The organism is Variovorax sp. FG153 (assembly GCF_057809595.1).
The window spans coordinates 1-56,053 of the sequence record NZ_JBMDKG010000010.1; the positions used below are offsets into that span (position 1 = coordinate 1).

Sequence of the window (56,053 nt, forward strand, 5' to 3'; positions counted from 1 at the left end):
GTCCGAAGTTCGTCGAGACCTTCCTGGCCAAGCTGGTCAACTGGGGCTTCGCCGAGAAGAACTTCGGCTGAGACCGACGAGAGGCACCATCACGGTGCTTTCACGAATGAAAAAGCCCCGCATGCGGGGCTTTTTGCCGGGCCAACCGCTATCGGTTGGCGGCGCGGGCAGGCAAACAATCAGCGCTTGCCGGCGGCGAACAATTCGCCGGTGATCTTCGCGCCCTTCTTGATGTTCTTCTTCTTGAACCAGCCCTGGTTCATCTCGAGCACGTACTTCACCGGCTCCTCGGAGCAATGCGAGTCGTCGGTCTGTGGCTTCATGTCGGCCAGGTTGACGATGCGGCCGTCCTCGGCCACGAAGGCTGCGGTCAGCGGCAGCAGCGTGTTGCGCATCCAGAAGCACTGGGTGGCCGGCTGCTCGAACACGAAGATCATGCCTTCGGCCTGCGGCATCTCCTTGCGGAACATCAGGCCGACCTGGCGCTCGACCGGCGCCTGGGCGATCTGCGCATCGATGGTGTAGAGGCCGATCGACAGCTTGGTGCGCGGGAGATTGGTTTGGGGTTCCTGCTGGGCGTGGGCCGGAGCGAGCAGGGCGGCGGAGATGGCGACGGAGCAGGCCAGGAGGGCGGCAAAACGCTGGAGCATCGGGGTTCTTTCAGACTCTTCCATACAAAGAAGGCCGTGCCCGGCCCCATGAAAAAAGCCCGCTGACGCGGGCCTGGCGGGCATGGCCTGTGAAGGCGGCTAGCTTACGCCTTCTTGTTGGCGACGTGGGCCTTGGCAACCTTGTGGCTCTTGTGCTTCTTGGCAGCGGCGTGCTTCTTGGCGGGCGCCTTGGCCTTGGTGGCTGCAGCGGGAGCTGCCGCGGCGGGTTCGGGTTGTTGAGCGAAGGCACCGAATGCGACGAGACCGGCGACCAGGGCAGCGAACAGCTTCTTCATGACAAATCCTTTGAGATTGTTAGGTATGGACAGCCTCCCTGTGGAGGTGCGTGTTCAACGGAAAGCATTCGTTGCGGTTGACAGGATCGCACCCTGAAAAATGAGCGAGGAATGAGAGGGCGAAAAAAAAGCGCCCCGATGGAGCGCTTTCTTTCAAGAGGACGAATCCTTAGTTGGGCGTGCCGCCTTGGGTCGACTTGCGCTTCACGCTGCCGTCCTTGTTGCGACGACGCTGGTCGCGGGTTTCAGCGCGCTTCTCGCCGGAGGTGGCAGCCTTGTCGGTGCCGATGGCGCCGCCTTCGGGCGTCTTGGCGATGTCGCCAGCGGGAGCAGCCACCTTGCCAGCAGGACGTGCGTCCTTGCGGGCTTCAGCGCGTTGCTGCGCCTTGCTGTTGCTGGCGTTCCCTTGTTCGGGGGTGGTGCCAGCCGGGTTTTGGGCATAGGCGCCGGCTGCGAACAGGCCAGCGATCATGACTGCGAGAAGTTTGCTCATTGATGATTCCTCTATCGAGAATTGGTTGGAAACGCCTCCCGGCGAGCAGAAGGTCAGGCACTAACGAGGCCGGCGGCCCGCAGGTTGACAAACGCCCACTGATGGGTTGCGTCTAAAATGTACAGCGATTTGTTCGCGGGCTGTACAGCGAATCTCCCTCGCTGTCTGAATTCGCAGACAGTCGTCCTGAATTAGGTCCACCCTCGGAGTTTTCCCCCTTCATGTCCAGCTACCAGCACATCAAAGTCCCGGCCGAAGGCCAGAAGATCGCGGTCAACGCCGACAACTCCCTGAATGTGCCCGACCAGCCGATCATCCCCTTCATCGAAGGCGATGGCACCGGTCTGGACATCACGCCCGTGATGCTGAAGGTGGTGGATGCGGCGGTGGCCAAGGCCTACGGCGGCAAGAAGAAGATCCACTGGATGGAGGTCTATGCCGGCGAGAAGTCGACCAAGGTCTACGGTCCCGACGTATGGCTGCCCGAGGAAACGCTGCACGCCGTGCGCGACTACGTCGTTTCGATCAAGGGCCCGCTGACCACGCCCGTCGGCGGCGGCATTCGCTCGCTGAACGTCGCGCTGCGCCAGGAACTCGACCTCTACGTCTGCCTGCGTCCCATCCAGTACTTCGAAGGCGTGCCCAGCCCGGTGCGCGAGCCGCACAAGACCAACATGGTCATCTTCCGCGAGAACTCGGAAGACATCTACGCCGGCATCGAGTTCGAAGCCGAGAGCGACAAGGCCAAGAAACTCATCAAGTTCCTGCAAGAGGAAATGGGCGTCAAGAAGATCCGTTTCCCCGAGACCTCGGGCATCGGCGTCAAGCCGGTGTCGAGGGAGGGCACCGAGCGCCTGGTGCGCAAGGCGCTGCAGTACGCGATCGACAACGACAAGCCGAGCGTCACGCTGGTGCACAAGGGCAACATCATGAAGTTCACCGAAGGTGGCTTCCGCGACTGGGGCTACGCCCTGGCCCAGAAGGAATTCGGCGCCGAACTCATCGACGGCGGCCCGTGGATGAAGTTCAAGAGCCCGAAGACCGGCAAGGACATCACCGTCAAGGACAGCATCGCCGACGCGTTCCTGCAGCAGATCCTGCTGCGTCCCGCCGAGTACAGCGTCATCGCAACGCTCAACCTCAACGGCGACTACGTGTCCGACGCACTGGCCGCGCAGGTCGGTGGCATCGGCATCGCTCCGGGCGCGAACCTCAGCGACACGGTCGCCATGTTCGAAGCCACCCACGGCACCGCGCCCAAGTACGCCGGCAAGGACTACGTGAATCCCGGCTCCGAAATCCTCTCGGCCGAAATGATGCTGCGCCACATGGGCTGGAAGGAAGCCGCCGACCTGATCATCAGCGCGATGGAAAAGTCGATCGCCAGCAAGCGGGTCACCTATGACTTTGCCCGCCTGATGGACGGCGCGACGCAAGTGAGCTGCTCGGGCTTCGGCCAGGTGATGATCGACAACATGTGATCTCGCCGTCGGCGTTCTCGAACGCCGAAGCGACAGCCGCAAGCCCTCGAGGTTCTAGCGAACCTCGAGGGCTTTTTCTTGGGTGCACGCGTCGCTTTTGACGCTCTGGAAAGACTCGTTGGGGGCAAAGATCACGGTTGAAGTTATGCCCGTGCGCATTTAACTATTGCTAGAAACTGGGGACGAAAAAACACGCTACCCCCTCCACAGAATCGCGCTCATCGAGGATCACGGGAGCGCACGATGAGGGAGAGAAAAAAGCAGCGATCGATGCCACCATGCGCACATGCCGCGCGTCGTTTCGCGCAGGCGTGCACGAGGCTCACGTACGAGGGCGAACGGCCATGACGCGGTCTCGCCGGGCCCTGTTCGGAAAGCTCGACCTCACGCTGTTTCGTGCGATCGAATCGGCGACATCGTTCGCGAGATTGCGCGGCAATCCTCAGGTTGAACTCGTGCACTGGCTGCACCAGTTGCGCCAGGCCGGCGATGGCGATCTGCACCGCCTGCGCCTTCACCATCGCATCGATACGCAACGGCTCGATACGGACCTTGCCGCGGCCTTGTCCAGCCTGCCGGCCGGCGCCTCGTCCTTGAGCGACTTCTCGCCTCACGTCGAGACCGCGATCGAACGCGCATGGCTCCTGTCCAGCCTCGAGTTCGGCAATCCTTGCATCCGCGGCGTGCAATTGATGAGCGCGCTGCTGCGGAGCCCGGACCTTCGGCGCGTGCTGTTCGAGATTGCGCCCGCGTTTCGCGCCCTGGCGGCCGAACGGCGGCCCGACGAGCTGCTTGCGCTCGTGACAGGCTCTCCCGAGGATGCGGAGGGGCCTTACGATGGATCGAGCACGATGCCGGCGCCGCCGTGCGAAGCGGGTCGTGCGATGGAGCTGGCCACGCCGTCCGGCGCAGCGTTGGTCACCTACTGCACCGATCTCACCGAGAGTGCGCGCGCCGAGCGGATCGATCCCGTCATCGGCCGCGGCCAGGAGATCGGCGCCATGGTCGACATCCTGCTGCGCCGGCGCCAGAACAACCCCCTGCTCACCGGCGAGGCCGGCGTGGGCAAGACCGCGGTCGTCGAGGGGCTGGCACTCGCGATCGCCAGGGCCGAGGTCCCGCCGAAGCTGCGCAACGCACGATTGCTGAGCCTCGACGTCGGCGCGCTGCTGTCCGGCGCCGGCCTGCGTGGCGAATTCGAGTCCAGGCTCAAGTCGCTGCTGCAGGAAGCCGCGCAATCGACGCGGCCGGTGATCCTGTTCATCGACGAGGTGCACATGCTGGTCGGCGCTGGTGGCCAGGGCGCGGCGGCGGATGCGGCCAATCTTCTCAAGCCGGTGCTCGCGCGCGGCGCGCTGCGCGTGATCGGCGCGACCGCCTGGCGCGAATACAAGCGGCACATCGAGAAGGATCCCGCGCTCGCGCGCCGCTTCCAGGTGCAGCAGGTCATGGAGCCGCCGGCCTCCGCCGCCATCGACATGGTGCGAGGACTCGCATCGACATTTGCCGCGCACCACGGCGTGACCGTGCTCGACGAAGCGGTGCGTGCCGCCGTCGTGTTGTCGCAGCGCTACCTGCCCGCGCGGCAGTTGCCCGACAAGGCCGTCAGCCTGCTCGACACCGCCTGCGCACGCGTCGCCATGTCGCTGCACGTGCCGCCGCCGGCTGTCATCGGCCTGCGGCAACGGATCGCGTCGCTCGCGGCGGAGGTCGCTCTGCTGCGTGACGAGACCCGGATTGCCCACGGCTGCGAGACCCGGCTGGCGCGGATGCTCGCGGCGCGGGAATCGCTCGAAAAGATCCGCGACGAGCTCAGGGCACAGAAGACCAAGTGGAGGGGGGAGAGGGCGCTGGTCCGGCAGATCCAGGCGCTGAGGGCTGAAGAAGAAAAGGAGGGGGAGGATGAGCCGGACCATCTTCCGCACCTCGACGCGTCGGCGCTCGAGGAAGAGCTTCGAGGTCTCCAGCAAGGCACGCCGCAGGTCTTCCTCCAGGTGGACGAGGCGGTCGTCGCGAAGATCGTCGCCGAGTGGACCGGCATACCCGCGGGCCGGTTGCTCACCGACGAGGCAGCGGCCGTGCTGGAGCTTCAACGCACGCTCGAGCAGCGCGTGCTCGGCCAGACGGGGGCCCTCGAGCTCATCGCCCGGCGCATCCAGACGGCGCGCGCATGTCTCACGGATCCCTGCAAGCCCGCAGGCGTGTTCCTGCTGGCCGGGCCTTCGGGTGTCGGCAAGACCGAAACCGCGCTCGCATTGGCCGAGGCGATGCATGGCGGCGAGCAGAACCTCGTCACCTTGAACATGAGCGAGTTCCAGGAGCCGCACAGCGTGGCGACGCTGCGCGGCGCGCCGTCGGGCTACGTCGGCTATGGCGAGGGCGGCGTGCTCACCGAAGCCGTGCGCCGCCGGCCCTACTGCGTCGTGCTGCTGGACGAGATCGAGAAGGCCCATCCCGACGTGCACGAGGTCTTCTACCAGGTGTTCGACAAGGGATGGATGGAGGATGGCGAGGGGCAGCGCATCGACTTTCGCCACACCACGATCCTGCTCACCAGCAACGCCGGCTCGGCGTTCGTCGAGCATGCCTGCCGAGACGCGGCATCGATGCCTTCGGTCGAGGCCTTGTGTTCAGGCTTGGCAGCGCCGCTGCGCCGGGTCTTTTCCGCGGCCTTTCTCGGCCGCGTGACGGTGGTGCCGTACCTGCCGCTGTCGACGCCGGTCATGGCGGGGATTGCCGCGCTGCATCTGCGGCGCATCGCGGACCGGATGGGCGAGCAGCACGGGATCGACCTGAGCTACGCGGACGATCTCATCGCCCATGTCATCGGGCGGTGCCCGGTCCGCGACACCGGCGCCCGGCAGCTTGCCGCGTTCATGGACCAACAGCTGTTGCCCGTGTTGTCGGGGCATTGGCTCGACGCGCTGCGGAGCAGGCGCGAGATCACCCGCATGCATGTGGGCCTTCGCAGCCATGGCGTGGAAACGCTTGCGCAGGGTGCGGCGGAGGCCGCCGAGAAGCGCATCGCCTGTCACATCGAGTACGCCTGAGGTGGCCAACCCGCACAACCGGGCATCGTTTTCGTTCGGGGGCCTGTTCCGCGCAGGTTCGTCATTCACTGTCTTTTCAGGAGGGTTTTCATGATCGACAACAGCAGCCAGAAGTTCATCGCTCGAAACCGGGCGCCGCGTGTGCAGATCGAATACGACGTGGAGGTCTACGGGTCCGAGAAAAAGATCGAATTGCCGTTCGTCATGGGCGTGCTCGCCGATCTCTCGGGCAAGCCGGCCGAGCCGCTGCCACCGGTCGCGGAGCGGAAATTCCTCGATATCGATGTCGACAACTTCGACGAGCGCATGAAGGCGATCGCTCCGCGCGTCGCATTCGCCGTCCCCAACACGCTGACGGGCGAAGGGCAACTCATGGTCGACATCACGTTCGAAAGCATGGAGGACTTCTCGCCGGCGGCCATCGCCCAGAAAGTCGAACCGCTCGCGCGCCTGCTCGAGGCACGCAGCCAGCTCGCCAACCTGCAGACCTACATGGACGGCAAGGCGGGTGCCGAAGACCTGATGAACCGGCTTCTGCAGGATCCCGCGCTCCTGAGGTCCCTGGCGTCATCGGCCAGGCCGGCGTCCGAACTCGGATGCGATCCCGGCATCGTGGCCTGCGCCTGAGCGGCCGAACCGCTCCCAGGAGACGCCCATGTCATCCAGCGACGCCATCGTTCTTGCCGAGCCCGCACCCGGGCGCTACGCCGAAGTCCCGGACTTCGCCGAGCTGCTCGACCGGGAATTCCGGCCCAAGACGGAAGAAGCCCGCGGCGCGGTCGAAGCGGCCGTGCGCACCCTGGCCGAACAGGCCCTGTTCAACGCCGCGACCATGACCGACGATGCCTACACCAGCATCCAGGCCATCATTGCCGAGATCGACCGCAAGCTGTCGGCGCAGATCAATCTCGTGCTGCACAAGGAGGAATTCCAGCAGGTCGAGTCGGCCTGGCGGGGCATGAGCCACCTCGTCAGCAACACCGAGACCGACGAGAAGCTCAAGATCCGGTTCATGGACGTCTCGAAGGACGAGGTCCGCCGCACGCTGCGCCGCCACCGCGGCATGGCGTGGGACCAGAGCCCGGTCTTCAAGCGCATCTACGAAGAGGAATACGGGCAGCTCGGTGGCGAGCCCTACGGCTGCCTGGTGGCCGACTACTACTTCGACCACACGCCCGCCGACGTCGAACTGCTCGCGGCGATCGCCAAGGTGGCGGCCGCCTCGCATGCCCCGTTCATCGCCGGCTCGGCGCCTTCGCTGCTCGGCATGGAGTCCTGGCAGGAGCTCGCGAATCCCAGGGATCTCGCGCGGATCACATCGAACCTCGAGCACGCGCCGTGGAACTCGCTGCGCGGCACCGAGGATTCGCGCTACGTCGGCCTCGCCATGCCGCGGTTCCTGGCCCGGCTTCCCTACGGTGCCAAGACCAACCCCGTGGACGCCTTCGATTTCGAGGAGGAAACCGAGGGCGCCGACCATCGCAACTACGTCTGGAGCAACGCCTCGTATGCGATGGCGGTGAACATCAATCGCAGCTTCAAGCGCCATGGCTGGTGCACGATGATCCGCGGCGTGGAGTCGGGTGGCGTGGTGGAAAACCTGCCGTGCCACACCTTTCCGACCGATGATGGCGGCTTCGACATGAAGTGTCCGACCGAGATCGCGATCTCCGACCGGCGCGAGGCCGAACTCGCCAGGGCGGGCCTGATACCGCTCGTGCACAGGAAGAACTCCGACAGCGCTGCCTTCATCGGCGCGCAATCGATCCAGCGGCCGCAGGAGTACATGGACCCCGACGCCACCGCCAACGCCCACCTGGCGGCGCGCCTGCCGTATCTCTTCGCCAGCACTCGGTTCGCGCACTACCTCAAGTGCATCGTGCGCGACAAGATCGGCAGCTTCAAGGAGCGCGACGACATGCAGCGTTGGCTCAACGGCTGGATCATGAACTACGTCGATGCCGACCCCGCGAACTCCTCGCAGGAGACCAAGGCGCGACGGCCGCTCGCCGCCGCCGAGGTCGTGGTCGAGGAACTCGAGGGCAATCCAGGCTACTACGGCGCCAAGTTCTTCCTGCGTCCGCACTTCCAGCTCGAGGGGCTGACGGTCTCGCTGCGGCTCGTGGCCAGGCTGCCCTCGCTCAGGGAAGAGGCCTGAGCGGCACTTGTTCCCTTCAAGCCGCGACCCGCGGTCCATGCATGTTTCGGAAGCCGACAACGACAGAACAGGGAGTTCGCATGTCTCAAGACATTTTTTTGAAGATCGACGGCATCGAGGGCGAGTCCCTGGATGCCGAACACAAGAACGAGATCGAGGTGCTCGCCTTCAACTGGAAGGCGTTCCAGGAGTCGTTCATGCATGCCGGTTCGGGCGGCGGCGCCGGCAAGGCCACGGTGGAAGACCTGGAGTTCGACCACCACATCGACCGCGCCAGTCCCAACCTCATGAAGTACTGCCTGACCGGCAAGCACGTCCAGGAAGCCAGGCTGACCGTGCGCAAGGCCGGCGGCAGCCCGCTCGAGTACCTCAAGTACACCTTCACCGACGTGATCGTCACCGCGGTCCACACGTTCGGCGCGAACTCGGACGAACTGCGCATCAAGGAGCGCGTGCGGCTTTCGTTCTCGAAGATCAGGCAGGAGTACGCCGTGCAGAACGCGCAGGGCGGCAGCGCGGGTGCCGTGACCGCGGGGTACGACATCAAGGGCAACAAGGAGTCCTGAGCGGAGGTCCCGACATGCGCGTTCCCGCTGCCTCATTCCCGGCTTGTCCGATGCGCCTCAACCGACGCGATGCGCTGCTCGTCGTGCCGCTGATGGCGCGGCCGGCGATGGCCCAGTTCCCGTCGCCCAAGGAACAGATCCGCCTGGAGCTCGCCGTCATGGCCGAGGCGGAGGTCAATCCGGACGACAAGGGCCGACCGGCGCCGATCCTCGTTCGCCTCTACGAACTGAAGTCCAGCGCGGCCTTCGAGGCGGCCGACTACTTCACGCTGCATGGCAACGACAAGGCACTGATAGGCGCCGACATGCTCGTGCGCGAGGAGTTCATCCTGCGACCCGGCGAAACGCGTGCGATCCGTCGCAAATCCCATCCCGACCTGGGCGCCATCGGCGTGCTGGCCGGCTATCGGGACCTGGGGCTCTCCGATTGGCGCGCCGTGCAGCAGGTGGAGGCCGCGCCCGAGATCGCCTGGTACCGCGCCGTGCTGCCGGCCCACAAGCTCAAGCTCGAGGTCCGGCTGCAGGCGCGCGGCATCCGGCTCATTTCGGCCGACTGAGCAGCGGCCATGCAAACGGGCGCCGAACCATGAGCTGGTACAACAAGGTCGTCTGGAGCGAGGGACTCTTCCTGCGCCCACAGCTGTTTCAGCAGCAGGAGCGCTACCTCGAGCACCTGGCGCACAGGCGGTCGGTCGCGCTCGATCCGTTCTACTGGGGCTTTCACAGGTATGCGATCGATGCCGAGTCGCTGTCGCTCGGCAAGCTGGTGCTGGCGGGCGCCGCCGGCGTGTTCCAGGATGGCACGCCGTTCGACGTGCCCGGCCAGGCCCTTGCTCCCGCACCGCTCACGGTGCTTGCGGAGCATGTCGACCAGGTCATTCATCTGGCGGTGCCCATCCGCACGCCCGACGGCGAGGAGACCACCTTCGACGACCCTGCTGCATCGATGGGCTCGCTCGCGCGTTTCGGTGTATTCGACACCGAGTTGCGTGACGCCAACTCCATCGGTCAGGGACCGAAGACGGTGCAGCTCTCGCGCCTGCGTCTGCGCCTGCTGCCCGAGCGAGAACTGTCGGACGCCTGGATCGGCCTGCCGCTGGCCAGGGTCAGCGTGCTGCGATCCGACGGCAGCATCGCGCTCGACCACCGCCTGATTCCGCCGGTGTCGAGCTATGGCGCGAGTACGTTGCTGAGCGACTGGATCACGCACCTGCACGGGCTGTGCCGCCTGCGCGCCGATGCGCTCGCCGCGAGGTTGACCGGCGGCGACGGCAAGTCCGGCGCGACCGCCGAGGTCTCGGACTTCCTGCTGCTGCAGACCCTCAACCGCTACGAGCCCTTGCTGGAGCACTGGCTGCAGGTCAGGGACACCTCGCCGCAGCAGTTGTTCATGGCGCTGCGCGCATTCGGCGGCGAACTGGCCACCTTCGGGCGCGCCGGCCATCGCCGGCCTCCGGCCCATGGCGGATACCGGCATGTGGACCCCTACCTGTCGTTCAAGGGGCTGGTCGCCGAAGTGCAGTCGCTGCTCAACGATGTGCTGGTGCGCAGCGCCCAGTCCATCGCGCTGGCGGAGCGGGCCCACGGCGTGCACGTCGCGAGCGTCGAGCCCGCGGAGCTCCAGGGCTATCAGAGCCTGGTCTTCGCCGTGGCGGCGCACCTGCCGCCCGATCAACTGGCCAGCCAGTTCGTCGCCTGCTGCAAGGCCGGGCCCAGCGATCGGCTGCCCGAACTGATCCGCTCGCATCTGCCAGGCATTCCGCTCCAGGTCCTGCCGGTTCCACCGCGGCAGATCCCGTTCAACGCCGGCTTCGTCTATTTCCAGCTCGACCCGCACGGTGCCCTCTGGGAGCACATGGTTCGCCACGGGGGGCTGGCGCTGCACGTGGCGGCGGAATTTCCAGGGTTGCGCATGGAACTCTGGGGAGTGCGGGAGAAATGATGCAAGCCTTGCGTTGCGAAGCGTGCGCCTCGTTCGATCCGGAGGGCTGGGCATGAGTACGCCGATTGCCCAGCTCGCCAGGGAGCACGCCCGTCTGCTCGACGGTGGCCGCGCGGCCATGACCATCGCCGGCGCCGACCTGACCGCGGGTTTCTTCGCAGGCGTGGCCTGGCACAACCTGCGCTTCGTCGACTGCGATTTCGCGGGCGAGGGCAACGTGCGGCTCGACGCCATGTCCGGCTGCCGATTCATGGATTGCCGGTTCATCGCCCCGAGCCATGACTTCGGCGTGATGGACGACGTGCGCTTCGTTCGCTGCAGGACCTCCGGCACTGCGATTCTCGGTGGCAGAGACGCCAGTTTCGGCGTGGTCTTCGAGGAGTGTGTCTTCGCGGGCGGCGACACGGTCTCGCATGCGCGCGAAGGCATCGGCAGCACCGGTGAAACGACTTTTCGCCGCTGCACGGGCCGTGGGGCCGTTCTCGTGGCCGGCACGCGGCTGGCGATCGAGGGTTGCAGCTTCGAGCACATGAGTTTCACGATCGGCCGACAGCGAGACCGCGGCGTGCCATTGGCGGCCACCGTCGCGATCGAGAACACGCAGGGCACCGGCGTCTGGCGCATGACGGACGCACGCATGAAGACCTGCCATATCCGCAACAGCCGCTTCGAGCGGATCGTCGACGACGGTTCCGAATGTGAGCCCTGAGCATCGCTTTCGCACCTGCTTGCCTGCCCCGCACCATGCACTACCCCGAAGAAAAGAGCGATCCGGCATTCGGTGCCGATGACTTCCATGCCGGCGTCGCGAGTGCGTCGCTCGACGAGGGCGGTTCGGTGCGCGAGCGCCTGGCGGCCATCGCGGCGGCAAGGAATCCGTTGCTCGAAGCGGCCCAGCCGCTGCTGCGTGCGCTGGCGGATCTGCCGCGGTCCCTCGGCGAGGAGGAGGTCGAGGTGTGGCACGGATTGCTCGAGCGCGAAGTCGCGGCCTTCCAGTCCATCTGCGCCGCCGCGAGGATTCGCCATGAACATGCGCTGGCCGCGAGCTACGCGTTGTGCACCGCGATCGACGAGGCCGCGAACAGCACCGCGTGGGGAGGCGGGCAGGCGGGCGAGGCGGGTGTCTGGGCCGGCCTCCAGTTGGCGGCGCGTTTCCATGGCGACACCAAGGGCGGCGACAAGTTCTTCCTGCTGATCGGCCGGCTGGCCACCGATCCCGAGCAGCATGCCGATCTGCTCGAACTGATGTACCAGGTCCTCGGCCTCGGTTTCGAGGGCCGCTACAGCACCGCCGACCACGGAAACCGGCAACTCGAAGCCGTGCGTCACCGCTTGTTCGAACTGCTCGCGACAGTCCGTCCCCAGGTGCCGCATGAACTCTCGCCGCACTGGAAAGGGGGGCCGGCGGGACGGCTTCGGCTGGCGCGCAGCGTGCCGGTATGGATCACGAGCCTCGTGGCCGCGTTCGTCCTGTCAGGCCTGTTCGGCTGGTACAGATACCAGCTCTCGGCGATGAGCGGGGACCTGACGCAGCGGCTGGCCGCCATCGGGCGGATGCGTCCGCCGAACCCGCCGATGGCTTCGGCGGCCCGGCCGCCACGGCTGAAGGAACTGCTGTCGTCCGAGATCGCGCGCGGCAGCGTGAACGTCGACGAGAACGCGCTCCAAAGCACCGTCAGCTTTCGGGGCGACGAGATGTTCGTGCCCGGCCGCGCGAGTCTCGGTGCGCGAATCCTTCCGGTGCTGGACAAGGTCGCTGGCGAGATCAGGCAGGTATCCGGCAGCGTGCAGGTCGTCGGGCACACCGACAACCGGCCGATACGCACGCGCGAGTTTCCCGACAACCAGGTGCTGAGCGAAAAGCGCGCCGCGGCCGTGGCTGCCTTGCTGCGGGACAAGGGCGTCGAGGCCGCGCGCATCCGAAGCATCGGGCAAGGCGACGCCGCTCCGCTCGACGACAACGCCACGGCGCAGGGTCGCGCCCGCAACCGGCGTGTCGACATCGTTGTGTCCCAGGACACGGGCATCGATCCGCACGCCCGGGCGCCCGCGCCCGCGCGGAGCGAAAGCCCGCCGCCGCTTCATCGCTGAAGAGAAAGGTCGCCGGATCCATGCCATACCTCAAACAAGCGGGCGCATTCATGGTGTCGCGGCCATTCCTGGCGCTGCTGGCCGTCGTGTTGGCCGCCTGCATCATCTGGTTCACGGGCGACCTGCTGGCCCTGAGCGGCGTGCGCCCCATGGCTTCGCGCGAAGTGCGGCTCGCGCTGATCGTGCTGTTGCTGCTGCTCGGCATCCTCTGGCTGGCCTCGGGCCCTTACAGCCTCGTCGGCGTCGGGGCACTGTGCCTTCTCATATGGCATGCGGGACCGACCCTGGCGATCGGGGAGGCCAGGCCGCTCGCGCCGATTGGAACGCGCATCGCGCTCCTGGTCGCGGTCCTGTCGCTCTACGCCCTCTACGGCTGCTTCCGCCTCTGGCAGGCCTTGCGCAGCAACGACGACCTGCTCGCCAGGTTCCTGTTTCGCAAGGCGTTGCCCCAGGAACACGAGGCCGCGAAGGAAGAACTCAGGCGCGTGGCCGCCGGGATTCAGGCGGCCGTGGCGGCACTGCGGAAAATGCGCGGCTTCGGCCGCCTGCACCGGATGCTGGATGGCAAGCGTCACCTGTACGAACTGCCGTGGTACATGGTCCTCGGGAGCCCCGGCGTCGGCAAGACGACAGTTCTGCGCCATTCGGGGCTCCAGTTTCCGCTGGCGCGCCAATGGGGGCTTGAGAGCCGGACGATGCTGTCCGATGCTCCGGCCGAAACGTTGCACTGCGATTGGTGGATCGCGAACGAGGCGGTGTTCATCGACACCGCGGGCCGCTACACCACCCAGCGCGGCCATGCCGCCTGCGATCCCGCCGAGTGGCGCGGCTTTCTTGGCCTGCTTCGCTCGCATCGCGTGCGCGCGCCGATCAACGGCGTGATCGTCGTGCTGAGCGTGGCCGAGCTGCTCGCCCAGGGCGATGCCGAACGATCCGAGCATGCGGCACTGGTGCGCGATCGACTGGCCGAGCTTCGCCAAGTGCTGGGCATCCGCTTTCCGGTCTATGTGATCGTGACCCAGATCGACCGGTTGCGCGGCTTCCGCGAGTACTTCCATTCGCTCACGAGCGACAGCCGCGCCCAGCCCTGGGGTTTCACCTTGCCGCTCGCGCTGAAGGGGCGCCTCGATTCCCGCGGCAGCCCGGCACCGGAGGGGGAGGGCTTGCACCCACGGGTTCGTGCCGAGTTCGAGCTGCTCCAGCAGCGGATCGAGGCCGGCCTTCATGCCCGCTTGAACGAGGAGTTCGACGTCGAGCGCCGACGCCGCCTCTTCGCGCTGCCGCGCGAGCTGGCGGGACTGTCGTCGCGATTGCTGCCTTTGCTGGAGCAGGTCTTCCTCTCGTCCCGGTTCGACGACACGCAGAACCGCGAGGCGCTTCGCGGCGTCTATTTCACGAGCGGCGCGCAAGCGGGCGCCGAATTGCCGGCGGATGGCGCGACGCTGCTGCAACGGATGCGCCGGCGGCTCGCAGAAACCCGCGACGTGCCTTCGGCCTGCGCGTCGCAGGAACACGCCGACCCGGAGGCGGCGCGTGGCCAGCAAGGCTTCTTCATCCAGGGAGTGCTGGCCCGGGTGATCATTCCCGAAGCGCACCTGGTGCGCCCGAACCTGCGCTGGGAGTTCCGTTTCAGGCTCATGCGAATCCTGGGGCACGCGCTGGTGATCGTGCTGTTCGTCTGGCTGGCCGGTGCGTTGGCGCTGAGTTTCGGCAACAACCAGCGCTATCTCGAGGCGGCGAGCCAACGAACGAATGCACTGTCGCTGCAGGTGCGCTCGTTGTTCGACGGCCTCAGGACCACCGACGTTCCCGATGCATTGAACGCCGCGCGCGAACTGCCCAGTCAACCCGGGCTGGATCTCGACGACCCGGGCGGTGCCTATCTCTACGGGCTCTATGCCGCACCCGGCGTGCTGGCGGCGGCCGGCGAGACCTATGCCCGCCTGCAGAACCGCACCTTGCTGCCCGCCATCGTGCGGCGCATGGAGGCCGTGTTGTCGCAGCGCGTGAAGGAGGGCGATGCGAAGGCGGCCTATGACGCCTTGCGCGCCTACAAGCTGCTGTTCGACCGGTCGCGCTACATGAAGGGCGGCGCGGCCGAGGTGCGCGACTGGGTGCTCGGGGACTGGGAACTGTCCGGCGGCGCCACCGCATTCGGCGGCCGGGCCGCGGTGGTCGAGCATGCGGTAGCGCTCTTTTCGGGCGAACGCGCGCTCGAAGTGGATGCACTGGCCGATGCGGCGCTGGTGCGCGCGGCGCAGGATTTTCTCGGCACGCAGGCGTCGACCCAGCGGATCTACGAGCGCGCGAAGGCGGCGATGGAAGCGGAGGCGCCGCAAGCCTTCACGCTGATTCGAGCGGTCGGGCCGCAGGCCGGAGCCGTCTTCTCGCGCGACGGCGGGTTGCCGCTCGATCAAGGCGTGCCGGGCCTCTTCACCTACGACGGCTATCACGAGGTCTTCGACAAGCGCCTGCCGGAGTTCGCTGCGCGTGCGTTCGATGACGATGGCTGGGTCATGGGGCGAGGGGCCGCTTCCTCGATCGAAGGCTCGGCGCGCGATGCACAGGGCGACCCGCGGCTGGCCGACATCCGGCGCCGCTACCTCGAGGAGTACGCCAAGCACTGGGAGCACTTTCTTGCTTCGGTGCGCCCGGTCGGCGGCAGCGACGCAGCCGCCACGAACCTGGGCTTCGACCTCGGTGTGCTGCGGCAGCTTGCTGCCCTCGACTCGCCGCTGAGTCGGCTCGCGCGCGCCGCCGCACGCGAAACCACCTTGTCGCGCCCGTTGATGGTTCCGGCGCAAGAGACCAGGGGATTGCTCGACAAGGCTGCCGAACAGATGAGTCGGCAGACCGAAGCGATGGGGCGTCGCCTCGGCATTCGCGCCGAGGAGCGGATGGAACGGCAGATCGTGGACGACCGTTTTGCCGCGCTGCGCGAACTGGTCACCGGGCAGCCCGACGTGGGCGCGCTACCGGGTGGCACGGCGGGTATCGCGAAGCCGGGGCTCGAAGCCGTCACCGGCCTGATCAACGAGTTCTACACGCTGCTGGTGGTGGCCGACACGGCCTTGAGCGCCCAAAGCCTGCCGCCCGGTGGTGCCGAGGTCGGTGCGCGCCTGCTGCTCGAAGCCGGGAAGCTGCCGGCGCCTTTTCGCGAAGTGTTGACCGCGCTGGCCACGAGCGGCGGCAGCAAGGTGGTGCAGGGAGCGACCGCAATCCTGCGTGGCCAGGCGCAGCTCCAGTTCGATCGTCTCATGGGGTTGATGGCGCAGCAGGTCGGCGAGCCTTGCCGGCGTGGCGTGGAAGGCCGCTACCCGCTGGCGGCGACCGTGCAGGATGCCTCCATCGAGGACTTCACGCTGATGTTCGCCGTGGGAGGGGCGGCCGACGAGTTCTTCGTAAAGCACTTGGCGGCCCTTGTCGATACCAGCGTGCGTCCCTGGCGCTACAAGGATCCGGGGAGCTTTGCGAGTCTCGAGGTCCCTGCGGGCCAGGCGGCACCCGTGGTCGCAACGGGGACCACCGGGCCCACGCTGGCGGGAGAGCTGCTCAAGCTGATGGCGCTCGGCGGTCCGAACCTCGAGGCCTTTGACCGGGCACGGCAGATCCGCGATCTCTTCTTTCGCGAGGCAGATGGCAGGAAGCTCGGGTGGAAGCTGGAGCTGAAGGTACTCGAGCTCGAGCCCAGCATCACCGACCTCGGCATCGACATCGATGGGCAAGGCCAGCGCTATGTCCATGGGCCGGTGCAGGCGCTTTCCATCCACTGGCCCGGTCCGCGCGGTGGATCGATGGCGGAACTGAGCGCGAATCCGCGGGTGTCGGGGCCGACCTCGACCGTGGGCGCCAGCGGGCCCTGGGCGCTGTTGCGACTGCTGGACAAGGGCCGTCTCGTGAGCACGGCGACTCCGGGACGCACGAGCGTCGAATTCCAGTTCGACGGACGGCGCGCGCTGCTCGACATCGGTTCCGGCAGTCAGCCGCATCCGTTCAACAGCGATCTGCTCAAGGGGTTTCGCTGCCCCGGGCGCATGGGGTGATCCGATGTTCGGCGAACTGATCGCGTCGTGGCAGGTGACACCGCCCGCCATCTGGGGCAAGTTGTCCGGTCATGCGGACTTCGTCCGCTTCGGAACGGGACAGGGAGAGATCGAGGCCTGGCGGGCCTGGCTCGCGCAAGAAGCGCGCCGATGCACCTTGTCCGCGGGGGACAAGGGCGGGCAGTCCCTGTCGGGCGCGGAGCGGCGGCCGGGGTTGCCGGTGGCCTTCGTGTTGCCGCCCGGAACCTTGCCGTTCGCCCGGCGGCAATGCGTTCTCGGTGTCATCGCGACCTCGGGCGACAGCCTCGGACACCGCCATCCGCTGGTCGTCTATCAGGCGGCAAGGCCGAGCTGGATCCGGCGCCACTTCGAAAGCCATGCGGCGCAGCCGCGAGACTGGCAGTTCTGGCTGGCCCGGATGCTTGGGCGCCATCTGGCGGCGGCCTCGCCGGCGAACATCCGGACGCTGGCGATCGCGGTCCGGGCGCTGTGGGACGAGCAGTCGCGCGCTGGCGGCACGCCAGGCCTGCCGCCGGGCCCCGCCTTCGCGAATGCCAGTGGCCGCGACGACCCCTCAGGCCATCGGATGCAGGCAGTGATCGATCGATGGACGGCACCGAGGCCGGCGATCGATCCTGTCGCGCATGTGCGTGGCGTTCGCTTCCTGCCCTGGTCCGACTGGCCGGACCGGACCTGGAGCGCGCATGCCGGCAGCGCTTTCTGGCAACAGGACGCCGAGGGACGTTTCGTCGATGCGAGCCATCGGTTGCAGGCCACCTGGGGCGTGCTGCCATGAGGCGGTCTTTGGCCGTGGCAGATCGCGGTGCGTTCGACGCCGCGTCGGCCCCCGAGCCGTGGGATCCGCCGCCGCGCAAGCACTTGCCGCATCGCGAGGCAGAGGCAGACCCCTTCGGCCTGCTCGACATCGCGGGCGCGCGGCACCGTCGGCGCGCGGATGTCGTGACCTCGTTGCTGCACGAAGGCCCTCCGGTGCCGCGGCCTTCCCGGTCGCTGTCGGTGCGTGACGACCGGGATTCCTCCATCGACGGGGCGAGGGGGCGCTGCGCGCTGTTCGAGCAGTGGCACGAAGAGTTCGTGCGCGTGGTCCGCGATCCCGGCGCGCTGGCTGGCCGGGCCGGCTCGCAGTGCCTCGCGGAGCCGGGCGGGAGCGCCGCGCCGACATGGGCACAGTTGAATGCACAGGGCGCCCGCTTTTCCTCGCCACTGGACATTTTTCGTGCCCGCGACAGCATCGATCGGGTGATCGAAGGCTTCGACCGGCTGGATGGTCCCGATCTGCTGGCACCCGGGCAGCCCGCGGAAGTGCTCTCGGCATTCGCTCCCGAACTCGTTCGACATGCCGGCGGGGCGCTGCCCGGGCTGACGCGGCGCGAGCACCACGACATGGCGACCGACAGCCCGGTCCGCATCGGCGCACGCGTGGGCGGCCACGGGGATTCCACGGCATGAACGAGGAACTCCCCGGCGCCGGCGCCGGCACCGTGGCGCGGCAGATGGCCGAGATGCTCGACGCGGCCAGCCATGCGCCCTGGAGGTTCGGCTTCTTCGCGTTGTTGCGCCGGCTTGCCGCCGCCAGGCCCGACCAGCCGCCGATCGGGTTGGCGGCGCGCCCGCGGCAGGAAGCCTTTCGCCTGGGGCAGGCCGCGGCCCTGGCCTTCGCGCCGCGCGAAATCGCCGAGATCGCGATGCCGTCGCAATCCGCCGCGCACCGAGGTGGCAACGACCCGTCGCGGCCGCTGATCCGGCTGTACGGGCTGGGCATGCTCGGATCGAACGGACCGCTGCCATTGCATTTCACCGAGATCGTGCGCGACCGCATGGAGAACGCGGGCGACAGCACCCTCGCGGACTTTCTCGATCTGTTCCATCACCGCTACCTCACGCACATCTACCGGGCCTGGGCGCAGAGCCAGTCGACCGAGGGGCTGGATCGCCGCGGGGACGAGCGTTTCAGCCGCTATATCGCGCGCCTGACCGGTCACGATCCGGGCGAGATCCTCGATTCGGTGCTGCCGTCGCACGCACGGCTGGCCGCGGCCCCGCACCTGGGCCGGGAGACGCGCCATCCCGATGGCCTGGCGGGCACGCTGGCGCATTTCTTCGCCATCCCGGTTCGGCTGCGGGAGTTCATGCCGCATTGGATCTGCATCGCGCCCGAGGAGCGAAGCCGGCTGGGAAGCACCAGCGCCCCGAGCGTGATGGGGGCGGGCGCCGTGGCGGGCGAGGTGGTTGCCGACCGGCAGGGCCGGTTCCGGCTGGTGCTCGGCCCGCTGACGCTCGAGCGCTATCTGCGCCTGACCCCGCAGGGCTGCGACCTGCCGCTGCTAGTCGAGTGGGTCCGCGCCTTTGTCGGCCATGAATTCGCCTGGGATGTCGAACTGCGGATCCGTCGCGACAGCAGGCCGCCCGCGCGCCTCGAGGCGCTGCGCCGGCTGGGGTGGTCGACCTGGCTGGGCGGGGACGAGGCAGCCTGCGGGGATTACACGGTCGGCATGGTGTTCGAGCCCGAGCGGTACATGGGCACCGCGGAGTCGCCATGAATCCGGGGCCCGCGGTTTCCGGCGACCTCGTCGACGACTGGGGAGCCCAGTGGCTGTCGCCGGTCAGTCCCACGGCGCCCTGCGGCCCCAGCCTCGAGTACGACCCGGACCATGCGGTGCTGCGTTCGCGCATGCTGCCGCGGGCCGAAGCGCAATACGGCGATTTCATCGGGCTTGCGGAGGCACCGAACTGGGGTGACGTCGAGCGGGACTGCGTGCGCCTGCTGGCGCGCACGCGCGACATCCATCTGCTGGTCTGGCTGTGCCGGGCGCGCACGCGGCTGGCGGGCGCCACCGGTTTGGCGCAGGGGCTCGCGGTGCTGGCCGCGGTCCTCGCCCGTTGGCCGGACGCCGTGCATCCGCAGCGCGTGATCGAGGGCGAGGACGATCCGACGGTGCGCACGAACGCCCTGGCAGCCCTGGCCGATCCGGACGGCCTGGTCGGAGACGTCCGCGAGATCGTCGTGCATGCCGGTTCGGCCGCGCGCCTGACCGTGCGCGATGTCGATCGGGCGCTGCATGCGGCGGGCGGGGCATCGTTGCGGGATTCCGTGGGAAGGCAACTGTCCGAACTGCGGCGCGTGTCGGGCTCGGATCCGGGGGCGCCGCTGAATCGCCTGGCGAGCGCAGCGTGCTCGGTTCAGCGCATCGTGCGGTGGAGCAGGGCACAACTCGCTGGCGAGGCGCCCGAACCGCATCCGCTGCAACGGCTGCTGAGCCCCTTTCACCTCTCCAATGACGTCGCTGCCCATGAAGCTCCTGGCCGGCGTACCTCGTCGGTGACGGTCGCGCCTCTCGCTGACGCGGCCGCGCATCAGCGGCCCACCTCGCGGGATGACGCGCTGAACGCCATCCGGGCCGTGCGGGCCTGGTTCGAGGTCCATGAGCCGAGCACCCCGGTCGTGCTGCTGCTGCGCCAGGCTGAGAGCCTGGTCGGAAGGCCCTTCGCGGAGGTGGCCGGTGCGATTCCACAGGAACTGCTGCAGAAATGGGGCGCCGCGAAGTGAACCGGCTCCCGCCGGCATGGCTGCTCGCGGGCATCCTCGCCATTGGCTGGCTCGGCGGCGGACTGTCCGCATGGCTGATCCTGCGAGCGGGACGCAAGGCGCCACGGGTCTCGCGGCAACCCGCCCGGCCCGATGTAACCGTGGCCGAACGCCCGGCAGCCCGGGTTTCCCGGATTCCGCGGCTGGCCGAGGCCGCACCGCCCGTACCGCCGCCGGAACGACCGGAACGACCGGAACGCGGGCTGCTCGACCTCAGCGACGAGGAAATCGACGCGCTTCCGGCGGAACTGCCGGCCGCCGAACGTGCCCAAAGGCGCAAATTGCCGGGTCCCCGAAAGCCTGATCTGCGGAATATCTGAGCGCGACATCGTCAAAATCCGTTGAAAAGGATTTTTGGCGGCGGATGAGGCGCAAGCCTCTTGATTTGTCGAATTCTCGCCACCAGCTTTTCCCGAGCCGGCACGGCGCTTGCACGCTCTATAGAATCTTTTTCATGGCAACGAGAATTCCTTCGACCCCTCCCGCTCCACCGGTGCGCAAGCCGGCGCGAGACGACGGAGATTCGGTCGTCCTCGAGCGGCGTCCGCAGAAAACGGCGCCACCCCAGATGTACCAGGTGGTCATGCTCAACGACGACTACACGCCCATGGAGTTCGTGGTCGTCGTCTTGCAGGAGTACTTCAGCAAGGACCGCGAAAGCGCCACCCAGATCATGCTCAAGATCCACCTCGATGGCCGCGGCGTCTGTGGGGTCTATTCCCGCGACATGGCGGCCACCAAGGTCAACCAGGTGATGGAAGCCGCCAAGCAGGCGGGGCACCCTTTGCAATGTGTCAGCGAACCCGTGGAATGAACCTGTTGATTTAGGCAAGCTCCAACCCATCTGAGAACTTATTTACAGCAAGGCAAAAAGGAAATCACATGATTGCCCAGGAACTGGAAGTCAGCTTGCACATGGCCTTCGTCGAGGCCCGGCAACAGCGCCACGAGTTCATCACCGTGGAGCATTTGCTGCTCGCTTTGCTGGACAACCCGAGCGCCGCGGAAGTCCTGCGCGCATGCTCGGCCAACGTCGACGACCTGCGGGCGTCGCTCACCAACTTCATCAAGGACAACACGCCCCAGGTGGCGGGTACCGACGATGTGGACACCCAGCCCACGCTGGGCTTCCAGCGCGTGATCCAGCGCGCCATCATGCACGTGCAGTCCACCGGCAACGGCAAGAAGGAAGTCACCGGCGCCAACGTGCTGGTCGCGATCTTCGGCGAGAAGGATTCGCACGCGGTCTACTACCTGCACCAGCAGGGCGTGACCCGCCTCGACGTGGTGAACTTCATCGCCCACGGCATCAAGAAGAGCGATCCGCCGGAAGCCGTCAAGGGCAACAGCGAAGCCTCGTCGAACGAGAACGAAGAGGGCGGCGGCGAGAAGAACGAGAAGGCCTCGCCGCTCGAACAGTTCACGCAGAACCTCAACCAGATGGCCAAGGACGGCAAGATCGATCCGCTGATCGGCCGCGAGTACGAGGTCGAGCGCGTGATCCAGATCCTGTGCCGCCGGCGCAAGAACAACCCGCTGCTGGTCGGCGAGGCCGGCGTGGGCAAGACCGCGATCGCCGAAGGCCTGGCATGGCGCATCACGCAGGGCGACGTGCCCGAGATCCTGGCCGAGTCGAACGTGTTCTCGCTCGACATGGGCGCGCTGCTCGCGGGCACCAAGTACCGCGGCGACTTCGAGCAGCGCTTGAAGGGCGTGCTCAAGTCGCTCAAGGACAAGCCGAACGCGATCCTGTTCATCGACGAGATCCACACGCTGATCGGCGCCGGCGCGGCCTCGGGCGGCACGCTCGACGCGTCGAACCTGCTCAAGCCGGCGCTCTCGAGCGGCCAGCTCAAGTGCATCGGCGCGACCACCTTCACCGAGTACCGCGGCATCTTCGAGAAGGACGCGGCCCTGTCGCGTCGTTTCCAGAAGGTCGACGTGGTCGAGCCCTCGGTGCAGGAAACCGTCGACATCCTCAAGGGTCTGAAGTCGCGCTTCGAGGAGCACCATGGCGTGAAGTACGCGGTGGCCGCATTGCAGGCCGCGGCCGAGCTGAGCGCCAAGTACATCAATGACCGTCACCTGCCCGACAAGGCGATCGACGTCATCGACGAAGCGGGCGCGGCCCAGCGCATCCTGCCGGCGAGCAAGCGCAAGAAGACCATCAGCAAGACCGAGGTCGAGGAAATCGTCGCGAAGATCGCGCGCATTCCCCCGGCCAACGTCAGCAACGACGACCGCAGCAAGCTGCAGACGATCGAGCGCGACCTCAAGAGCGTGGTGTTCGGCCAGGACAAGGCGCTCGAGGTGCTGGCCTCGGCCGTCAAGATGGCGCGCTCGGGCCTGGGCAAGGGCGACAAGCCGATCGGCTCGTTCCTGTTCTCGGGTCCCACGGGCGTCGGCAAGACCGAAGCGGCCAAGCAGCTCGCCTACATCATGGGCATCGAGCTGATCCGCTTCGACATGTCGGAGTACATGGAGCGTCATGCGGTGAGCCGCCTGATCGGCGCGCCTCCGGGCTACGTCGGTTTCGACCAGGGCGGCCTGCTGACCGAAGCCGTCACGAAGAAGCCGCACGCGGTGCTGCTGCTCGACGAGATCGAGAAGGCGCATCCGGACATCTTCAACGTGCTGCTGCAGGTCATGGACCATGGCACGCTGACCGACAACAACGGGCGCAAGGCCGACTTCCGCAACGTCATCATCATCATGACGACGAACGCGGGTGCCGAGACCATGAACAAGGCGACCATCGGCTTCACCAACCCGCGGCAGGCCGGCGACGAGATGGGCGACATCAAGCGCCTGTTCTCGCCCGAGTTCCGCAACCGGCTGGATGCCATCGTCAACTTCAAGGCGCTCGACGAGCAGATCATCCTGCGCGTGGTCGACAAGTTCCTGCTGCAGCTCGAAACGCAGCTGGCCGAGAAGAAGGTCGAGGTCACCTTCACCGACAAGCTGCGCAAGCACCTGGCGAAGAAGGGCTTCGATCCGCTGATGGGCGCACGGCCGATGCAGCGCCTGATCCAGGACACGATCCGTCGCGCACTGGCCGACGAACTGCTGTTCGGCCGCCTGACCGAAGGCGGGCGCCTGGAAGTCGACCTCGACGAGAAGGACGAGGTGCTGCTCGACATCCAGCCGCTGCCGAAGAAGGAAGGCAAGTCGAAGCCCGAAGCGGAAGAGGCCGCGGCCGGTTAAGACAAGCGAAGGAACTGGGCATTCCGTGGCCGGCGAGGCCGCGGAACCGCCTCCAAAGGCCGGTAGCATCGCGCTGCCGGCCTTTTTCTTTTTATCGGTCCGCCCCTCGCCTTGATCCTCCCCGAACTCAGTCCCGAATGGAAAACCGGCCTCTCCCTGGCATGGAGCGGCTACATCGCCGTGCTGTCGGTCTGGATCGTGATGCAGAAGCGCGCACCGGTGTCGACGATGAGCTGGATCCTGTCGCTGGCGCTGCTGCCGTTCGCGGGATTCGTCATCTACTACTTCCTCGGGCCGCAGCGCCTGCGCAAGCAGCGGCTCAAGCGCCTGCGCACCCGCGCAAACGCCAACGCGCAGGCCGACCTCGCGCGGTTGCGCGACGCGGCCGAGCATGCGCCGCCGGCGCTGCAGCAGATGGCGCGGCTGGGCACCGCGACCTGCGGCATCCCGGTATCGAGCGCCACCGGCGTCGAGCTGCTCTCGGGCGGGGCGCGCACCTTCGACGCGATCTTCGAGGCGGTGCGCGCGGCACGCGACCATGTGCATCTCGAGTACTACATCTTCGAGCCCGACACCATCGGCACCGCGCTGCGCGACCTGCTGGTGACGCGCGCGGGCGAGGGCGTGAAGGTGCGCCTGCTGATCGACGCGCTGGGCTCCAAGCGCATCGGCCGCAAGTTCATGGCGCCGATGCTGGCCGCGGGCGTGCAGGTGGCGCTGTTCCACGACACCAAGATCGGCCGCCGCCTGCGTCCCGTGACCAACTACCGCACCCACCGCAAGATCGTGGTGTGCGACGGCCGCGTGGGCTTCACCGGTGGCGTGAACATCACCGACGAGGAGGACAAGCGCACGCGTCCCGACGCCTACCACGACGTGCACCTGCGCGTGGAAGGCAGCGCGGTGCGCTGGCTGCAGACCACCTTCATGGAGGACTGGACCTATGCCACCGGCGAGGACCTGCACAGCTTCGGCGACGGGCTCGATGCTATGCTGCCGAAGGTGGAGGCCGGCGAGATCCCGGTGCAGATCGTCACCAGCGGGCCCGACAACACGCTCGAGGCCATCCACCGCATGCACGTCGAGGCGATCCACAACGCCAACCATCGCGCCTGGCTCACCACGCCGTACTTCGTGCCCGGCGAGCCTGCGCTGATGGCGCTCACCAGCGCCGCGCTGCGCGGTGTCGACGTGCGGCTGCTGGTGCCGCGGCGCAGCGACTCGGCCATCGTGAGCGCCGCCGCGCGCTCCTACTTCGACGAGCTGATCGCCGCGGGCGTGAAGGTGTGGGAGTACAAGGCGCGCATGCTGCACTCCAAGACGCTGGTGGTCGACGAGGACTGCGCGATGATCGGCACCGCGAATTTCGACAACCGCAGCTTCCGCCTCAACTTCGAGGTCTGCGCGGTGGTCTATGGTCCCGCGCTGACCCGGCCGCTGGCGGCGCAGTTCGAGACCGACCTGCACAGCTCGGCCGCGGTGCGCGCGCATCGGCCGCAGCCCTTCTGGCAACGGCTCGGCGACTCGATCGCGCGGCTGTCGTCGCCGCTGCTCTGAGGCCGGGCGCCGCACCCGGTATCCGCTTTCGCTTTCCCACAACGACATGACCGCTCAAACCTTCCTCTGGCACGACTACGAAACCTTCGGCGCCGTGCCGCGCCGCGACCGGCCCTCGCAGTTCGCCGCCATCCGCACCGACGCGGCGCTCAACGAGATCGGCGAGCCGCTGATGATCTATTGCAAGCCCGCGCCCGACTACCTGCCGAGTCCCGAGGCCACGCTGATCACAGGCATCACGCCGCAGCTGTGCCTCGAACGCGGCCTGCCCGAGCACGAGTTCGCGGCGCAGATCGAGCGCGCCTTCTCGCAGCCCGGCACCATCGGCGTGGGCTACAACACCATCCGCTTCGACGACGAGGTCACGCGCTTCCTGTTCTGGCGCAACCTCATCGATCCCTATGCGCGCGAGTGGCAGAACGAATGCGGCCGCTGGGACCTGCTCGACGTGGTGCGCCTGACCTATGCGTTGCGGCCCGACGGCATCCAGTGGCCGAAGAAGGAGGACGGCAGCGCCAGCTTCAAGCTCGAGGACCTCGCCAAGGCCAACGGCCTGCTGCACGAGTCGGCGCACGATGCGCTGTCGGACGTGCGCGCCACCATCGCGCTGGCGCGGCTGATCCGCAACGCGCAGCCCAAGCTGTTCGATTTCGCCTTCGCGCTGCACCGCAAGGACCGCGTGGCCACCGAGCTCGGCCTGCCGGCGGTGCGCGAGACCGCGAAGCCCTTCCTGCACGTCTCGGGCATGTTCCCGGCCGAGCGCGGCTGCCTGGCCGTGATGTGGCCGCTGGCCAGCCATCCCACCAACAAGAACGAGCTGCTGGCCTGGGACCTCGCGCACGACCCGAGCGAACTGCGCGACCTCGACGCCGACACCGTGCGCCTGCGCATGTTCACGCGCGCCGCCGAATTGCCCGAGGGCGTGGTGCGGCTGCCGATCAAGGGCGTGCACCTCAACAAGTCGCCGATGGTGGTGGGCAACCTGCGCACGCTGGCGGCGCCCATGGCCGAGCGCTGGAGCATCGATCTCGAGGCGGCCATGCGCCATGCCGCCATCGCGCGCGACCTGCCCGACATGAGCGCGATCTGGGCCAGGGTCTACGAACGGCCGAAGGAGGATGCGCCCGATGTCGACGAAGACCTGTACGGTGGTTTCGTCGGCAACGGCGACCGGCGCCGGCTCAACCAACTGCGCGCGCTCTCGCCGGCCGAACTCGCGAGGGACCGCACCGGTTTCGACGACGGGCGGCTCGAGGAGATCGTGTTCCGCTACCGCGCGCGCAACTGGCCCGAGACGCTGAGCGAGGAAGAGGCGCAGCGCTGGGAAGAACACCGCGTGGCGAAGCTGTTCGACGGCGAGGGCGGTGCCCGCACGGTCGAGGGGCTGTTCGCAGAGATCGATGCGCTGTCGGAGACGGTGGACGAGCAGGGCGAGGAACTGCTGGGCGCGCTCTACGACTACGCGGACGCGATCGCGCCGTCGCGTTGAACCTGCGGGATCGTTCATGCCGATGCCGATGCCGATGCCGATGCCGATGCCGTCGACGCGACGATTCCCACGCGGGCTCGCAGCCGCGATGCTGGCGCTGTCTCTGGCGGGATGCGGCTCGTTCCCCGCATCGCCAGGTGCAGCGGCCTGCGCCCCAGGCCTCTCGCCCTTCGAGCGCGACACCCTCTATTTCGGCCGCGCCATCCCCACCGGCGGCCAGGTCTCCGAAGCCGAGTGGCTGCGCTTCCTCGACGGCACCGTGACCCCGGCCTTCCCGCAAGGGCTCACCGTCATCGACGCCGTGGGCCAGTGGCGCGGCGAGGCGGGCGCGGTGGTGCGCGAGCCCTCGAAGATCGTGGTGCTGCTGCATCCGCGCGACGACAAGGCCGACGCGGCCATCGCCCGGGTCATCGCGGCCTACCGCCAGGCCTTCGCGCAGGAGGCCGTGCTGCAGGAAAGGCAGGCTGTCTGTGTCCGGTTCTGAACAGAACTCCGAGATGGATATCGTCCGGCGGCTGGTGCCGGCCGACGCCGTGGCCTATCGCGCGCGCATGCTCGATGCCTACGAGCGGCATCCCCGCGCCTTCACCTCGACGGTGGCCGAGCGCGGCGCCTTGCCGCTGCGTTTCTGGGAGGAGCGGCTGGCGTCCGGCGATGACACGGCCGACGTGGTCTATGGCGCCTTCGACGCCAGCGGGCTGGTCGGCGCGGCCGGTCTGAGCTTCGAGCGGCGCGAGCGCGCGCGGCACAAGGCGACGCTGTTCGGCATGTCGGTGGCCGAATCGGCCCGGCAGGCGGGCTTCGGCCGCCGGCTGGTGCTGGCGCTGCTGGACCATGCGCGCCAGCGGCCGGGCCTGCGCCTGGTGCAGCTCACCGTGACCGAGGGCAACGACGCCGCCCAGCGGCTCTACGAACGCTGCGGCTTCCGGCCCTTCGGCGTCGAGCCGCTGGCGATCGCGCTCGATGGCCAACTGCTGGGCAAGGTGCACATGTGGTGCGACTTGCTGCAGCCCGGCCAGGCGCGGGGCTGAAGCCCGGGGCAGGTCGAGCGCCGAGCGGCACCATTGCGGCCGCAACGGCGGTCCTGATTTCCCCCGGGCGCGCGTCCCCGGGCCCGCCCCCGTATGCTCCCCGCATGAATGCCACCGCCGCTGCGCTCGCCGATTTCGCCACGCGCCACCGCAAGCTGTTCGTGCTGACCGGCGCTGGCTGCAGCACCGAGTCGGGCATCCCCGACTATCGCGATGCGCGCGGCGAATGGAAGCGGCCCGCGCCCGTGACCTACCAGGCCTTCATGGGCGAGGAGGCGACACGGCGCCGCTATTGGGCGCGCAGCCTGATCGGTTGGCCGACCATGGCGCTGGCCCGCCCCGCGGCCGCGCACCTGGCGCTGGCACGGCTCGAGGCCACGGGCCGCGTCGGCCTGCTGCTGACCCAGAACGTCGATGGCCTGCACGAGGCCGCCGGCAGCCGCGCCACCATCGACCTGCACGGGCGCATCGACACCGTGCGCTGCATGGGCTGCGAACGCCGCCAGCCGCGCGCGCAGCTGCAGCGCGAGCTGCGCGCGCGCAACCCGCGCTGGGCCGCGCTCGAGGCGCGCGCGGCGCCCGACGGCGACGCCGACCTCGAGGGCCACGATTTCTCGGCCTTCGACGTGCCGGCCTGTGCCCATTGCGGCGGCCTGCTCAAGCCCGATGTGGTGTTCTTCGGCGAGAGCGTGCCGAGGGAGCGTGTCGCCGCCGCCTTTGCGGCACTCGAGGCCGCCGATGCGGTGCTGGTCGCGGGCTCCTCGCTGATGGTCTATTCGGGCTTCCGCTTCGTGCAGGCGGCCGCGGCGGCCGGCAAGCCGGTGGCGGCGGTGAATCTCGGACGCACGCGGGCCGACGCGCTGCTGGCGCTCAAGGTCGAGCGGCCGGTGGGCGAGTCGCTGGCGGCCCTGGCCGAGGCGCTGGCGCCCGAACCGCGCGCGGCTTGGCGAGCCAGCTAACGCAGCGAGCGGATGAAGCCGTCCACCGCCGAGGTGTAGCCACCCGGCAGGCCGAGTTCCGCATCGATCTCTCCATGCGACAGGTCCTGCGGCAGCAACTCGGCGCGGCCGCCGCTCGCGGCCACCCGGTCGGCGAACGCGCGGGCCTGCGCGCAGGAACCGTCGCGCCGCTGCGTCGAGCACACGAGCAGCAGCGGTGCCGTGCCCGGCGCGAGCTGGTCGGTCGGCGACACGCGGCGCCAGAAAGCGGGGTCGGCGCCGAACACGCGGTCGTAGAAGCGCAGGTGAGGCCGCTGCATCAGCGCCGCCGTGTCGAGCGCGGCGCTGTCGAGCGCGACCGTGCCGAGCCAGGGCCGCACGCCCTCTTGCCGCGCGAGCGGCGCGGAGGCAGCGAGCAGCGCGACCAGGTGCGCGCCGGCCGAGTGGCCCATGAGCACCACGCGGGCCGGATCGCCGCCCCAGGACGGCGCCTGCGACTGCACGGCCGCCAGCGCGCGCGCCACGTCCTGCGCCTGCTGCGCCACGTCGACCTGCGGCACGAAGCGGTAGCCGACCGACACCAGCACGAAGCCCCGTTCGCGCACCCAGTGCTCGACCTTGGGGCCGACGACCGAGGCCGCCGCCTTGTCGCCGAACATCCAGGCGCCGCCATGGACCATCACGAGCACCGGGGCGGCTTCGGCGTTGGCCGGCAGGTAGGCGTCCATGCGCTGGCGCGGATCGGGGCCGTAGGGCAGGTCGGCGATGCGGCGCACCCCTGCCGCGGGCGACGCGGCCGTCGATTCGGGTGGCGCCGCGGCCGGCAGCGGTGCCGCGCATGCCGCCGCCAGCAGCAGCACGAGCACGCGGGGCACGAGGCGTTTCATCGCGGCGTGTGCGTTGCCGGCGCCAGGACTCAGGCCTTCTTCGCGAGCATCCAGCTCGTCGCGTCGCCACGGCCCGGCAGGTGCAGCGCGGCCGTCGCCGCCGGCGTCTCGGCCAGCAGCCGGCCCTTGCGGAACACCTTCAGGCGCGTGGCGCGCAGCCGGATCGCCTCGACCGGATCGCGTGCCTGCAGCAGCACGAAGCTCGCATCGCGGCCGGCCTCGAGGCCGTAGTTCTCGAGGTGCATCACGCGCGCGGCGTTGGTGGTCACGGCCTCGAAGCACTGGCGGATGCCGGCCTGGCTGGTCATCTGCGCCACGTGCAGGCCCATGTGCGCCACCTCGAGCATGTCGCCCGAGCCCATGCCGTACCAGGGGTCCATCACGCAGTCGTGGCCGAAGGCGACGTTGACGCCGGCGGCCAGCAGCTCGGGCACGCGCGTCATGCCGCGGCGCTTGGGATAGCTGTCGTGGCGGCCCTGCAGCGTGATGTTGATCAACGGGTTCGACACCACGCTCACGCCGGCCTCGGCGATCAGCGGCAGCAGCTTGCTCACGTAGTAGTTGTCCATCGAATGCATCGAGGTGCAGTGCGAGCCCGTGACCCGGCCCTGCAGCCCCAGGCGCTGCGTCTCGAAGGCCAGGGTCTCGATGTGGCGCGAGAGCGGGTCGTCGGACTCGTCGCAGTGCATGTCGACCAGCTTGCCGCGCTCGGCCGCGATCTCGCACAGCCGCTTCACGCTGGCCGCGCCGTCGGCCATGGTGCGCTCGAAGTGCGGAATGCCGCCGACCACGTCCACGCCCTTGTCGAGTGCGCGCTCGATGTTCTCGAGCCCGCCCGGGATGCGCAGCGCGCCGTCCTGCGGAAAGGCCACCAGCTGCAGGTCGAGGTAGGGCGCCACGCGGCGCTTGACCTCGAGCAGCGCATCGACCGCCAGCAGGCTGGCATCGCTGGTGTCCACATGCGAGCGCACCGCGAGCAGCCCCTTGGCCACCGCCCAGTCGCAGTAGGCCAGCGCGCGCTCGATCAGCGCCTCGGCCGTCAACAGCGGCTTGAGCTCGCCCCACAGCGCGATGCCCTCGAGCAAGGTGCCGCTCTGGTTGACGCGCGGCAGGCCGTAGCTCAGCGTGGCGTCCATGTGGAAATGCGGGTCGACGAAATGCGGCGCGACCAGCTGGCCGGCGGCATCGAGCGTGTCGTGCGCCGGCGCGGCCAGGCCGGCCGTGACTTCGGCGATGCGGCCGTCCTGCACGGCGATCGACATGCCGGTGCGGCCGTCGGGGAGGGTGGCGTTGGTGAGGAGGAGGTCGAGCATCGTGCGGGCTTGCGGATCGTTGTGGGGAGATTCGGCCTGGCGTGGCCGGCCGGCCGATCTCAGCGCGTGCGCTGCGGCCGGAAACGGTACTGGCCCGGTGCCGGGCCGACCTCGATGGTCACGCGCCGCAGCTTGTCGTCGTGCCCCGAGTCGGCCTTGGCCGTGAGCACGATGCCGCGCGGCGTGGCGCGGCAGGTCAGGTCGCTGAGCGCGATCTCGGCATGGTCGTTGTCGAGCTCGGCAATGGCCACCGTGTGCGCGGCCTGCAGGCTGCCGTTGGCGTCGCGCGCCATCCACTGCACGTAGAGGAAGGACTGCGCGTACTGTTCGGCGTGCACCACGCGGTAGGTGCCCTGGTGGTTCGGTCCCCAGGCGCCGCAGAGCTGGACCCAGGTGACGGCGTCGGGCGTCTTGAAGCTGTCGTAGCCGTAGTCGCTGCCCAGCGCATGGGCGCCAGGGCCGCCGAGTACCAGCAGCGCAGCGAGACAGGCCGCGCGCAGGCCGGTCGCGGTCATCAGCGCTCCCCCTTGCGGTAGGGCTTCATCAGCGCCTGCGGATAGCTGGCCTTGCGGGCCACGAGCACCAGGGCGAGGATCGACAGCAGGTAGGGCAGCATCAGGTACAGCTGGTAGGGCAGGAAGGCGTCGCCCGATTGTTGCAAACGAAGCTGAAGCGCGTCGAAGAAAGCGAACAGCAGCGCACCCAGCAGGGCCTTGCCAGGCCGCCACGAAGCGAACACCACCAGCGCGACGCAGATCCAGCCGCGGCCGTTGACCATGTTGAAGAAGAAGGCGTTGAAGGCCGACAGCGTGAGGAAGGCGCCCGCCACGCCCATCAGCGCCGAGCCGGCCACGATGGCGCCGGTGCGCGTGGCCGCGACCGACACGCCCTGGCTCTCGGCCGCCTGCGGGTTCTCGCCGACCATGCGCAGCGCCAGGCCCAGCGGCGTGCGGTAGAGCAGCCAGGCCACCGCGGGCACCAGCGCCAGCGCGAGCAGGGTCAGCGGCGTCTGGGCGCCCAGCACCGGGATGTGCAGCCACTCCATGGGCGCGAAGGGCACGATGGTCGGCGGCGTGTTGACCTTCGGGAAGCTCACGCGGTAGCCGAAGTAGCTCAGCGCGGTCGCGAGCATGGTGATGCCCAGCCCCGACACGTGCTGCGAGAGCGCCAGGCCCACGGTCAGGAAGGCATGCAGCAGCCCGAACACGGCGCCCGTGAGCGCCGCGATGCCCACGCCCGCCCACAGCGGCGCGCCCAGGTACACCGCGAGCCAGCCGGTGAAGGCGCCCGCGACCATGATCCCCTCGATGCCGAGGTTGAGCACGCCGGCGCGCTCGCACAGCAGCACGCCGAGCGTGCCGAGGATCAGCGGCGTGGCGATGCGCAGCACCGCGACCCAGAAGGCCGGGTTGGCGAGGATGTCGAGCAGCTCGGTCATCGGCTCCTCCGCACGCGGTACTGGGTCAGCAGGGTCGCCACCAGCACCGCGATCAGCGAGGCCGCGACGATCACGTCGGCGATGTAGGTCGGCACGCCGACGGCGCGGCTCATGGTGTCGGCGCCGACCAGCACGCCGGCGACGAACACGCCGGCCGCGATCACGCCCAGCGGATGCAGGCCGGCCAGCATCGCGATCACGATGCCGGTGTAGCCATAGCCGGGCGACATGTCGAGCGTGACGTAACTCGTGCGGCCCGCGACCTCGATCGCGCCCGCCAGCCCCGCCAGTGCGCCCGACAGCAGCGCCACCGAGACCACGGTGCGCGTCACCGGCACGCCGGCGAAGGCGGCGGCGCGCGCATTGGCGCCGACGGCGCGGATGTCGAAGCCCAGCACCGTGTATTTGAAGACCGCCCACACCATCACCGCGAGCGACACGGCCCACAGCAACCCCGTGTGGACGCGCGTCTGGGCGATCAGCTTGCCGAGCTCCAGGTCCGACTGCAGCGACACGCTCTGCGGCCAGCCCATGGCGGTCGGGTCCTTCATCGGCCCGTCGAGCAGCGCCGACACGCCCAGCAGCACGATGAAGTTGATCAGCAGCGTGGTCACGACCTCGTCGACGCCGAGCCTGTTCTTCATCAGCGCCGGGCCCAGCAGCATCAGCGCGCCGGCCACGGCGGCGGCCAGCATCATCAGCGGAAACAGCAGCCAGGGCGAGAGCTCGAAGCCGGTGCCGCCATGCATGCCGCCCACGGCGACCGCGGCCAGCGCACCCGCGTAGAGCTGCCCCTCGGCGCCGATGTTGAACAGCCGCGCCTTGAACGCGACCGTGGCGGCCAGCCCGGTGAGGATCAGCGGGATCGCGCGCGTGAGGGTCTCGCTCCAGGCGAACACCGAGCCGAAGCCGCCCTGCAGCAGCAGGGCGTAGGTGCGGCCCACGGGCGCGCCGGCCCACAGCACCAGCAGCGCGCTGATCGCGAGCGTGAAGGCGACCGCGCCGATGGGCGCCAGGACCAGCGCGGTGCGCGAGGCCTGGTGGCGTCGTTCGAGCCGCATCATGGCGTGGCCTCCTTCGCGGTGGAGGCGGTGGCACCGGCCATCGCCAGGCCGATCGCCTCGCGCGTCCAGGCCGAGGCGGCGCGCGCCTCGCCGAGGTGGCCGCCGTGCATCACCGCCACGCGGTCACCGAGCGCCAGCACCTCGTCGAGGTCGTCCGAGATCACGAGCACGGCCGCGCCGGCATCGCGCGCGGCGATCAGCTGCTGCTGCACATAGGCCACGGCGCCGATGTCCAGGCCCCAGGTCGGCTGGTGCGCCACGATCAGGCGCGGGGCCTGGGTCGGGTACCTGCGTTCCTCGTCGCGGCCGGGCTCGGGCTGCTCGGGCGGCAGCAGGGCGCGGCCGAGGATCAGCTTCTGCATGTTGCCGCCCGACAGCGAGCGCGCCGGCGCCATCAGGCCGGCACCGCGCACGTCGAAGGCCTGCTCGATGCGGCGCGCATGCAGTCGCGCGGCCGCGCGCTTCACGAACATCGCGCCGCGCGAGAACACCGGGCTGCGCAGCCGCTCCGACACCGCGTTCTCCCACACCGGCAGGTCGCCGACCACGCCGACCGCATGCCGGTCCTCGGGAATGCGCGCCACGCCGCGCTGCACCAGCCGCGCGGGCGAGGGCGGCAGGGCGCGGCCCATGAGCTGCGCGCGGCCCGCGGTGGCGCGGCGGGTGCCGCACAGCAACTCGGCCAGCGCCACCTGCCCGTTGCCCGAGACGCCCGCGATCGCGGTGATCTCGCCCGCGCGCAGCGTCAGCGAGACCTCGCGCAGCCGGTCCTGGCCGCCGCTCTTCGAAGCCGCGGTGCTCACGCGGTCGAGCACGCAGACCGCGTCGCCGACCGACTTCGCGGGCCGGCGCCGGGGCGCCTCGACCGCGTGCCCGACCATCCACAGCGCGAGCTGCGTCTGCGTCGTGCCGGCCGTGGCCGCCTCGGCCACCAGCTTGCCGCCGCGCAGCACGGCCACGCGGTGCGACACGCGCAGCACCTCGCCGAGCTTGTGGCTGATGAAGATCACCGACAGGCCTTGCGCCACCATCTGCGAGAGCGTGGCGAACAGCGCCTCGCTCTCCTGCGGCGTGAGCACGGCGGTGGGTTCGTCGAGGATCAGGATGCGCGCGCCGCGGTACAGCGCCTTGAGGATTTCGACCCGCTGGCGCTCGCCCACCGAGAGGCTGCCGATGGTCGCCTCGGGCCGCACCGGCAGCCCGAAGCGCTGCGCCACCTCGAGCAGCCGGGCGCGCGCGGCCGCGCGGCGCGACAGCGGGCGCCACAGCGGCTCGGTGCCCATGGTCACGTTGTCGAGCACGCTGAGGTTGTCGGCCAGCGTGAAGTGCTGGTGCACCATGCCGACGCCCGCGGCCAGCGCGGCCTTGGGGTTGCCCGGTGCGAGCGGCGCGCCGAAGACCTCGATGCGGCCTTCGTCGGCGACGTAGTGGCCGAACAGGATCGACATCAGCGTCGACTTGCCGGCACCGTTCTCGCCGAGCAGCGCCAGCACTTCGCCGGCACGCAGGTCGAGGGAGATGGCATCGTTGGCGACCAGGCTGCCGAAGCGCTTGGTGATGCCCTGGAGGCGAAGGACGGTCGTGCTGCTCATGAATCTCTGGTTCCTTCCCCGCGTCGGTCCCGCGGGGCAAGGGGTGTCACTTCCACGCAGCCAGGAACGCCAGCATGACCTTCGCGGAGTTGTCGGCCGCGATGTTCATGAAGGTGCCCATCTCGTTCTCGCCATCGCCGCCGCCGGCCAGGTCGCTGAGCGAGCGGAAGGCGATGTACGGCACGCCGTTGCTGTAGGCCACCATGCCCACGGCCGCGGTCTCCATGTCGAGCACGTTGGCCTGGAAGGTCTTGAAGGTGTATTCGCGATAGGCCTTGTTGTCCATGAAGGCCTGGCCCGAGACGCCGTTGCCGCCCACCACGAGCTGGGGCTTGCGCGCCAGGCACTTGCCGGCGCTGCAGCTCGCGAGGTCGACGTTGCGGATGCCGCGCGCCACCTCGAGCATCCTCGGGTCGGCCTCGAACCAGAACTTGCGCTCGATGCCGGGCCGCGCGGCCGAGCGCACCTCGACCGGGCGCGGGAACATCATGCCGAAGTTGGGCAGGGTGGCGTCGGTGATGAAGGGCGGGGCCGCGTACTTGCCGGGCGCGGTCTCGCGCGCCATCAGCACCTCGAGGTACTGGCCCCACTGGGCCGGCACCGTCACGTCGCCGACATGCAGCGAAGGGTTCACGCCGCCCGCGATGCCGCTGAACACGATGTTCGTGACGCGGAAGCGGTTGAGCGCGAGCTGCGTGTTCATGGTCGCGTTGGTCATGCTGATGCCCGAGAGGAACAGCACGACCGGCTTGCCCTCGAGCGTGCCGGTGGTGAACTCGACGCCGTTCACGCCGTGCTTCGCCGCGCCCTGCAGGCGCGCGAGCAACAGCTTGAGTTCGGGCTCGAAGGCCGAGATGACCGCGATGCGCGGCGTGTCGTCGAGCCGGGTGCCGCTGTTGATGCTGACGCCGGTGCCCTTGTAGACACCGACGCAGCCCGCGAGGCCGAAGGCCAGCACACCGGCCGCGAGCAGGGAACGCCAGCGCGGGGTCATCGCTCGGCTCACTTCGCGGTGGACTTCGGTTGGCCGTCGTCCACCTTCACGGTGAACTTGCCGGCGAGGATGTCGGCCTGCTTGGCCTTGACCTTGGCGACGATCTCGGCCGGCACCTTCTTCTCGAAGGTGCCCAGCGGCGCGAGCTCGGAGCCCTTGTACTTCATCTGCGAATAGATGCCGTAGTCCTCGGCGGCGAACTTGCCTTCCTTCACCAGCTTGATCGCGCGGTCGGCCGAGGGCTCGAAGTTCCACAGCGCCGAGGCGACCACGGTGTCGGGGTACTGGGCCTGGGTGTCGATCACGTTGCCGATCGCGAGCTTGCCCTTTTCCTTGGCCGCGTCCGAGACGCCGAAGCGCTCGGCGTACATGATGTCGGCGCCTTTGTCGATCATCGCGAAGGCCGCTTCCTTGGCCTTGGGCGGGTCGAACCAGCTGTTGATGAAGCTCACGCTGAACTCGACCTTGGGATTGGTCTCCTTGGCGCCGGCCATGAAGGCGTTCATCAGGCGGTTGACCTCGGGGATCGGGAAGCCGCCGACCATGCCGATGCGGTTGCTCTTGGTCATGCCGCCGGCGACCATGCCGCTGAGGTAGGCCGGTTCCTGGATGTAGTTGTCGAACACGCTGAAGTTGGGCGCCTGCGGCTTGAGCGAGGAGCCCATCAGGAAGGCGACCTTCGGGAAGTCCTTGGCGACCTTGCGCGCCGCGGCCTCGACGCCGAACACCTCGCCGAGGATCAGCTGGTTGCCGCCGGTGGCGTATTCGCGCATCACGCGCTCGTAGTCGGCGTTGCTGACGTTCTCGGTGGCCTTGTACTCGATCTCGCCGCGCGCCTCGGCGGCCTTCAGCGCCTTGTGGATGCGGCCCACCCATTGCTGCTCGAAGGGGACGGTGTAGACCGCCGCCACCTTGAGCTTGGCCTGCGCGAACGCGAGGCCGGGAAGGCCGGCCGCGAGGGCCGCGGCGATGGCGATGGAACGAACGATCAGGGGGCGGCGTGCTGTCACGGTGCTTCTCCTCGGGTGATGGATCTGGTGGAACTGGTGCGGGCTCGGATCGTCGCACCGCGCCCTGCGCGGGGCGGTGGACCGATGCTGCGAAGCAGGAACCGGGCCGCTTCTCTTCTTGTCGCGTTTACTTGGTGCCGAAGATCCGGTCGCCGGCGTCGCCGAGGCCAGGGAGGATGTACCCGTGGTCGTTCAGTTCGCGGTCGATCGCGGCGGTGTAGATCGGCACGTCGGGGTGCGCCTTCTGCATCGTTGCCACGCCCTCGGGGCAGGTCAGCAGGCAGACGAACTTGATCGACTTGGGATTGAGTTCCTTGAGCCGCTCGACCGCCGCCACCGCCGAGTTGCCGGTGGCCAGCATCGGGTCGACCACGATCACGTCGCGGTTCTCCATCTCGCCGGGCATCTTGAAGTAGTACTCGACCGCGGTCAGCGTCTTCGGGTCGCGGTACAGGCCGATGTGGCCGACGCGCGCGCCCGGCACCACGGTGAGCATGCCGTCCAGGATGCCGGTGCCCGCGCGCAGGATCGACACCAGCACCAGCTTCTTGCCGTCGATGACCTTGGCCTGCATGGTCTCGAGCGGCGTCTCGACCTCGACGTCCTGCATCGGCATGTCGCGCGTGACCTCGTAGGCCATGAGCATGCTGATCTCGTTGAGGAGCCGGCGGAAGCTGTTGGTGGACGCGTCCTTGCGGCGCATCAGCGTGAGCTTGTGCTGGACGAGGGGATGGTCGAGGAGGTGGACGTTGCTCATTGGAATTCTTCGATTCGTTCTGCGTTGGCGAAACCCGGAAGTCTAAAAGACTGGCCAGGCCCTAGAAGACCGTGCCGTCGCTCTCGATCTGCAGCGGTGGCGCACCGTCACGCAAGCGCTGTGCCAGTGCCCGGCCCGCGGCCCAGGTGCCGCCCTCGAGCACGCAGGCCAGCGGCAGCTGTTCCTCGGTGCGGCCGAGCACCTTGCGCACGCGCGGCGCCAGTTCGTCGAGCAGGGCCACGGTGAGCGCGCGCCACTCGACGATGAACTCGTCGCCGGCCTTCCAGCGCCGTTCGAGCAGCGCCGCGTCCTTGGGCACGATCACGCCGCTGTCGATCAGCAGGCCGCCGTTGCGGTATTCGGGCAGCGCGGTCAGGGCCTCGAGGTGGCGCACCTTCACGCCGGCCCACTCGAAGGGCTCGAGCAGCGAATAGGTCAGCCACTGCGAGAGCTTGTGGAAGGGCATCCAGCCGTTGGTGAGGCCCGGGCCCGGCACCGCGCTGTGGCGCCAGCAGTCGCCGAGCGCCAGCGCGGGATCGCCCGAGCCGATGCCGCCGGGGTTGTCGCTGCCGTCGGCCGCGATGCTGTCGACCGCATTGGCCGAGGGCCAGATGCGCGACAGCGAGTCGAGCAGCAGCGACAGGATCGCGTGCGCGCCGATCTCGGCGGTGGGCGGCGCGGCCGGGCCGAAGGGGCCGACCAGCGCGTCGAACAGGTTGCCGGGCCGGCCGTCCTCGCCGAACACCTCGGGCTGCTCGGCCAGCGCCTCGCCGAGCCGGCGCAGCAGCGTGGCGCGGCCCGCGAGGCCGACCAGCGGATTGACCTCGCTGACCTGGAAGGCGGCGCCGAGCCGGTCGGTGACCAGGCCGCGCAGCCCGGCGGCATCGGCCTGCAGCGGGCGCTCGGGGTCGGAGGAGAACAGGCCGCTGGTGAAGGCGTGGAAGCTCGCCACGCCCAGGCCCTCGGAGCGCGTGAAGCGCTCGCCGCTGGCCGGTTCGGTGTAGTGCCAGTCGGGGCCGGCGCCGGCATCGAGCAGCACGCTGACCAGCACCAGGTCGATGTGGGCGCGCGCGCGCTGCCGCGCATCGGCCTCGCCGAGCAGCTCGTCGAGCTGGGCCCGGCGGTCGACGCCGCCGGCCTCGAAGTGGCGCCAGCGGCTGTGATAGGGGATGGTGTCCCAGGGATAGCGCTCGCGCGTGACCTCGGCCACGGTGCGCGCGGCGTCCTCGAGCGCGTTGTCGTCGCCGATGCGGAACCAGCGCGATTCGCCGTGGCGTGCGCGCGCCAGCAGGCCGGCGGCGCGGCGGCGCACTTCGGCGGTGCTGCGCAGCAGGCGCGCGGCGCCCGCGGGATGGCCGGCATCGACCGCGAACTCGGTCGCGGGATCGACCCGGCCCTCGTCGCCGGGCCGCAGGCTGCCCGAGCCGTCGACGGGAAGGTGGTCGCGAAAATCGTTGTTGCTGCTCGTCATTCGTTCAGTCCCCGGCCCTTGGCCTTCTTGAGTTCCTCCGCGTCCGGCACCGGTCCCGGCGTGAAATAGCCGGCGGCCATCTTGGCGTCCATCTCGACGCGCGCGTCGGCGGGGATCAGTTCGTCGGGAATGTTCACGCGTTCGCCGATCTCGATGCCCGAGCCGACGATGGCGTCGAACTTCATGTTGCTCATCGACACCAGCCGATGGATCTTTCGGATGCCCAGCCAGTGGAAGACGTCGGGCATCAGCTCCTGGAAGCGCATGTCCTGCACGCCGGCCACGCATTCGGTGCGCGCGAAGTACTGGTCGGCGGTGTCGCCGCCGACCTGGCGCTTGCGCGCGTTGTAGACCAGGAACTTGGTGACCTCGCCGAGCGCGCGGCCCTCTTTGCGCGAGTAGGCGATGAGGCCGACGCCGCCGCGCTGCGCGCCCTGGATGCATTCCTCGATGGCGTGCGTGAGATAGGGCCGGCAGGTGCAGATGTCGGAGCCGAACACGTCGGAGCCGTTGCACTCGTCGTGGATGCGCGCCGTGAGCTCGACCTCGGGATTGGCCAGGTCGCGCGGGTTGCCGAAGATGTAGAGCGTCTGCCCGCCGATCGGCGGCAGGAACACCTCGAGGTCGGAGCGCGTGACCAGCTCGGGGTACATGCCGCCGGTTTCCTCGAACAGCACGCGGCGCAGGTCGGTTTCGGAACAGCCGAAGCGCCGCGCCACCTCGGGCAGGTACCAGACCGGCTCGATCGCGGCCTTGGTCACCATCGCGGCGCCGCCGGCCGTGAGGAAGTGGCCGTCGGCCTTGAGCCGGCCCTTCTGCAGCGCCTCGATCACCTCGGGCAGGATCACGTGCGCCTTGGTGATGGCGATGGTCGGGCGGATGTCGTAGCCGGCCGCGAGCTCGCTCCTGAAGGCATCGGCCACCAGCGCGCCCCAGGGGTCGAGCGAGACGATGCGCCCGGGTTCGCTCCACTGCGGATAGGGGCCGATGATGTCGGTGGGCGCGGTGTTCGTGAGGTCGGCCTTGTGCTCGCGCTTGAGCGCGCCCGCGGCCACCGCGAGGGCGCGGTACACGCTGTACGAGCCGCTGTGCGTGCCGATGACGTTGCGGTGCGCGCGCTTGGTGGTGGTGCCGACGATCGGCCCGCGCTCGGTGGCGGTGGCCGCGCCCCAGCGGATCGGCAGCGCGCCGAAGCCGCCGCTGTGCGAGGTCAGCCGGATGTGGCCGCTGGGCGTGGGGACGACGGTCTGGACCGGGAGCGCGGCGGCCGAGGGAACCGGTGGCACCGGCGCGGCGGGGGGAACGGGGGAGGCGGAGGACGAAGGGATCGCAGTGCTGTCGACGGACATGAATGGCCCTCAAAAAATGCAATGTACCGATCGACCGCATGGCTTGCAAGCCGGGGAACGACGGACAACGCCGCGTGCGTGGCGCGGCCGAGGGCGCGAGACGGATCGCGGCGAAGAAGCTCAGGCCGGCGAGGAGCGCAGCCCGTAGACCTTGCCGCCGACGAACAGGTACTCGGCGCGCAGCACCGCATCGCCTTTCTCGCCGGTGAAGGTGAAGCCCAGCACGCCGAGTTGCGTGCCGGTCTTGATCTCCTCCACGCCCCAGGCCGACAGCCGCGTGAGCGGCGCGAGCTCGACCAGCCACTTGCGGTCGCGCCGCGTCGGCAGCTGGGCCTTGGCGAGCAGCGAGGGCCCGTCGACCGAGGCGCTCTGCTTCGGCAGTGCGCGCTGCTTCAGGTCGGCCGGCAGCACGGGTTTCTCGGGCAGTTCGAGTTCGAGCTCGCCGTGCGGGTTGCGCCACATCACGCGGGTGGCGCGGCCCTCGAGGTAGAGCGGGCGCTCCTGGTCGAAACTGCTCCAGCCATGGTGCGCGCGCGCCGGTAGCGCGAGGCCCAGGCCGAGGCCCAGCGAACTGGCGACGAAGGTGCGTCTTGGCAGCGGCATGGCGGTCTCCTCGGAGGATGGGTGGGAGCGGGCCGGGGCCGGCTCAGGCATAGGCGATCCAGCGCCCGCAGATGATGACAGCGAGCCAGAAGGCCAGCGACAACAGGCACTGCAGCCGTCCGGTCTTTGCGGCGGGCCCGTCGAGCAGGGCGGAGCCGCCGCGCGCATGGAACAGCGCCGCGTTCGCGCCGGCCAGCGCGATCAGCAGCAGCTTGAGGCGGAAGGCCGGATTGGCGAGCAGCTCTCCGGGCTGGCCCGCGAACATGGCCAGGCCGGTGGCGGCGCACAGGCCGAAGCCCGCCAGCGCGGGCCCCAGCGTGAGGCGCGCGAGCCGGGCCGCGGGCAGGTCGCGGCCCAGGCCCAGCGCGCGCAGCTCGAACACCAGCAGGCCGCCGAACAGCATCGCGATGCCGACGATGTGCACCGCCTCCAGCGCCGGGTAGGCCCAGGGATGCGAGACGAGTCCTTTGAACACCGGGGCGATGCCGGACGACATGAGCACTCCTCGAGGGGTTGGCGGGGCAGCTTAGTGCAGCGGGCGGTGTCTCGGGATCAAGGCCCGGCACCGCGCGGGCCCTTGCGGCCGCATGGTGGCGTGGTGGCATCCGGCGGAACTTTTTCGGCGCGGCTGTAACCTGCCGGTGCGATGGCACGAAACAACGAAGGCAGCAGGATGCATGCGAGCGACGCCGAGGCGGTGCTGCGCGGTCTCTTCCTTCGCGGCCTCGACGGCGACGCGAAGGCGTACCGCGACTTCCTGCAGCGACTCAGCGCGCACCTGCGCGCTTTCCTGGGCCGGCGGCTGTTCGGCTGGCCCGATGATGTGGAAGACCTCGTCCAGGAATGCCTGCTCGCCATGCACAACCAGCGCCATACCTACCAGAGCGACCAGCCGCTGACGGCCTGGGTGCATGCGATCGCGCGCTACAAGATGATCGACCTGCTGCGCGCCAAGTCCTCGCGCGAGGTGCTGCAGGATCCGCTGGACGACGAGCAGGGCCTGTTCGCCGCCTCCGAGATCGAGGCCAGCGACGCGCGCCGCGACCTCGGCGGCCTGCTCCAGACCCTGCCCGAGCGCCAGCGCCTGCCGATCGTGCACGTGAAGATCGAGGGCCTGTCGGTGGCCGAGACCGCGAGCCTCACGGGCATGTCCGAGTCGGCGGTCAAGGTAGGCATCCACCGCGGGCTCAAGGCGCTGGCGGCGCGTTTCGGAGGCGCGGCGTGAAGACCGACGACCTCGTCGCGCTGCTGGCTGCCGGCCCGGTGGCCGCGCCGCGCCGCGCGGCGAGCCGGCGGCTCTGGCTGGCCCTGGCCGTCGGCGTGCCGCTGTCGCTCGCGATCATGTTCGTCGGCTACGGGCCGCGGCGCGACCTGCTGGCGGTGCTGTTCTGGCCGATGCTCTGGGTCAAGCTGCTGTTCCCGCTGGCGATCGCGGGCGCGGCCTTCGTGATGGCGCAGCGGCTCGCGCGCCCGGGCGTGCCGGTGCGCCGGGCCTGGATCGGTGCCGCGCTGCCGGTGCTGGCGATCTGGATGCTGGCCGTGGTGGCCTGGATCGATGCCCCCCAGGAGGCGCGCATGCCCTCGCTGATGGGGCAGACGTGGCGCGTCTGCACGGCCAGCATCGCCCTGATGGCGCTGCCGGTCTTCGCGGGCGCGATGGCCGCGCTGCGCAGCCTCGCGCCGACCCGGCCCGCGCTCGCAGGCGCGGCGGCCGGCGCGCTGGCCGGCGGCGTGGGCGCGGCCGTCTATGCGCTGCATTGCCCCGAGCTCACCGCGCCGTTCATCGCGGTCTGGTACGTGAGCGGGATCGCAGTGCCGGTGCTGGTGGGTGCCTTGCTGGGGCCGCGGCTGCTGCGCTGGTAGGGGCCGGCTCTGGCAGCGCCTGCGAGCGCTCGTACGCCTCACTGGGACAAACCCTGCACGGCGGCGAAATGTCGTTCGCTGAACAGTTCGAAAAGAGCGAAAGGATTGCAATCGCGTCGCGTTTTTCCTCACAACAAAGGAGACATCGATGCGAGACATCCTCAGAGCGGGACTGCGGGTCCTGGGCCTGTGCGTGGTCGTCACCCTCGCGAGCTGCGGCGGCAGCGGGGGCGGCGGCGTGGCGTTGCCGATCCTTCCTCCGACCAGTCCGCCGCCCACCTCGCCGCCAGTGACGGGCGAGCTCGAGATACGCACCCTGTCGAACCGCGCCGACATGCTCAGCGACGGCGACGCCTACGTGGAGATCGTGCTGCCCAAGGGCGCCGACGCGCTCGACCTGGCGGTCGACCTCGACGGGCGCGACCTTGGCGCGGCCTTCGCGCTGCGCCCCAACGGCCGCGTGCTGGGCACGGTGTCGGGCTTGCGCGAAGGCCGCAACCTGCTCACGGCCACCTTGAAGACGGCGAAGAAGGGCGCGCGGCTCGCGCTCACGAACTTCGGCCGCGCCGGCAACATCTTCGCGGGCGTGCCGATCCAGCCCTGGGTGTGCGCCACCAGGGCGCCGAGCGCGGCACTGGTGAATCCCGCGGGCACGGGGCTGTCGGCCACGGTCATCACGCAGGTCAGCGGCCTCGACGCCGATCCGGTCGATGCCGACTGCAACGCGCCCACCCGGTTCACCCACTACTACCAGCCCAAGGCGAAGCAGGGCACCGACTGCGGCTACGCGCCGATCGGCGCCAACCCCTGCTTCGTCGAATACGACCCGGCGAAGCGGCCCGCCGATGCCGAGATCGCCGATTTCACCAACGACCGCGGCGACACGGTGAAGAGCCTGCTGCGGGTGGAGCTCGGCACCATGGGCCGCAGCATGTACCAGGTGGCGGTGTTCTTCGACCCGGCCAGGCCGTGGACCCCCTGGGCGCCGCAGAAGGGCTGGAACGGCAAGGTGCTGTGGAAGATGGGCGCCTCGGCCTCGGGCAACCGCTTCCAGCAGAACCCGGGCCTCGCGATCTTCGACGACAACGCGCTGCGCGCGGGCTACATGACGGTCAACTCGCAGCTCACCAACCACAACGACAACAACAACGAGTTCCTCGCGACCGAGAACATCATGATGGTGAAGGAACACGTGATCGACACCTACGGCGAGATCCGCTTCACCATGGCCGACGGCGGCTCGGGCGGCTCGATGATGCAGACGGTGCCGGCCTCGGTGATGCCGGGCCTGCTCGACGGGCTGCAGACCGGGGTGAGCTATCCCGACGCGGTCACGACCTGGATCGAGACGCGCGACTGCGGCATCCTCTGGCGCTACTACATGACCGCCGCGGGCACCGGACTGACGCCCGCGCAGCGCGCCGCGATCGAGGGCCATCCGAGCGCCGACCACTGCACCACCTGGGTCTATTCCTTCCTCGCGCCGCAGAACCCGGTGCTGGCCGCCAATTGCGGCCCGGGCTTCCCCGACGCGGTGGTCTACGACCCGGCGCTGCGGCCCACCGGCGTGCGCTGCTCGATCCACGACGTGATGACGCCGGTCCTCGGCACGGTGGTCGACGTCGACCGCAACGTGAAGCCGAACCTGCCGTACGACAACGCGGGCGTGCAGTACGGGCTCAAGGCGCTGCGCGCCGGCACCATCACGCCCGAGCAGTTCGTGGCGCTCAACGAGGGCGTGGGCAGCTGGGACGCCGACATGGTGTGGTCGGGCGACCGCGTCGCGGTGCCGGCGCCGCGCGCCCGCGCGCTGCCCTCGTCCATGAGCGCGCTCTACCGCAGCGGCCTGGTGAGCGTCGGGCGCAACCTCGCGCAGGTGCCGATCATCGACCTGCGGCCGCAGCTCGGCGTGGACATCCACATGACCTGGCGCACCTGGCAGCAGCGCGCGCGGCTCGACGCGGCCAACGGCCAGCACGACAACCACGTGGTGCGCGCCAGCGGCGCCTACACCGGGCCCGCGATGTTCCGCCAGACCTTCCTGATGATGGACCGCTGGCTCAGCGCGATCGAGCGCGACAAGTCGGGCGACACGAAGGAGCGCAAGGTGGTGAAGAACAAGCCCGCCGACGCGGTCGACTTCTGCATCGCGGGCGCGGGCAACACCGAGGCCGAACTGGTGGACGTGGGCTTCGAGAGCGCCGCCTGCCCGGTCAAGCCCTACGAGTCGGTGCGCATCGTCTCGGGCGGGCCGCTGTCGGAGGACGTGTTCAAGTGCCAGCTCAAGCCGCTGGACTTCGCCTCGGCGGACTATGCCGGCGCCGTCTTCACGGGCGCCCAGCAGAACCGGTTGAAGGCCGTGTTCACCGATGGCGTGTGCGACTGGCGCAAGCCGGGCGTGGGCCAGGTGCCGTGGACGCCGACCAGCTTCCGCGGCGGTCCGGGCGGGCAGGACCTGCCGGCCGCGCCGGTGTCGACGCCGCTCTGAGGACGCGGGCGTCTCAGGCGAGCTGGTTGGCCGGATAGCGCGACAGCCGCTGCCGGTCGAGCACGTTGATGCAGCCGTAGCCGGTCTTGATGAGCTGCGCGGCCTCGAGCTCGTGCAGCGCCACGTTCACGCGCTGGCGCGACACGCCGACCATCCAGCCGATCTCTTCCTGGCTGATCTGCAGGGTGGCATCGGTGTTGGGATAGAGCACCGGGTGGAACAGGCTCGCGATGCCGCGCGCGACGCGGCCCGTGGGCTCGAGCAGGCGGTCGAACTTGACCGTGGCGATGAACTGGCTGAGCCGCTCGTTCAGGTGCGACAGCATGAAGTGGTTGAACGGCACGCTCCTGTCGAGCAGCCAGGTGAAGGTGTCGCGCGGCAGGTGCAGGGTGACGGTGGGGCGGGTGGCGGCGATCTCGTACTTGCGCTGCTCGACCTTCAGCAGCGAGCCCTCGCCGATCCAGCCGCCCGCGGCCACGCCCGTGAACATCACGGGCTTGCCGTCGGCCGAGGTGTCCTGCACGCGCAGGAAGCCCTCGATCACGCCGATCCAGCTGTCGGCGATCTCGTTGCGCTGGCAGACGAACTCGCCCTGGCCGTGCTCGCGCGTGTAGAGCGCCTTGTAGGCGGTCTCGCGCTCGCATTGCGTGAGCACGCGCGGCCAGATGCAGCGCTCCCAGAACGCCGCGATGTCCCTGGCCGGTGTCTTGCCCGAGGACATGGATGCGTTGCCGCCCGGTTCAGCGCTTCTTCGAGCCGAAGATGCCGCCGAGCACGCCGCGCAGGATCTCCTTGCCGACCGAGGTGCCCATGGTGCGCACCGCCGACTTGGCCATGGTCTGCACCAGGCCGTCGTGCTTGGCGCCGCGCGGGCCGGTGTGGCCGAACAGCAGGTCGTTGAGCATGCCGCCGGCGCCCGAACCCTCATCGGCCGGCTTGCCGGGCGCCGTCTTGCCCGCCGCGGGGGCATCGGGCGCGGTCTCGGCGCGGCCCTTGAGCTTCTCGTAGGCCGATTCGCGGTCGACCGCCTTCTCGTAGACGCCCGCCACCAGCGAGTTGGCCAAGAGCGCCTGGCGCTGCGCGGCCGTGATCGGGCCGATCTGGCTGCCGGGCGGCAGCACGTAGACGCGCTCGGTCACGCTCGGGCGGCCCTTGTCGTCGAGGAAACTCACGAGCGCCTCGCCGACCGCGAGCTCGGTGATGGCCTTCTCGATGTCGAGGCCGGGCTTCTGCCGCATCGTGGTGGCGGTGGCCTTCACCGCTTTCTGGTCGCGCGGCGTGAAGGCACGCAGCGCATGCTGCACGCGGTTGCCGAGCTGGGCCAGCACCGAATCGGGAATGTCGAGCGGGTTCTGGGTCACGAAATAGACGCCCACGCCCTTGGAGCGCACCAGCCGCACCACGAGCTCGATGCGCTCGACCAGCGCCTTGGGCGCCTCGTTGAACAACAGGTGGGCCTCGTCGAAGAAGAAGGCCAGCTTGGGCTGGTCGGGGTCGCCGATCTCGGGCAACTGCTCGAACAGCTCCGACAGCATCCACAGCAGGAAGGTGGCATAGAGGCGCGGCGAATTCATGAGCTTGTCGGCCGCGAGGATGTTGACCACGCCCTTGCCGCCCACGGTCTGCATGAAGTCGGCGATGTTGAGCATCGGCTCGCCGAAGAACCTGTCGCCGCCCTGGGTCTCGATCTGCAGCAGGCCGCGCTGGATCGCGCCCACGCTGGCGGCGCTGATGTTGCCGTACTGGGTGGTGAACTGGCTCGCGTTCTCGCCCACGTACTGCAGCATGGCGCGCAGGTCCTTGAGGTCGAGCAGCAGCAGGCCGTTGTCGTCGGCGATCTTGAACACCAGGTTCAGCACGCCGGCCTGGGTTTCGTTGAGGTCGAGCATGCGCCCCAGCAGCAGCGGCCCCATGTCGGAGATGGTGGCGCGCACCGGGTGGCCCTGCTCGCCGAACACGTCCCACAGCGTGACGGGGCAGCCCAGCGGCTCGGGCAGCTCGATGCCGCGCTCCTTGAGGGTGGCGGCCATCTTCTCGCCGATGGCGCCTTGCTGGCTGATGCCGGTCAGGTCGCCCTTGACGTCGGCCATGAACACCGGCACGCCGATGGCCGACAGCTTTTCGGCCATGGTCTGCAGCGTGACCGTCTTGCCGGTGCCGGTGGCACCGGTGATGAGGCCGTGGCGGTTGGCGAGGGCCGGGAGGAGGGTGCATTCCACGCTGTCGTGGCGGGCGATCAGAAGAGGGTCGGCCATGGACGGTTCCGGGTCGTGTCGGGGCGGCCAGTCTAATCAAGCTGCCCTCCTATAATCCACGGCCCACGCGCCCCCGCGGCAAAAAGTTTCTGGAGGTTTTTCTTGTCTTCGACTGCTCAGCCCCCCATTCCCGCCGATGGCGATGCCGAACAGTCGCCGATCGAGCAGGAACTGGCCGTGCTGCTGGTGAACGCCCTCAATCTCGAGGTGGCACCAGCCGACATCGTCCCGACCGAGCCGCTGTACGGCGAAGGCCTCGGCCTCGACTCGATCGACATCCTCGAGGTCGCGCTCGAAGTCTCGCGCCGCTATGGCTTCCAGCTGCGTTCGGACGACGAACGCAACCAGCAGATCTTCCAGTCGTTGCGCACGCTCGCGGCCCACGTCGCCCAGAACCGCGCGGCCTGAACCCCATGTCACGTTGGCGCCTGGCGCTCCTGCTGCTGGTGGGAGTGGCCTATGCCGGTGCTTCCCACTGGATGATGCTGTTCCACGCCACCGAGCCGTGGGCGGTGGTCGTGCTGCTCGGGCCGCTGTGGCTCGCCGCCATGGGCTTCGCCGCCAGCCGCTTCGGCCGCTGGGGCTTCGCCGCGGTGGTCGCACTGGGCCTGGCCGGCTTCGCGCTGGTGCTCAGCGGCGAAGCGGGCGACACCAACCGGCTCTACGTGTTCCAGCACGTGGCCATCAATGCCTTGCTGTGCGGCTGGTTCGGCTCCACGCTGCGCGGCGACAGCGTGCCGCTGATCACCCAGTTCGCGCAGCGCGTGCATCCGTTGCGCGGCGCGATGCGGGCCTACACGACGCAGCTCACGCGCATCTGGACCGCTTATTTCGCGCTGGTGGTGCTCTCGTCGATCGTGGTCTACCTCACGCTGTCGTTCTCGGCCTGGTCGCTGCTGGCCAACGTGCTGACGCCCGCCAGCGTGGCGCTGCTGTTCGTCGGCGAACACCTGCTGCGCTACCGGCTGCACCCCGAGTTCGAGCGCACCCGCATGGTCGATGCGGTGCGCGCCTTCTACGGCAACTCGTCGGCCGACAGCGGCGCCGGCGGCGGCCCGCGCTGAGCCCCGCCGGCCCGGCGGACCGACACGAAAGAGGAAAAGGCACCGCGTGACACCGAATCCTGGCCTGCTGCCGCTGCTCGCCGAGCGCGATCCCGATGCGCCGCTCGCCTGGCGCGCCGGCGTGCCGCTGAGCACGCGCCGCTTCCTGGCCGACGTGGCCCGCCTCGCGCCGCAGCTGCCGGCCCACGGCGCCGCGGTCAATCTCTGCTCCGACCGCTACGACTTCATCGTCGGCATGGCCGCGGCCCTGGTGCGCGGCCATGCCAGCCTGCTGCCGCCCGACGCGCGCGCCGACACCCTGTCGCGGCTGCGCGAATCGCATGGCGAGGGGCTGTTCGCGCTGGTCGACGACCCGGCGCTGCAGACGCCCGGCATGACGCGGCTGGTGATCGAGAAAAGCGCCGGCCCGGCGCCCGCCGAGGCGGGCGACCCGGCCGCCGTGCCGATGATCGACGCCGAACGCCACGCGGCCAGCCTGCTGACCTCGGGCTCCACCGGCGCGCCCCAGCCGCATGCCAAGACCTGGCGCACGCTCACGGGCGACGTGGCGGTGGCGGTGGAGCGCCTGTGCCGCGTGCTCGATCTTCCTTCGCTCGCGGGCCTGACGCTGGTTGCCACGGTGCCGGTGCAGCACAGCTACGGGCTCGAATCCTCGGTGCTGCTGGCCATGCTCGGCGGCGCCGCCTTCGACAGCGGCAGGCCCTTCTTCCCGGCCGACGTGGCGCAGGCGCTGGCCTCGGTGCCGCGGCCGCGCGCGCTGGTGACCACGCCGTTCCATCTCAAGACGCTGCTGCTGTCGGGCATCGCGCTGCCCGAGGTCGACCTGATCCTCTCGGCCACCGCGCCGCTGTCGCCGCAGCTGGCCGCCCAGGCCGAACAGGCGCTGCACGGCGTGCTGCTCGAGATCTACGGCAGCACCGAATCGGGCCAGGTCGCGATGCGCCGCACCACCGAGACCGAGGTCTGGGAGACCTTCGGCCAGATCCGCGTGCATGCCGAGCCGGGCGGGGAGGACGGCAACGAGCGCTTCATCTTCAGTGGCGACTTCCTGCCCGAGCCGACGCCGATGGCCGACGTGCTCGAGCTGCTCGACGAACGCCGCTTCCGGCTGTTCGGCCGCGCCAACGACCTGATCCACGTGGCCGGCCGGCGCAGTTCGCTGGCCCACCTCAACTACCACCTCAACAGCATTCCCGGCGTGGACGACGGCGCCTTCTGGCTGCCCGACGAGGTGGCCGACGGCGTGGTGCGGCCGATCGCCTTCGTGGTGGCGCCCGAGCTCACGGCGGCGGCCATCGTCGGCGCGCTGCGGCAACGGCTGGAGCCGGTCTTCGTGCCGCGACGCGTGGTGCACGTGAAGGGTTTTCCGCGCGAGGGCACGGGCAAGCTCACGGTGCGCGCGCTGCGCGAGTTCGCGCTGGCGCAACTGGCCGAGGACGGCACGCCGGTGCGGCTCGTGCACACGGTGCCGGTCGACCATCCCGCGTTCGCGGGCCACTTTCCGGGCCAGCCGCTGCTGCCCGGCGCGCTGGTGCTGGCCGAGGTGCAGGAGGCGATCCGCCGCGTGCCGGCGCTGCTGGCCCGGCTCGGCCCCAACCCCACGCTGGCCGCGGCCAAGTTCCTGGCGCCGGTGCGCCCGGGTGCGGTGCTGGCGATCGAGCTGAACCCCGAGGCCGCCGGTGGCGGTGTGCGCTTCGACGTGCGCTGCGACGGCGTGGTGGCCGTCACCGGCCGCTGGACCCCCGTGGCAGAGTCGCCGCGATGAAGCACACCGAGGCCGAGACCCGCGCGGTGAACGCCGCCGCCCGGACCGCGCCCCCCGCGGGCGGCGCCACCGCCGACGCGGCCGACTGGACGCGCGCCCCCGAGCGCAGCAACATGCTCGCGCTGCGCTTCATCTGCTTCATGGCGATCTTCTTCGGCCGCCGCATCACGCGGCTCCTGCTGCCGCCGATTGCACTCTATTTCCTGCTGTTCGCGCCCACGCCGCGGCGCCACATCAAGCGCTACCTGTTCCGCGCCATCGGCCCGCAGGCCGGCTGGGTCGACGGCTTCAAGCTGCTGCATGCCTTCGCCTCGACCGTGCTCGACCGGGTGTATTTCCTGCGCGGGCGCATGGACCTGTTCGACTTCCGCATGGACGGCCAGGTCGAGCTCGAGACAGCGGCGCTCGAAGGGCGCGGCGCCTTCCTGCTCGGCGCGCACGTGGGCAGCTTCGAGGCCATGGGTGCCTGCAAGCGCCAGCAGCCCGACCAGGCGCGCATGCGCCTCGCGATGCTGATGTACCCGGACAACGCGCAGCGCATCACCGCCATCCTCAACGCGATCAGCCTGCCCGAGGCGCGGCCGCACGTGATCGCGCTGGGCCGGCCGCACTCGATGCTCGCGCTGCGCGACTGGCTCGACGGCGGCGGCATGGGCGGCATGCTGGCCGACCGCACGCTGCCCGGCAGCGAGGAACAGCCCGCGCAGCAGCGCGGCAACAACATCGTGCTGCCGTTCCTGGGCCGGCCCGCCAGCTTCAACGACGGGCCGTTCCGGCTCGCGGCGCTGCTGCGGCGGCCGGTGTTCTTCATGGCCGGGGTCTACCGCGGCGGTGCGCGCTACGATGTCCGCTTCGAACGCCTGGCCGACTTCGGCCAGCGCCCGGCCGATGCCGCCGAGCGCGAACGGCTGATCCGCGCCGCGGTCGAAGCCTATGTGGCGCGCCTGGAGGCGCTGTGCCGCGCCTACCCCTACAACTGGTTCAATTTCCATGATTTCTGGCTCGAAGATGCAGATGCGCCCGCGGCGGCTTGAACGGTTCTTCCAGGCCCTGCTGCTCGTGCTGGCCTTCGGCGCCGCACCGGCCTGGGCCTTCGACCTCAACGAATTGATGGGCCTGCTGGCCAGGCAGAAGAGCGGCGAGGCCCGCTTCACCGAGCAGCGCTTCGTGCACGGCCTCGAAGGCCCGCTCGATGCGCGCGGCACCTTGAGCTTCGACGCGCCCGACAAGCTGGTGCGCCGCACGCTGTCGCCGCGCGTCGAGACCATGGCGGTCGAGGGCAACACGCTGACCCTGTCGCGCGGCGGCCGCAACCGCACGCTGGCGCTCGACAGCATGCCCGAGCTGCTGGGCCTGGTCGAAGCCATGCGCGGCACGCTCAGCGGCGACGGCACCACGCTGCAGCGCTATTTCCGCAGCACCGTGACCGGCTCGGCCAATCAATGGGCGCTCGACCTGACGCCGATCGACAGCCGGCTCGCGGCCCAGGTGCGCAGCATGCGCATCAGCGGGCGCGCGAGCGACGTGCTCGGGCTCGAGATGGAGTTCGTCGGCGGCGACCGCTCGGTGATGAACATCGTGCCCGACCGTCCCGCGGCCCAGCCCGCACCGGCCGCGCCGGCCGGGCGTACCACGCCGTGAGCGCGACCGCGCCGCAGGGGCCGCCGAGCTGGCAGCGCCGCGCGGTCGTGCTGCTGGTCTGGGTGGCGCTGCTGCTGGCCGGCGTGCTCGAGATCTCGCGCACCCAGTTCAACGCCGACCTGTCGGCCTTCCTGCCCAAGAGCCCGGATGCGCGCCAGCGCGTGCTGATCGAGCAGCTGCAAAGCGGCGTGGCCTCGCGCACCCTGATGCTGGGCCTCGAGGGCGGCACGCCCGAGGCGCGCGCGCAGGTGTCGCGCGCGATGGCGAAGGACATGCGCGGGAGCCAGCTGTTCGACCTGATCCAGAACGGCGACACCGGCGACTGGACCGAGGCCGGCACCTGGGTGTTCCAGCACCGCTACCAGCTCTCGCCGGGCGTGGCGCCCGAGCGCTTCACGGTCGAGGGCTTGCGCGACGCGATCAACGAGACGCTGTCGATGCTCGGCACGCCGGCCGGCAACGTGATCAAGCCCTTCCTCGACCGCGACCCCACGGGCGAGACCACGCGCATCGCCGAGGAACTGGTGCCGGCCAGCGCGCCGCGCAGCGAAGGCGGCGTGTGGATGTCGCGCACCGCGCCGCGCGCGCTGATGATCCTGACCACGCGCGCCGCCGGCAGCGACCTCGACGCGCAGGCGGTGGCGATCGCGCGCGTGCACGCGGCCCACGAGGCGGCCACGCGCGACCTGGGCGAAGCCAGGCCGCAACTGCTGCTGACCGGCCCGCCGGTGTTCTCGGTGCTCAGCCGCGACAAGATCAAGACCGAGGCGATCCATCTCGCGATCGTCGGCGGCATCGTCATGGGCGGGCTGCTGCTGCTTGCCTTCGCCTCGCCGCGCGCGCTGGTGATCGCCTTCCTGCCGGTGGCCACCGGCGTGGTGATCGGCACCGCGGCGGTCAGCTGGGTCTTCGGCTCGGTGCACGGGCTCACGCTGGGCTTCGGCAGCACGCTGATCGGCGAGACCGTCGACTACGCCATCTACTACCTGATCCAGGCGCGCGGCGCCGCCGTGCCCGGCACCGGCTGGCAGCGCTGGCGCACGGTGCACTGGCCCACGGTGCGCATCGGGCTGCTGACCTCGGTCTGCGGCTTCGCGGCGCTGGTGTTCTCGGGCTTTCCGGGCCTGGCCCAGCTGGGCGTGTTCTCGATCGCGGGCCTGGTCGCGGCCGCCGTCGCCACCCGCTACGCGCTGCCGATGCTCGCGCCCGACGGTGCCACCGGCATGGGCATGCGGCGCCAGATGGCGAGCTTCGCGGGCCTGCTGGTGCGCAACCTGCCGCGCCTGCGCTGGCCGCTGGCGGCGCTGGGCGTGGCCGCGGCGGCGCTGGTGCTGTGGCAGGGCGGCCACCTGTGGCGCGCCGACCTCAGCGCGATGAGCCCGGTGCCGCGCGCGCAGCAGCAGCTCGACGAGATGCTGCGCAACGACATCGGCACCAGCGACGGCGGCATCATCGTGATGGCCAACGGCGCCGACGCTCAGGCGGCGTTGCGCAACAACGAGGCCGCGAGCGCGAAGCTCGGCGCGCTGGTCGACCGCGGCGAACTCGGCGGCTTCGAGACCGTGACGCGCGTGCTGCCGAGCATCGCGGCCCAGCAGGCGCGCCTGGCGAGCCTGCCCGACGCCGACACCCTGCGCACCCGCCTGGCCGAGGCCACGCAGGGCCTGCCGTTGCCGGCCAGCCGGCTCGCGCCCTTCGTGGCCGACGTCGAGGCCGCGCGCCAGCTCAAGCCGGTGCAGCTCGACGAACTGCGCGAAGGCCCGCTGCGCGCGGTGGTCAGCTCGCTGATGTACGAGCGCCCGGGCGGCGGCTGGTCGACGCTGATCGCGCTGCACCCGGGACCGAAGTTCGAGCAGGCGAAGCTCGAGGCCGCGCTCGCCGGCGTGCCCGAGGTGCAGGTGGTCGACGTGGGCCGCGAGCTCGGCGGCCTCTACCAGCGCTACCTGCACGAGGCCTTCGTGCAGGTGCTGCTGGGCGCGCTGGCGGTGGTCGTGCTGCTGGGCATCTACCTGCGCTCGGGCCGGCGCCTGCTGGCGGTGTGCCAGCCGCTGCTGTTCGCCGTGATGCTCACGCTCGGCGGCATGGCCGTGCTGCAGGCGGCGCTCGGCATCCTGCACCTGGTGGGGCTGCTGCTGATCGTGGCGGTGGGCTCGAACTACGCGCTGTTCTTCGACCAGCTGCGCACCACGGGCCGGGCCGACGAGGACACGCTGGCCTCGCTGATGCTCGCCAACCTGACGACCGTGGTCTCCTTCGGCCTGATCGCGATCTCCGACATTCCCGCGCTGTCCTCGATCGGCCGCGTGGTGGCGCCGGGCGCGCTGCTGGCGCTGCTGCTGTCGGCCGCCTTCGCGCGCCGCGTGGCACCACCCGTGGGCGAGGCGGGGTCTTCGGGCGACGGCGCGCGCGGCTGACGCACAATCCCGCGCCATGTCGACCGCACCCGCCGCCCCCGAATCCTGGCCCTGGCCGCCCGCCATCCGCGCCAGCGCGGCCTGGCACGCGGCCGCCGTCGGCGCGGGCGTGCTGGTGCCGGGCGCCTGGCCCTGGGCCCTCGGCGCGATCGTGCTCAACCATGCGCTGATCACCGCGGCCGGCCTCACGCCGCGCAGCCGGCTGCTGGGTCCCAACGTCACGCGGCTGCCCGCGGCCGCCATCGCGCGCCGCGAGGTGGCGATCACCATCGACGACGGCCCCGAGCCCGCGGTGACGCCGCGCGTGCTCGACCTGCTCGATGCCCATGGCCAGCGCGCCACCTTCTTCTGCATCGCCGAGCGCGTGCAGGCCCGGCCGGCGCTGGCACGCGAGATCGTGGCGCGCGGCCACAGCATCCAGAACCACACGGCGCGGCACCGGCACAACTTTTCCTTCCTCGGCCCACGCGGCTTCGCCAGCGAGATCGCGCGGGCGCAGCAGATCCTGGGCGAGGTGACGGGCCAGCGCCCGAGCTGCTTTCGCGCGCCGGCCGGGCTGCGCAACCCCTTCCTGGAGCCGGTGCTGCACCGGCTCGGCCTGTCGCTCGTGAGCTGGACCCGCCGCGGCTTCGATACCCGCGAGGGCGATGCGCAGCGCGTGCTGGCACGCCTCACGCGCGGCCTGGCGGCCGGCGACATCCTGCTGCTGCACGACGGCAATGCCGCGCGCACCGCCCGTGGAGAACCCGTATTGCTGGAGGTACTGCCCTTGCTGCTCGAACGCCTGCGCGCCGATGGACTGCGCGCCGTGACCCTGCCCGAGGGGCTTCGGGAATGAGCACCGTGCTCTCGACCGACGGCGCCTGGCGCGAGCTGCACGAGGCCGCCACCGATCCCTACAGGAAGGGCGGCAGCTTCGCCTGGCATTTCGCGCGCGGCAAGCTCGGGCGCGATCCGGTCTTCCGCGGCCTGCTCGAACGCGGGCTGATCGATGCGCGGCATCGCCGCGTGGTCGACATCGGCTGCGGCCAGGGCCTGTTCGCGAGCCTGCTGGCCTCGATGAGCCGCATGCAGCAGCAGGGCCGCTGGCCCGCGGGCTGGGGCGCCACGCCGAGTGCCGCCGAGTACACCGGCATCGAGCTGATGCCCAAGGACGTGGCGCGCGCCGAGGCCTCGATCGGCCATCTGGAGCCGGCGCCGCGGCTGCTCTGCGCCGACATGTGCGCGGCCGATCTGCCCGATTGCGACCTGGTCGTGATCCTCGACGTGCTGCACTACGTGGACCATGCCGCGCAGGAAGGCGTGCTGCGACGCGTGCGCGACGCCTTGCAGCGCGGCGGCAGTCCCCGGGCGCGGCTGCTGCTGCGCGTGGGCGATGCCTCGAGCCGCCGCGGCTTCGCGATCAGCCAGTGGGTCGACCGCACCGTGACGCGCGTGCGCGGCCACAAGGTGTCGCCGACCTGGGGCCGTCCGCTGGCCGAATGGATGG

The 56,053-nt window shown here is 69.6% G+C and carries 51 protein-coding genes and 1 pseudogene (1 of these 52 cut by a window edge); 34 read left to right on the forward strand and 18 right to left on the reverse strand.

From position 1 onward, the window contains the following. Nucleotides 1-71 (forward strand): annotated as a pseudogene (locus tag ACODT0_RS13625) (superoxide dismutase [Fe]); the annotation flags it as partial. 108 nt (nucleotides 72-179) lie between these two features. Here ACODT0_RS13625 and ACODT0_RS13630 read toward each other — a convergent pair. The 3 genes from ACODT0_RS13630 to ACODT0_RS13640 form a co-directional block, all read right to left on the reverse strand. Then, nucleotides 180-650 (reverse strand): DUF192 domain-containing protein, encoded by a 471-nt coding sequence (locus ACODT0_RS13630; protein WP_057594843.1) that lies wholly within the window; start codon nucleotides 648-650, stop codon nucleotides 180-182. Between the two features lie 104 nt (nucleotides 651-754). After that, on the reverse strand, nucleotides 755-946 hold the full coding sequence (locus tag ACODT0_RS13635) for a hypothetical protein (RefSeq protein ID WP_057594842.1): 192 nt from the start codon (nucleotides 944-946) through the stop codon (nucleotides 755-757). A gap of 169 nt (nucleotides 947-1,115) precedes the next feature. Continuing rightward, the gene (locus tag ACODT0_RS13640) at nucleotides 1,116-1,439 is read right to left on the reverse strand and encodes a hypothetical protein (protein ID WP_057594841.1); all 324 of its coding nucleotides are present in this window, start codon (nucleotides 1,437-1,439) and stop codon (nucleotides 1,116-1,118) included. A 221-nt stretch (nucleotides 1,440-1,660) separates the two neighbouring features. Here ACODT0_RS13640 and icd point away from each other — a divergent pair, with 221 nt between their 5' ends. The 22 genes from icd to ACODT0_RS13750 all read left to right on the forward strand — a co-directional run bounded on the left by icd (nucleotide 1,661) and on the right by ACODT0_RS13750 (nucleotide 28,617). Beyond that, on the forward strand, nucleotides 1,661-2,920 hold the full coding sequence (gene icd, locus ACODT0_RS13645) for an NADP-dependent isocitrate dehydrogenase (RefSeq protein ID WP_057594840.1): 1,260 nt from the start codon (nucleotides 1,661-1,663) through the stop codon (nucleotides 2,918-2,920). Between the two features lie 344 nt (nucleotides 2,921-3,264). Continuing rightward, nucleotides 3,265-5,970 carry a type VI secretion system ATPase TssH gene (gene tssH, locus ACODT0_RS13650; RefSeq protein ID WP_489041492.1) on the forward strand — a complete coding sequence of 902 codons (2,706 nt, stop codon included), beginning with the start codon at nucleotides 3,265-3,267 and terminating at the stop codon, nucleotides 5,968-5,970. A gap of 90 nt (nucleotides 5,971-6,060) precedes the next feature. Then, the gene (tssB, locus tag ACODT0_RS13655) at nucleotides 6,061-6,597 is read left to right on the forward strand and encodes a type VI secretion system contractile sheath small subunit (protein ID WP_057594839.1); all 537 of its coding nucleotides are present in this window, start codon (nucleotides 6,061-6,063) and stop codon (nucleotides 6,595-6,597) included. A gap of 28 nt (nucleotides 6,598-6,625) precedes the next feature. Next, nucleotides 6,626-8,128, forward strand: a complete 1,503-nt coding sequence (tssC, locus tag ACODT0_RS13660; protein WP_489041493.1) for a type VI secretion system contractile sheath large subunit — start codon at nucleotides 6,626-6,628, stop codon at nucleotides 8,126-8,128. Between the two features lie 80 nt (nucleotides 8,129-8,208). After that, the gene (locus ACODT0_RS13665) at nucleotides 8,209-8,694 is read left to right on the forward strand and encodes an Hcp family type VI secretion system effector (protein WP_261205584.1); all 486 of its coding nucleotides are present in this window, start codon (nucleotides 8,209-8,211) and stop codon (nucleotides 8,692-8,694) included. A 50-nt stretch (nucleotides 8,695-8,744) separates the two neighbouring features. Next, entirely contained in the window at nucleotides 8,745-9,251 is a 507-nt protein-coding gene (tssJ, locus tag ACODT0_RS13670; protein WP_261205585.1) for a type VI secretion system lipoprotein TssJ, read from the forward strand. A gap of 29 nt (nucleotides 9,252-9,280) precedes the next feature. Next, nucleotides 9,281-10,636 (forward strand): type VI secretion system baseplate subunit TssK, encoded by a 1,356-nt coding sequence (gene tssK / locus ACODT0_RS13675; RefSeq protein WP_489041494.1) that lies wholly within the window; start codon nucleotides 9,281-9,283, stop codon nucleotides 10,634-10,636. 52 nt (nucleotides 10,637-10,688) lie between these two features. Continuing rightward, nucleotides 10,689-11,345, forward strand: a complete 657-nt coding sequence (locus tag ACODT0_RS13680) for a hypothetical protein (protein ID WP_422096905.1) — start codon at nucleotides 10,689-10,691, stop codon at nucleotides 11,343-11,345. A 35-nt stretch (nucleotides 11,346-11,380) separates the two neighbouring features. Then, entirely contained in the window at nucleotides 11,381-12,727 is a 1,347-nt protein-coding gene (tssL, locus tag ACODT0_RS13685; RefSeq protein WP_489041495.1) for a type VI secretion system protein TssL, long form, read from the forward strand. A 20-nt stretch (nucleotides 12,728-12,747) separates the two neighbouring features. Then, nucleotides 12,748-16,770, forward strand: coding sequence for a type VI secretion system membrane subunit TssM (gene tssM, locus ACODT0_RS13690; protein ID WP_489041496.1), 4,023 nt, complete (start codon nucleotides 12,748-12,750; stop codon nucleotides 16,768-16,770). Between the two features lie 4 nt (nucleotides 16,771-16,774). After that, on the forward strand, nucleotides 16,775-17,566 hold the full coding sequence (locus ACODT0_RS13695) for a TagF domain-containing protein (RefSeq protein ID WP_489041497.1): 792 nt from the start codon (nucleotides 16,775-16,777) through the stop codon (nucleotides 17,564-17,566). A gap of 14 nt (nucleotides 17,567-17,580) precedes the next feature. After that, complete coding sequence (locus tag ACODT0_RS13700) at nucleotides 17,581-18,240, forward strand: TagK domain-containing protein (RefSeq protein WP_489041553.1); 660 nt, start codon at nucleotides 17,581-17,583, stop codon at nucleotides 18,238-18,240. Next, on the forward strand, nucleotides 18,237-19,331 hold the full coding sequence (gene tssG / locus ACODT0_RS13705) for a type VI secretion system baseplate subunit TssG (protein WP_489041498.1): 1,095 nt from the start codon (nucleotides 18,237-18,239) through the stop codon (nucleotides 19,329-19,331). The genes ACODT0_RS13700 and tssG overlap by 4 nt, the downstream gene beginning before the upstream one ends. After that, nucleotides 19,328-20,338, forward strand: coding sequence for a type VI secretion system protein TssA (locus ACODT0_RS13710; RefSeq protein ID WP_489041499.1), 1,011 nt, complete (start codon nucleotides 19,328-19,330; stop codon nucleotides 20,336-20,338). The genes tssG and ACODT0_RS13710 overlap by 4 nt, the downstream gene beginning before the upstream one ends. Next, nucleotides 20,320-20,697 (forward strand): hypothetical protein, encoded by a 378-nt coding sequence (locus ACODT0_RS13715; RefSeq protein ID WP_489041500.1) that lies wholly within the window; start codon nucleotides 20,320-20,322, stop codon nucleotides 20,695-20,697. The genes ACODT0_RS13710 and ACODT0_RS13715 overlap by 19 nt, the downstream gene beginning before the upstream one ends. A 134-nt stretch (nucleotides 20,698-20,831) precedes the next feature. Next, nucleotides 20,832-21,191 carry an ATP-dependent Clp protease adapter ClpS gene (gene clpS / locus ACODT0_RS13720; RefSeq protein ID WP_057594846.1) on the forward strand — a complete coding sequence of 120 codons (360 nt, stop codon included), beginning with the start codon at nucleotides 20,832-20,834 and terminating at the stop codon, nucleotides 21,189-21,191. 68 nt (nucleotides 21,192-21,259) lie between these two features. Next, nucleotides 21,260-23,581, forward strand: coding sequence for an ATP-dependent Clp protease ATP-binding subunit ClpA (gene clpA / locus ACODT0_RS13725; RefSeq protein ID WP_057594828.1), 2,322 nt, complete (start codon nucleotides 21,260-21,262; stop codon nucleotides 23,579-23,581). 111 nt (nucleotides 23,582-23,692) lie between these two features. After that, on the forward strand, nucleotides 23,693-25,138 hold the full coding sequence (gene cls, locus ACODT0_RS13730; protein ID WP_489041501.1) for a cardiolipin synthase: 1,446 nt from the start codon (nucleotides 23,693-23,695) through the stop codon (nucleotides 25,136-25,138). 46 nt (nucleotides 25,139-25,184) lie between these two features. Beyond that, entirely contained in the window at nucleotides 25,185-26,627 is a 1,443-nt protein-coding gene (sbcB, locus tag ACODT0_RS13735; RefSeq protein ID WP_489041502.1) for an exodeoxyribonuclease I, read from the forward strand. Between the two features lie 88 nt (nucleotides 26,628-26,715). After that, nucleotides 26,716-27,111, forward strand: a complete 396-nt coding sequence (locus ACODT0_RS13740) for a DUF3574 domain-containing protein (RefSeq protein ID WP_489041503.1) — start codon at nucleotides 26,716-26,718, stop codon at nucleotides 27,109-27,111. 13 nt (nucleotides 27,112-27,124) lie between these two features. Further along, the gene (locus tag ACODT0_RS13745) at nucleotides 27,125-27,658 is read left to right on the forward strand and encodes a GNAT family N-acetyltransferase (RefSeq protein ID WP_489041504.1); all 534 of its coding nucleotides are present in this window, start codon (nucleotides 27,125-27,127) and stop codon (nucleotides 27,656-27,658) included. Nucleotides 27,659-27,762: 104 nt separating this feature from the next. Then, nucleotides 27,763-28,617: an NAD-dependent protein deacetylase gene (locus tag ACODT0_RS13750; protein WP_489041505.1), complete on the forward strand. Its 855-nt coding sequence runs from the start codon at nucleotides 27,763-27,765 to the stop codon at nucleotides 28,615-28,617. Here the strand turns inward: ACODT0_RS13750 and ACODT0_RS13755 are convergent. The 13 genes from ACODT0_RS13755 to ACODT0_RS13815 form a co-directional block, all read right to left on the reverse strand. Next, nucleotides 28,614-29,483: an alpha/beta hydrolase gene (locus ACODT0_RS13755; protein ID WP_489041506.1), complete on the reverse strand. Its 870-nt coding sequence runs from the start codon at nucleotides 29,481-29,483 to the stop codon at nucleotides 28,614-28,616. The genes ACODT0_RS13750 and ACODT0_RS13755 overlap by 4 nt on opposite strands. A gap of 29 nt (nucleotides 29,484-29,512) precedes the next feature. After that, nucleotides 29,513-30,796, reverse strand: coding sequence for an amidohydrolase family protein (locus ACODT0_RS13760; protein WP_057594823.1), 1,284 nt, complete (start codon nucleotides 30,794-30,796; stop codon nucleotides 29,513-29,515). 59 nt (nucleotides 30,797-30,855) lie between these two features. Beyond that, nucleotides 30,856-31,311, reverse strand: a complete 456-nt coding sequence (locus ACODT0_RS13765; protein ID WP_057594822.1) for a hypothetical protein — start codon at nucleotides 31,309-31,311, stop codon at nucleotides 30,856-30,858. After that, the gene (locus tag ACODT0_RS13770) at nucleotides 31,311-32,234 is read right to left on the reverse strand and encodes an ABC transporter permease (RefSeq protein WP_057594821.1); all 924 of its coding nucleotides are present in this window, start codon (nucleotides 32,232-32,234) and stop codon (nucleotides 31,311-31,313) included. The genes ACODT0_RS13765 and ACODT0_RS13770 overlap by 1 nt, the downstream gene beginning before the upstream one ends. After that, on the reverse strand, nucleotides 32,231-33,295 hold the full coding sequence (locus tag ACODT0_RS13775; protein ID WP_172705451.1) for an ABC transporter permease: 1,065 nt from the start codon (nucleotides 33,293-33,295) through the stop codon (nucleotides 32,231-32,233). Before ACODT0_RS13775 ends, ACODT0_RS13770 begins: the two co-directional genes overlap by 4 nt. Next, nucleotides 33,295-34,890 carry an ABC transporter ATP-binding protein gene (locus ACODT0_RS13780; RefSeq protein WP_489041507.1) on the reverse strand — a complete coding sequence of 532 codons (1,596 nt, stop codon included), beginning with the start codon at nucleotides 34,888-34,890 and terminating at the stop codon, nucleotides 33,295-33,297. The genes ACODT0_RS13775 and ACODT0_RS13780 overlap by 1 nt, the downstream gene beginning before the upstream one ends. 46 nt (nucleotides 34,891-34,936) lie before the next feature. After that, entirely contained in the window at nucleotides 34,937-35,884 is a 948-nt protein-coding gene (locus tag ACODT0_RS13785; RefSeq protein ID WP_057594818.1) for a 5'-methylthioadenosine/S-adenosylhomocysteine nucleosidase, read from the reverse strand. An 8-nt stretch (nucleotides 35,885-35,892) separates the two neighbouring features. Then, nucleotides 35,893-36,894 (reverse strand): BMP family protein, encoded by a 1,002-nt coding sequence (locus ACODT0_RS13790; protein WP_489041508.1) that lies wholly within the window; start codon nucleotides 36,892-36,894, stop codon nucleotides 35,893-35,895. A 127-nt stretch (nucleotides 36,895-37,021) separates the two neighbouring features. Then, the gene (upp, locus tag ACODT0_RS13795; RefSeq protein ID WP_057594816.1) at nucleotides 37,022-37,651 is read right to left on the reverse strand and encodes a uracil phosphoribosyltransferase; all 630 of its coding nucleotides are present in this window, start codon (nucleotides 37,649-37,651) and stop codon (nucleotides 37,022-37,024) included. A gap of 61 nt (nucleotides 37,652-37,712) precedes the next feature. After that, complete coding sequence (locus ACODT0_RS13800) at nucleotides 37,713-39,122, reverse strand: URC4/urg3 family protein (protein ID WP_261205608.1); 1,410 nt, start codon at nucleotides 39,120-39,122, stop codon at nucleotides 37,713-37,715. Next, nucleotides 39,119-40,471 (reverse strand): GTP cyclohydrolase II, encoded by a 1,353-nt coding sequence (locus ACODT0_RS13805; protein ID WP_261205610.1) that lies wholly within the window; start codon nucleotides 40,469-40,471, stop codon nucleotides 39,119-39,121. Before ACODT0_RS13805 ends, ACODT0_RS13800 begins: the two co-directional genes overlap by 4 nt. A 120-nt stretch (nucleotides 40,472-40,591) precedes the next feature. Beyond that, nucleotides 40,592-41,074 (reverse strand): DUF6152 family protein, encoded by a 483-nt coding sequence (locus ACODT0_RS13810; protein WP_489041509.1) that lies wholly within the window; start codon nucleotides 41,072-41,074, stop codon nucleotides 40,592-40,594. A gap of 43 nt (nucleotides 41,075-41,117) precedes the next feature. Further along, on the reverse strand, nucleotides 41,118-41,549 hold the full coding sequence (locus ACODT0_RS13815) for a hypothetical protein (protein WP_261205962.1): 432 nt from the start codon (nucleotides 41,547-41,549) through the stop codon (nucleotides 41,118-41,120). A gap of 171 nt (nucleotides 41,550-41,720) precedes the next feature. Between ACODT0_RS13815 and ACODT0_RS13820 the strand changes: the two genes are divergently transcribed. The 3 genes from ACODT0_RS13820 (at nucleotide 41,721) to ACODT0_RS13830 (ending at nucleotide 45,425) form a co-directional block, all read left to right on the forward strand. Continuing rightward, nucleotides 41,721-42,299, forward strand: coding sequence for a sigma-70 family RNA polymerase sigma factor (locus ACODT0_RS13820; protein ID WP_057596229.1), 579 nt, complete (start codon nucleotides 41,721-41,723; stop codon nucleotides 42,297-42,299). Further along, the gene (locus ACODT0_RS13825) at nucleotides 42,296-42,937 is read left to right on the forward strand and encodes a DUF1109 domain-containing protein (RefSeq protein WP_489041510.1); all 642 of its coding nucleotides are present in this window, start codon (nucleotides 42,296-42,298) and stop codon (nucleotides 42,935-42,937) included. Before ACODT0_RS13820 ends, ACODT0_RS13825 begins: the two co-directional genes overlap by 4 nt. A gap of 148 nt (nucleotides 42,938-43,085) precedes the next feature. Continuing rightward, nucleotides 43,086-45,425 (forward strand): DUF6351 family protein, encoded by a 2,340-nt coding sequence (locus tag ACODT0_RS13830; RefSeq protein WP_296728020.1) that lies wholly within the window; start codon nucleotides 43,086-43,088, stop codon nucleotides 45,423-45,425. A 13-nt stretch (nucleotides 45,426-45,438) separates the two neighbouring features. On the opposite strand, the gene ACODT0_RS13835 is transcribed toward ACODT0_RS13830, so the two are convergent. Together ACODT0_RS13835 and ACODT0_RS13840 are read right to left on the reverse strand one after the other, a co-directional pair. Then, nucleotides 45,439-46,146 (reverse strand): Crp/Fnr family transcriptional regulator, encoded by a 708-nt coding sequence (locus ACODT0_RS13835; protein WP_489041511.1) that lies wholly within the window; start codon nucleotides 46,144-46,146, stop codon nucleotides 45,439-45,441. A gap of 19 nt (nucleotides 46,147-46,165) precedes the next feature. Next, nucleotides 46,166-47,680 carry a helicase HerA-like domain-containing protein gene (locus tag ACODT0_RS13840; RefSeq protein ID WP_489041512.1) on the reverse strand — a complete coding sequence of 505 codons (1,515 nt, stop codon included), beginning with the start codon at nucleotides 47,678-47,680 and terminating at the stop codon, nucleotides 46,166-46,168. Nucleotides 47,681-47,782: 102 nt separating this feature from the next. On the opposite strand from ACODT0_RS13840, the gene ACODT0_RS13845 reads away from it, so the two are divergent. The 8 genes in view from ACODT0_RS13845 to ACODT0_RS13880 are tightly spaced (at most 46 nt apart) and all read left to right on the forward strand, a layout consistent with a single transcriptional unit that may run on beyond the window. After that, complete coding sequence (locus ACODT0_RS13845; RefSeq protein ID WP_057596224.1) at nucleotides 47,783-48,088, forward strand: phosphopantetheine-binding protein; 306 nt, start codon at nucleotides 47,783-47,785, stop codon at nucleotides 48,086-48,088. Between the two features lie 5 nt (nucleotides 48,089-48,093). Continuing rightward, nucleotides 48,094-48,744 (forward strand): COG4648 family protein, encoded by a 651-nt coding sequence (locus tag ACODT0_RS13850; RefSeq protein ID WP_261205617.1) that lies wholly within the window; start codon nucleotides 48,094-48,096, stop codon nucleotides 48,742-48,744. 46 nt (nucleotides 48,745-48,790) lie between these two features. Next, nucleotides 48,791-50,509: an AMP-binding protein gene (locus tag ACODT0_RS13855; protein ID WP_479669929.1), complete on the forward strand. Its 1,719-nt coding sequence runs from the start codon at nucleotides 48,791-48,793 to the stop codon at nucleotides 50,507-50,509. Beyond that, entirely contained in the window at nucleotides 50,506-51,543 is a 1,038-nt protein-coding gene (locus ACODT0_RS13860) for a lysophospholipid acyltransferase family protein (RefSeq protein ID WP_413763454.1), read from the forward strand. Before ACODT0_RS13855 ends, ACODT0_RS13860 begins: the two co-directional genes overlap by 4 nt. Further along, on the forward strand, nucleotides 51,500-52,150 hold the full coding sequence (locus tag ACODT0_RS13865; protein ID WP_261205620.1) for a LolA-related protein: 651 nt from the start codon (nucleotides 51,500-51,502) through the stop codon (nucleotides 52,148-52,150). The genes ACODT0_RS13860 and ACODT0_RS13865 overlap by 44 nt, the downstream gene beginning before the upstream one ends. Next, entirely contained in the window at nucleotides 52,147-54,564 is a 2,418-nt protein-coding gene (locus ACODT0_RS13870; protein WP_489041513.1) for an MMPL family transporter, read from the forward strand. Before ACODT0_RS13865 ends, ACODT0_RS13870 begins: the two co-directional genes overlap by 4 nt. Nucleotides 54,565-54,580: 16 nt before the next feature. Continuing rightward, nucleotides 54,581-55,402, forward strand: a complete 822-nt coding sequence (locus ACODT0_RS13875) for a polysaccharide deacetylase family protein (protein ID WP_261205622.1) — start codon at nucleotides 54,581-54,583, stop codon at nucleotides 55,400-55,402. Next, nucleotides 55,399-56,053: the 5' portion of a class I SAM-dependent methyltransferase gene (locus ACODT0_RS13880; protein ID WP_261205623.1), read on the forward strand. Its footprint extends 110 nt past the window's final position; the window shows 655 of its 765 coding nt (coding positions 1-655); it begins with the start codon at nucleotides 55,399-55,401; the stop codon falls past the right edge of the window. Before ACODT0_RS13875 ends, ACODT0_RS13880 begins: the two co-directional genes overlap by 4 nt.

Bases quoted from the DNA above. Each gene is read 5' to 3' on its own strand.
- ACODT0_RS13835 (WP_489041511.1), bottom strand. From the start codon at position 46,146: ATGTCCTCGGGCAAGACACCGGCCAGGGACATCGCGGCGTTCTGGGAG.
- ACODT0_RS13710 (WP_489041499.1), top strand. From the start codon at position 19,328: ATGAATCCGGGGCCCGCGGTTTCCGGCGACCTCGTCGACGACTGGGGA.
- ACODT0_RS13695 (WP_489041497.1), top strand. From the start codon at position 16,775: ATGTTCGGCGAACTGATCGCGTCGTGGCAGGTGACACCGCCCGCCATC.
- ACODT0_RS13755 (WP_489041506.1), bottom strand. From the start codon at position 29,483: ATGAAACGCCTCGTGCCCCGCGTGCTCGTGCTGCTGCTGGCGGCGGCA.
- ACODT0_RS13750 (WP_489041505.1), top strand. From the start codon at position 27,763: ATGAATGCCACCGCCGCTGCGCTCGCCGATTTCGCCACGCGCCACCGC.
- ACODT0_RS13830 (WP_296728020.1), top strand. From the start codon at position 43,086: ATGCGAGACATCCTCAGAGCGGGACTGCGGGTCCTGGGCCTGTGCGTG.
- ACODT0_RS13805 (WP_261205610.1), bottom strand. From the start codon at position 40,471: ATGTCCGTCGACAGCACTGCGATCCCTTCGTCCTCCGCCTCCCCCGTT.
- tssL (WP_489041495.1), top strand. From the start codon at position 11,381: ATGCACTACCCCGAAGAAAAGAGCGATCCGGCATTCGGTGCCGATGAC.
- clpS (WP_057594846.1), top strand. From the start codon at position 20,832: ATGGCAACGAGAATTCCTTCGACCCCTCCCGCTCCACCGGTGCGCAAG.
- ACODT0_RS13740 (WP_489041503.1), top strand. From the start codon at position 26,716: ATGCTGGCGCTGTCTCTGGCGGGATGCGGCTCGTTCCCCGCATCGCCA.
- sbcB (WP_489041502.1), top strand. From the start codon at position 25,185: ATGACCGCTCAAACCTTCCTCTGGCACGACTACGAAACCTTCGGCGCC.
- ACODT0_RS13875 (WP_261205622.1), top strand. From the start codon at position 54,581: ATGTCGACCGCACCCGCCGCCCCCGAATCCTGGCCCTGGCCGCCCGCC.
- ACODT0_RS13765 (WP_057594822.1), bottom strand. From the start codon at position 31,311: ATGACCGCGACCGGCCTGCGCGCGGCCTGTCTCGCTGCGCTGCTGGTA.
- ACODT0_RS13680 (WP_422096905.1), top strand. From the start codon at position 10,689: ATGAGTACGCCGATTGCCCAGCTCGCCAGGGAGCACGCCCGTCTGCTC.
- tssC (WP_489041493.1), top strand. From the start codon at position 6,626: ATGTCATCCAGCGACGCCATCGTTCTTGCCGAGCCCGCACCCGGGCGC.
- tssH (WP_489041492.1), top strand. From the start codon at position 3,265: ATGACGCGGTCTCGCCGGGCCCTGTTCGGAAAGCTCGACCTCACGCTG.
- ACODT0_RS13785 (WP_057594818.1), bottom strand. From the start codon at position 35,884: ATGACCCCGCGCTGGCGTTCCCTGCTCGCGGCCGGTGTGCTGGCCTTC.
- clpA (WP_057594828.1), top strand. From the start codon at position 21,260: ATGATTGCCCAGGAACTGGAAGTCAGCTTGCACATGGCCTTCGTCGAG.
- tssB (WP_057594839.1), top strand. From the start codon at position 6,061: ATGATCGACAACAGCAGCCAGAAGTTCATCGCTCGAAACCGGGCGCCG.
- ACODT0_RS13745 (WP_489041504.1), top strand. From the start codon at position 27,125: ATGGATATCGTCCGGCGGCTGGTGCCGGCCGACGCCGTGGCCTATCGC.
- ACODT0_RS13820 (WP_057596229.1), top strand. From the start codon at position 41,721: ATGGCACGAAACAACGAAGGCAGCAGGATGCATGCGAGCGACGCCGAG.
- ACODT0_RS13630 (WP_057594843.1), bottom strand. From the start codon at position 650: ATGCTCCAGCGTTTTGCCGCCCTCCTGGCCTGCTCCGTCGCCATCTCC.
- ACODT0_RS13840 (WP_489041512.1), bottom strand. From the start codon at position 47,680: ATGGCCGACCCTCTTCTGATCGCCCGCCACGACAGCGTGGAATGCACC.
- tssJ (WP_261205585.1), top strand. From the start codon at position 8,745: ATGCGCCTCAACCGACGCGATGCGCTGCTCGTCGTGCCGCTGATGGCG.
- ACODT0_RS13635 (WP_057594842.1), bottom strand. From the start codon at position 946: ATGAAGAAGCTGTTCGCTGCCCTGGTCGCCGGTCTCGTCGCATTCGGT.
- tssK (WP_489041494.1), top strand. From the start codon at position 9,281: ATGAGCTGGTACAACAAGGTCGTCTGGAGCGAGGGACTCTTCCTGCGC.
- tssG (WP_489041498.1), top strand. From the start codon at position 18,237: ATGAACGAGGAACTCCCCGGCGCCGGCGCCGGCACCGTGGCGCGGCAG.
- tssM (WP_489041496.1), top strand. From the start codon at position 12,748: ATGCCATACCTCAAACAAGCGGGCGCATTCATGGTGTCGCGGCCATTC.
- ACODT0_RS13865 (WP_261205620.1), top strand. From the start codon at position 51,500: ATGATTTCTGGCTCGAAGATGCAGATGCGCCCGCGGCGGCTTGAACGG.
- ACODT0_RS13640 (WP_057594841.1), bottom strand. From the start codon at position 1,439: ATGAGCAAACTTCTCGCAGTCATGATCGCTGGCCTGTTCGCAGCCGGC.
- icd (WP_057594840.1), top strand. From the start codon at position 1,661: ATGTCCAGCTACCAGCACATCAAAGTCCCGGCCGAAGGCCAGAAGATC.
- ACODT0_RS13850 (WP_261205617.1), top strand. From the start codon at position 48,094: ATGTCACGTTGGCGCCTGGCGCTCCTGCTGCTGGTGGGAGTGGCCTAT.
- ACODT0_RS13780 (WP_489041507.1), bottom strand. From the start codon at position 34,890: ATGAGCAGCACGACCGTCCTTCGCCTCCAGGGCATCACCAAGCGCTTC.
- ACODT0_RS13715 (WP_489041500.1), top strand. From the start codon at position 20,320: ATGGGGCGCCGCGAAGTGAACCGGCTCCCGCCGGCATGGCTGCTCGCG.
- ACODT0_RS13760 (WP_057594823.1), bottom strand. From the start codon at position 30,796: ATGCTCGACCTCCTCCTCACCAACGCCACCCTCCCCGACGGCCGCACC.
- ACODT0_RS13810 (WP_489041509.1), bottom strand. From the start codon at position 41,074: ATGCCGCTGCCAAGACGCACCTTCGTCGCCAGTTCGCTGGGCCTCGGC.
- ACODT0_RS13770 (WP_057594821.1), bottom strand. From the start codon at position 32,234: ATGACCGAGCTGCTCGACATCCTCGCCAACCCGGCCTTCTGGGTCGCG.
- ACODT0_RS13665 (WP_261205584.1), top strand. From the start codon at position 8,209: ATGTCTCAAGACATTTTTTTGAAGATCGACGGCATCGAGGGCGAGTCC.
- ACODT0_RS13775 (WP_172705451.1), bottom strand. From the start codon at position 33,295: ATGCGGCTCGAACGACGCCACCAGGCCTCGCGCACCGCGCTGGTCCTG.
- ACODT0_RS13860 (WP_413763454.1), top strand. From the start codon at position 50,506: ATGAAGCACACCGAGGCCGAGACCCGCGCGGTGAACGCCGCCGCCCGG.
- ACODT0_RS13800 (WP_261205608.1), bottom strand. From the start codon at position 39,122: ATGACGAGCAGCAACAACGATTTTCGCGACCACCTTCCCGTCGACGGC.
- upp (WP_057594816.1), bottom strand. From the start codon at position 37,651: ATGAGCAACGTCCACCTCCTCGACCATCCCCTCGTCCAGCACAAGCTC.